The organism is Scandinavium sp., from assembly GCF_032012665.1.
In the GTDB taxonomy this organism is placed as follows: domain Bacteria; phylum Pseudomonadota; class Gammaproteobacteria; order Enterobacterales; family Enterobacteriaceae; genus Scandinavium.
Genome location: NZ_DALZVG010000021.1, coordinates 1 through 57209, shown reverse-complemented (window position 1 = coordinate 57209; position 57209 = coordinate 1). Strand labels below are relative to the sequence as shown.

Sequence of the window (57209 nt, the reverse complement as noted above, 5' to 3'; positions counted from 1 at the left end):
TGCATAAAAACCCGGAAGGCGTGGCGATGGGCATTAACCCGTTTGTCCACGGCAGCGCCAAGCACACCGACATCATGAAGACCGAAGGTCTGAAGCAGGCGCTGAACAAATATGGCTTTGATGCCGCGTTCGGCGGGGCACGCCGCGACGAAGAGAAGTCCCGCGCCAAAGAGCGTATTTACTCCTTCCGCGATCGCTTCCACCGCTGGGATCCGAAAAATCAGCGTCCTGAGCTGTGGCACAACTACAACGGTCAGATTAACAAAGGCGAAAGCATTCGCGTCTTCCCGCTCTCTAACTGGACCGAGCTGGATATCTGGCAGTATATCTATCTGGAAAATATTGAAATTGTTCCACTGTATCTGGCCGCACCGCGCCCGGTGCTGGAGCGCGACGGGATGCTGATGATGATCGACGACGATCGCATCGATTTACAGCCGGGCGAGGTGATCAAGCAGCGTATGGTGCGTTTCCGTACGCTGGGCTGCTGGCCGCTCACCGGTGCGGTGGAGTCCGAAGCGCAGACCTTACCGGAAATTATTGAAGAGATGCTGGTGTCGACCACCAGTGAACGACAGGGTCGCGTGATTGACCGCGACCAGGCAGGCTCCATGGAGCTGAAGAAACGCCAGGGTTATTTCTAAGGAGCCGCCATGAACACAACGATTGCACAACAGATTGCCGATGAAGGCGGCGTGGAAGCGTATCTGCACGCCCAGCAGCACAAAAGCCTGCTGCGTTTCCTGACCTGCGGCAGCGTGGATGACGGCAAAAGTACGCTGATTGGTCGCCTGCTGCACGATACCCGCCAGATTTATGAAGATCAGCTCTCTTCGCTGCACAATGACAGCAAGCGTCACGGTACTCAGGGCGAAAAGCTCGACCTGGCGCTGCTGGTAGATGGCCTCCAGGCTGAACGCGAGCAGGGCATCACCATTGACGTGGCGTATCGCTACTTTTCTACCGAAAAGCGCAAGTTCATCATCGCGGACACCCCGGGCCACGAACAGTACACCCGCAATATGGCGACCGGTGCGTCCACCTGCGATCTCGCTATCCTGCTGATGGACGCGCGTAAAGGCGTGCTCGATCAAACTCGTCGTCACAGCTTCATTTCCACATTGCTGGGCATTAAGCATCTGGTGGTGGCGGTGAACAAAATGGATCTCGTTGGTTATAGCGAAGAGACGTTCAATGAGATCCGCGAAGCTTATCTGACCTTTGCAGAGCAGCTGCCAGGCGAGCTGGACATTCGTTTCGTACCGCTGTCGGCACTGGAAGGGGATAACGTCGCCAGCCAGAGCGAAAAAATGCCGTGGTACAGCGGCCCGACGCTGCTTGAAGTACTGGAAACCGTGCAGATTCAGCGCGTGGTGGAAAGCCAGCCGCTGCGCTTCCCGGTGCAGTACGTCAACCGTCCGAATCTCGACTTTCGCGGCTTCTCCGGGACGCTTGCGTCCGGTACGGTCACCGTCGGCCAGCGTGTGAAAGTGCTGCCGTCGGGCGTGGAATCCGCCGTGGCGCGTATCGTCACTTTTGACGGCGATCTGCAACAGGCAGCCGCCGGGGAAGCGATCACCCTGGTGCTGAAGGATGAAATCGACATCAGTCGCGGTGATCTGCTGGTGGACGTCAGCGAAACGCTGCCTGCCGTGCAAAGCGCCAGCGTGGACGTAGTGTGGATGGCTGAACAGCCACTGCAGCCGGGTCAGAGTTATGAAATTAAAATTGCCGGGAAGAAAACCCGCGCGCGCGTAGACGGCATTCAGTATCAGGTGGATATCAATAACCTGACCCAGCGCGAAGTGACCAGCCTGCCGCTGAACGGCATTGGCCTGGTGGATTTGACCTTCGATGAACCGCTGGTGCTGGATAAGTATCAGCAAAACCCGGTGACCGGCGGGCTTATCTTTATCGATCGCCTGAGCAACGTGACGGTCGGTGCCGGGATGGTACGTGAGCCGCAGCAGCAGAGCACAGCGGCAGGCAGCAGTGAATTCAGCGCCTTTGAGCTGGAGCTGAACGCGCTGGTGCGTAAGCACTTCCCGCACTGGGGCGCACGCGATCTGCTGGGAGGCCAGTGATGGCGCAGCATGACGAAAACGTCGTCTGGCACGCCCATCCCGTAACGCCGTCTCAGCGCGAACAGCACCACGGGCATCGCGGAGTTGTGCTGTGGTTTACCGGGCTTTCGGGCTCGGGAAAATCCACGGTCGCCGGGGCGCTGGAAGAGGCGCTGCATGAGCTTGGCGTCAGCACTTATCTGCTGGATGGCGATAACGTGCGTCACGGACTGTGCAGCGATTTGGGCTTCAGCGATGACGATCGCAAAGAGAACATTCGCCGCGTTGGGGAAGTTGCAAAGCTGATGGTGGAGGCGGGACTGGTCGTGTTGACCGCCTTTATCTCTCCGCACCGTGCGGAAAGGCAGATGGTACGGGATCGTGTAGGAGAAGGGCGTTTTATCGAAGTGTTCGTCGACACGCCGCTGGCCGTATGTGAAACCCGCGATCCGAAAGGCCTGTATAAGAAAGCCCGCGCCGGTGAACTGCGTAATTTCACCGGCATTGACTCGGTTTATGAAGCCCCGGAAAAGGCAGATATTCACCTCAATGGCGAACAATTGGTAACAAATTTGGTTAACCAATTATTAGACCTGCTGAGACAGGGCGATATTATCAGATCCTGAGACCGGGCCGGTTTTCCGGCCAGTCAGGAAACAGGATTTGATATGCGCAATGCCCAGAACATTACCATCACTCATACAGAACCCATGACAATGGACACCGAAGAGACCACCTGGTCTTTGTCCGGCGCGGTCGTGGGTTTTGTCGCATGGCTATTGGCGCTCGGTATTCCCTTTTTGTTTTATGGCAGCAACACGCTGTTCTTCTTCCTCTACACCTGGCCCTTCTTTCTGGCGCTGCTGCCCGTTTCTGTGGTGATCGGCATCGCTTTGCACTCGCTGATGAACGGCAAACTCCTCTACAGTATTGTGGTGACGCTGATAACGGTCGCGGCTCTCTTTGGCCTGCTGTTCCTGTGGTTACTGGGTTAAGCGCGCCCGGAAGTGCATTCGATTTGATTGGACCTACGACTCCCGAGACAAAATGTGGTACATTTCCCGCGATACGCGGCATCGTCCGCAGGCCTGGGTAGAGCACTCCGGCAAGTTTTGGGATGATGATGCCGTTTTTTTGGGGGCAGGATGGGTAAATTAACGCTGCTGTTGCTGGCACTTCTGGTCTGGCTGCAGTACTCACTGTGGTTCGGCAAGAACGGTCTGCACGACTACAGCCGCGTCAACGACGACGTGGCGGCTCAGCAGGCAACCAACGCCAAACTTAAAGCGCGCAACGATCAGCTTTTTGCCGAAATTGACGACCTCAACGGCGGCCAGGAAGCTATCGAAGAACGCGCTCGCAACGAGCTCAGCATGACTCGTCCGGGCGAAACGTTTTATCGTCTGGTGCCGGATGCGTCCAAACGCAATCAGAGTCAGAGCTCTGGGCGGAATAATCAATAAATTCAAGCCAGGATAACCGCATGGCAGCCACTTTTCCGGGCGTTTGCGCCGTGGTGCCGGCAGCCGGTTTTGGCCGCCGTATGCAAACGGAATGCCCGAAGCAATATCTCTCAATCGGTAACAAAACGATTCTCGAACACGCGGTAGCCGCCTTGCTGGCCCATCCGCGGGTTGAACGCGTCATCATCGCCATCAGCGACGGCGACGCCCGCTTTCAGCAGCTTTCTCTCGCCAGCCACCCGCAAATTACCGTCGTTGAAGGCGGCATCGAGCGTGCCGATTCCGTCCTGGCGGGCCTGCGTGCAGCAGGCGATGCCGAATGGGTGCTGGTACACGATGCAGCGCGTCCATGCCTGCATCAGGACGATCTGGCGAATTTACTCGCCCTGAGCGAAACCAGCCGCGTCGGCGGCATTCTTGCGGCCCCGGTTCGCGATACCATGAAACGTGCCGAACCCGGTAAAGAGGCGATTGCCCATACCGTCGATCGCACCGATCTCTGGCACGCGCTGACGCCGCAGTTTTTCCCTCGCGAACTTCTTTTTGACTGCCTGACCCGGGCGCTTAATGAAGGCGCGACGATCACGGATGAAGCCTCGGCGCTGGAATATTGTGGCTTCCATCCTGAGCTTGTCGCCGGACGCGCTGATAATATTAAAGTGACCCGCCCGGAAGATTTGCGGCTGGCAGAATTTTACCTTACCCGTAGTGGACTTCAGGAGCAGGCATAATGCGAATTGGACACGGTTTTGACGTACACGCTTTTGGTGGCGAAGGCCCGATTATCATTGGCGGCGTACGCGTACCTTATGAAAAAGGCCTGCTGGCTCACTCTGATGGCGACGTCGCGCTGCATGCGCTAACCGACGCCCTTCTCGGCGCGGCGGCATTGGGCGATATCGGCAAACTGTTCCCCGACACCGACCCGGCTTTCAAAGGCGCCGACAGCCGTGAGCTGCTGCGTGAGGCCTGGCGTCGCATTCAGGCCAAAGGCTATACGCTTGGTAACGTCGACGTCACCATCATCGCTCAGGCCCCAAAAATGTTGCCGCACATCCCACAGATGCGCGTGTTTATCGCCGAAGATTTAGGCTGCCATATGGATGACGTGAACGTCAAAGCCACGACGACTGAAAAACTCGGTTTTACCGGACGCAGCGAAGGCATCGCCTGCGAAGCGGTGGCCCTGTTGCACAAGGCTCGCTCATGATTGCGTTCGACGACCTCACTTATCTCCACGGTAAACCGCTGGGTCATGGGCTGCTGAAGGCCAACCCGGAAGACTTTCTGGTGGTTGAAGACTTAGGCTTTTCACCGGATGGCGAAGGCGAACACCTGCTGGTGCGCATTCTGAAAAACGGCTGTAACACCCGCTTTGTCGCCGACGCGCTGGCGAAATTCCTCAAAGTTCACGCCCGTGAAGTGAGCTTTGCCGGGCAGAAGGACAAACATGCCGTCACTGAACAGTGGATCTGCATACGTCTGCCGGGCAAAGAGATGCCTGATTTAAGCAAATTTGAGCTTGAGGGCTGTAAAGTCCTGGAGTACGCCCGCCACAAGCGCAAGCTGCGCCTTGGTGCGCTCAAGGGAAACGCTTTTACCCTCGTGCTGCGTGAAGTCAGCGACCGTGCGGACGTCGAGACACGTCTACAGGCGATTGCCGACAAAGGCGTTCCGAACTATTTTGGCGCTCAGCGTTTCGGCATCGGCGGCAGCAATTTGCAGGGCGCACTGCGCTGGGCACAGAGCGATGCGCCGGTGCGCGATCGTAATAAACGCAGTTTCTGGTTGTCGGCGGCCCGCAGTGCGTTGTTTAATCAGCTGGTCAGCGTGCGTTTAAAAAAACCGGACTTTAATCAAGTTGTTGACGGCGATGCGCTACAATTAGCGGGACGCGGCAGCTGGTTTGTGGCAACGGATGAAGAGCAATCTGAACTTCAGTCCCGCGTTGATAACCGTGACCTGATGATTACCGCCTCGCTGCCGGGCAGCGGCGAGTGGGGCACCCTGCGGGCAGCGCTGGATTTTGAGCAACAAACGCTCGCGGACGAAACGCTGTTGCAGACTTTATTGCTGCGTGAAAAAGTAGAAGCGGCGCGACGCGCTATGCTGCTCTACCCGCAACAGCTGAGCTGGAACTGGTGGGATGACGTCACCGTTGAGGTGCGTTTCTGGCTGCCGGCAGGCAGCTTTGCTACCAGTGTGGTAAGGGAACTTATCAACACAACAGGTGATTATGCGAATATTGCTGAGTAACGATGACGGGATCCACGCGCCGGGGATCCAGACCCTGGCGAAAGCCTTGCGCGAGTTTGCCGAGGTTCAGGTTGTTGCACCCGATCGTAACCGCAGTGGGGCGTCTAATTCGCTGACCCTGGAATCTTCTCTTCGTACTTTTACGTTCGACAATGGTGACATCGCCGTGCAGATGGGCACGCCAACGGACTGCGTGTTTCTCGGCGTCAACACGTTGATGCGCCCGCGTCCGGATGTGGTTGTCTCCGGCATTAACGCCGGGCCGAACCTTGGCGATGACGTGATTTATTCCGGTACGGTCGCCGCAGCAATGGAAGGCCGCCATCTTGGCTTCCCGGCGCTTGCGGTTTCGCTGAACGGCTACAAACACTATGACACCGCTGCCGCCGTGACCTGTTCTATCCTGAGGGCGCTGGCTCGTGAACCCCTGCGCACCGGGCGCATTCTCAACATCAACGTGCCGGATCTTCCTCTTTCAGAAATCAAAGGGATCCGCGTCACGCGCTGCGGCAGCCGACATCCGGCGGACAAAGTGATTCCGCAGCAGGATCCGCGCGGCAATACCCTTTACTGGATTGGTCCGCCGGGCGAGAAGTGCGATGCCGGACCGGACACGGATTTTGCCGCCGTAGATGAAGGCTATGTTTCCGTGACGCCGCTGCACGTTGATTTAACCGCTCACAGCGCCCAGGAGGTTGTCTCCGGCTGGCTGGATCGTGTGGGAGTAGGCGAGGAATGGTGAGTCAACGCGTACAAAGTCTTCTTAATCAGCTGCGAAATCAGGGGATCGCCAATGAGCAGGTGCTCGATGCGATCGCCCGGGTGCCGCGCGAAAAGTTTATTGATGAAGCCTTTGAACACAAAGCGTGGGAGAACGTCGCGCTGCCGATTGGTCAGGGGCAAACCATCTCGCAGCCGTATATGGTGGCGAGAATGACCGAATTGCTGGAGCTGACGCCGGAGTCGCGCGTGCTGGAAATTGGCACGGGCTCGGGTTATCAGACGGCAATTCTGGCGCAGCTGGTTCATCACGTCTGTTCGGTCGAGCGCATTAAAAGCCTGCAATGGCATGCGCGGCGGCGCCTGAAGCAGCTTGATTTACACAATGTTTCAACTCGCCATGGCGATGGCTGGCAAGGATGGCACGCAAGAGCGCCATTTGATGCCATTATTGTCACGGCCGCACCGCAAGAAATTCCGGCGGCGCTGATGTCGCAGCTGGATGAAGGCGGCATTCTGGTCTTACCCGTCGGCGAAGAGCAGCAGTTCCTGAAGCGCGTCCGTCGCCGGGGAGACGAATTTATTATCGATACCGTGGAAGCGGTTCGCTTTGTGCCACTGGTCAAAGGCGAGCTGGCGTAATACAGGAGTTTTCCTGTTTCTTTTAGCGCCGCTTATGGCGTAGGGTGAGCGCACTTTTTAGTGTGATTACCGTCACGTTTCACGGTTACTAAGTCACTGGCAGATAACACATTCCTGGGGGATAAATGAGCGCGGGAAGCCCTAAATTCACCGTTAGTCGCGTAGCGGCTTTATCACTGGTTTCACTTTGGCTGGCAGGATGCACATCGTCCAGTAATGCCCCCGCTCCGGTCACGTCGGTAGGTGGAATGTCGTCCGGCAGCGATTCCGGAATGTTAATTACACCGCCGCCAAAAATGGGCACTCCGGCCCAGTCGGTGCCACAGCCTCAGCCGGTTCAGACGGCTCCGGTTCAGCCGCAGATCCAGCCGATGCAACAGCAGCCCGCTGCGACAGAACAGCCGGTGCAGATTGTGAATGGTCATGCGGTCTATAACCGTAAATACGGTGATATTCCAAAAGGCAGCTATACCGGCGGTAGCACCTATACCGTTAAGCGCGGCGACACCCTGTTTTATATTGCATGGGTGACCGGCAACGATTTCCGCGACCTGGCGCAGCGCAACAATGTGCCGGAGCCGTATGCGCTGAACGTGGGGCAGGTGCTGCAGGTCGGCAATGCTTCCGGGCAGCCTATCACCGGGAATAACGCAGTAGCACAGGCCAGCGCAGAAGCCAGCGGCGCTTCGCCTGGATTAGTCTCAAAACCTGCACAAAATTCCTCCGCAGTGGTTGCGTCTAAACCAACAATTACGTATTCTGAGGATTCAGGTGAACAAAGTGCTAACAAAATGTTGCCTAACAATAAGCCTTCGACTACGGTCGTCGCGCCTGTCACGGCACCCGCTGTCAGCACTACCCAACCGACTGCAAGCTCTACGTCTACCAGTTCGCCAATCTCCTCCTGGCGCTGGCCGACCGACGGTAAAATCATCGAAAACTTTAGTGGCGGCGATGGCGGCAATAAAGGGATCGATATTGCAGGCAGTAAGGGACAGGCTATCGTCGCGACCGCAGATGGGCGCGTTGTGTATGCCGGTAACGCACTGCGCGGTTACGGTAATCTTATTATCATCAAACACAACGATGATTACCTGAGCGCCTACGCCCATAACGATACTATGCTGGTCCGGGAACAACAGGAAGTGAAGGCGGGGCAGAAAATCGCTACCATGGGTAGCACCGGAACCAGTTCTACACGCTTGCATTTTGAAATTCGTTACAAGGGGAAATCCGTCAACCCGCTGCAGTATTTGCCGCAGCGATAATTAGGCGAAACAACCGTGAGGTGTGTTTCGTCCAGGGATCACGGGTAGGAGCCACCTTATGAGTCAGAATACGCTGAAAGTTCATGATTTAAATGAAGACGCGGAATTTGATGAGAACGGAGCAGAGGTTTTCGACGAGAAAGCCTTAGTAGAAGAGGAACCCAGTGATAACGACCTGGCTGAGGAAGAGCTGTTATCACAGGGCGCCACACAGCGTGTGCTGGATGCGACTCAGCTTTACCTTGGGGAGATTGGTTACTCTCCACTGCTAACAGCCGAAGAAGAAGTCTATTTTGCACGACGCGCGCTGCGTGGTGACGTTGCCTCCCGCCGCCGGATGATTGAAAGTAACCTGCGTCTGGTGGTGAAAATTGCCCGTCGTTACAGCAATCGTGGTCTGGCTTTGCTGGATCTGATTGAAGAGGGCAATCTGGGGCTGATTCGCGCGGTCGAAAAATTCGACCCGGAACGCGGATTTCGTTTCTCAACCTATGCAACCTGGTGGATTCGTCAGACCATTGAACGGGCAATCATGAACCAAACCCGTACTATTCGTCTGCCAATTCACATTGTCAAAGAGCTCAATGTTTATCTGCGTACCGCACGTGAGTTATCCCATAAGCTGGATCACGAGCCAAGTGCAGAAGAGATAGCTGAGCAGCTGGACAAACCGGTTGATGACGTCAGTCGTATGCTGCGTCTCAACGAGCGTATTACCTCGGTTGACACACCCCTGGGCGGTGACTCCGAAAAAGCGCTGCTGGACATCCTGGCCGATGAAAAAGACAACGGTCCGGAAGACACCACGCAGGACGATGACATGAAGCAAAGCATCGTCAAATGGCTGTTCGAACTGAACGCCAAACAGCGTGAAGTGCTGGCGCGTCGTTTCGGTTTACTGGGGTATGAAGCCGCAACGCTTGAAGATGTTGGCCGTGAAATTGGTCTGACGCGTGAACGCGTTCGCCAGATTCAGGTTGAAGGTCTGCGTCGCCTGCGTGAGATTTTGCAGGGGCAAGGGCTGAATATCGAAGCGCTTTTCCGTGAATAAATAGCGTGAATAAACCAGTTTCCATCAAAAAGGCCAGTCGAGAGACTGGCCTTTTTCTTTGGCATAGGGCCTATGCTGCTTTAGCAGGCCGGGCAAGCGCAGTGCCGCCCGGCAGCGGAGGTTACACCAGACTCTTCAATCGGTAGATCCACTCCAGCGCTTGGCGCGGCGTCAGTGAATCCGGGTCAAGATTTTCCAGTGCTTCTACGGCAGGAGACGTTTCTTCCGGTGCGGAAAGCAATGACATCTGCGTGCCGTCAACCTGCGTCGCTCCGGCATTTGGCGACAGGCTTTCCAGCTCGCGAAGTTTCTGACGCGCGCGTTTAATCACCTCTTTCGGCACGCCCGCCAGTGCAGCAACGGCAAGGCCGTAGCTCTTGCTGGCCGCGCCATCCTGCACGCTGTGCATGAAGGCGATAGTGTCGCCGTGCTCCAGCGCATCGAGATGAACGTTCGCCACGCCTTCCATTTTTTCCGGCAGCTGCGTCAGCTCGAAATAGTGGGTTGCGAACAGCGTCAGGGCTTTAATACGGTTTGCGAGGCCTTCGGCGCAGGCCCATGCGAGAGAAAGGCCATCGTACGTTGAGGTTCCGCGGCCGATCTCATCCATCAGCACCAGGCTCTGCTCGGTGGCATTGTGCAGAATATTTGCGGTTTCTGTCATCTCAACCATAAAGGTAGAGCGACCGCTGGCAAGATCGTCCGCTGCGCCGACGCGGGTAAAGATCCTGTCTATCGGGCCGATCTCCACTTTCTGCGCCGGAACGTAGCTGCCGATATAGGCCAGCAGGGCAATCAGCGCGGTCTGGCGCATATAGGTACTTTTACCGCCCATGTTCGGCCCGGTGATGATCAGCATCCGGCGCTGCGGTGACAGATTTAGCGGGTTGGCGATAAACGGCTCATTTAGCACCTGTTCGACGACCGGATGACGGCCTTCGGTGATGCGAATGCCGGGCTTGTCGCTGAACGTTGGGCAGCAGTAGTTCAGAGCTTCTGCACGTTCCGCAAGGTTCACCAGAACATCGAGCTCAGCCAGCGCCGCTGCGCTTTGCTGCAGTTCCGCCAGGTGCGGCAGCAGCAGGTCGAACAGTTCATCATAGAGCTGTTTTTCCAGCGCCAGCGCTTTGCCTTTCGATGTCAGCACTTTGTCTTCGTACTCTTTGAGTTCCGGAATGATATAGCGCTCGGCGTTCTTCAGAGTCTGGCGGCGAACGTAATGAATCGGTGCCATGTGGCTCTGACCACGGCTTATCTGAATGTAGTATCCGTGAACGGCGTTATAGCCTACCTTCAGCGTATCCAGCCCAAGGCGTTCGCGTTCGCGAATCTCCAGCCTGTCGAGGTAGTCCGTTGCGCCATCGGCCAGCGCACGCCACTCATCCAGCTCTTCATGATAGCCCGGCGCAATGACGCCACCGTCGCGAACCAGCACCGGCGGCGTTTCGATGATCGAACGTTCTAGCAGTTCGCGAAGCTCGGTGAATTCCCCCATCGCTTCACGTAGTTTTTGCACGGGAGCGCTGTCCACGCTCATCAGCTGTTCGCGCAATTCCGGCAACTGCTGGAAGGCGTGGCGCATACGGGCTAAATCACGCGGGCGCGCTGTACGCAGGGCGAGGCGTGCAAGAATACGCTCCAGGTCGCCAACCTGGCGCAGAACCGGCTGCAGTTCATCATAGCGATCCTGTAATGCGCCGAGCGTTTGCTGACGCTCGATAAGAACTTTTGTATCGCGCACGGGCATATGCAGCCAGCGTTTCAGCATGCGGCTGCCCATTGGCGTCACGGTGCGATCCAGCACGGCGGCCAGCGTGTTTTCGATGCCGCCCGCCAGATTCTGGGTAATTTCCAGATTCCGGCGCGTTGCCGCATCCATGATGATGCTGTCCTGCTGGCGCTCCATGGTGATGGAACGAATATGCGGCAGGGAAGTGCGTTGGGTGTCTTTCACATACTGTAATAAGCAACCCGCAGCGCACAGGCCACGCGGCGCATTTTCCACGCCAAAACCAACGAGGTCGCGCGTGCCGAACTGCAGGTTTAGCTGCTGGCGTGCGGTATCAATTTCGAATTCCCACAGCGGGCGACGGCGCAGGCCACGTCGGCCTTCAATCAGCGCCGTTTCGGCAAAGTCTTCCGCGTAAAGCAGCTCAGCAGGATTGGTACGCTGGAGCTCTGCCGCCATGGTTTCCCGGTCTGCGGGCTCGCTCAGGCGAAAGCGACCGGAGCTGATGTCCAGCGTAGCATAGCCGTAGCCTTTACTGTCCTGCCAGATGGCGGCCAGCAGGTTATCCTGGCGCTCCTGCAACAGCGCTTCATCGCTGATGGTGCCAGGCGTGACGATGCGGACGACTTTACGCTCGACGGGGCCTTTGCTGGTGGCCGGGTCGCCAATCTGCTCACAGATGGCGGCTGACTCACCAAGATTGACGAGCTTAGCGAGGTAGTTTTCAACGGCATGATGCGGCACGCCCGCCATCGGAATGGGCTCACCTGCGGATGCCCCGCGTTTGGTTAGCGAGATATCGAGCAGCTGCGAAGCGCGTTTGGCGTCGTCGTAAAATAACTCGTAAAAATCGCCCATGCGGTAAAAGAGCAGGATTTCCGGATGCTGGGCTTTCAGCTTCAGGTACTGCTGCATCATCGGCGTGTGGGCGTCTAAATTGTCGAGTGTGCTCATGGAGTTATGATGTCCATTTCGTTGAAAAACAATAATATTCAGGCATTTTATATGCAAAATCGTTGCGGTCATTGTCGCATGAACGCGCCTGTTCTCGCAGTAAAATCTGCACTTGAAGCGAGCCTGAAATTTCAACAAAAAGTGACGAAATCTGGCCTTAGTCCAGTGTGTGAACCGGCTTTTGCTCAGACTGTAAAATCAGCTGCCCGTGCTTAATGGTTACTGACACGCATGCGCCGGTAGGGAAACCCGCCTCTTTTAGCCAGTTCCCGCTCAACACCAGGCTTGGATGAAGGCTATAACGGCGTGTACGTCCCGTTTTGGGATCCTGGTGGCGCTTCCTGACATAGCCGACCTTGATCCGGCGTGCGGATTTGGCTTCCTCTTTTATCAGCGTAACGGGTGGATTCATGTCGCTTCACTCCTTTTTTTGTATGGGAAGAATACGTAAGGGGTGGATGTAAAAACAGGTGTTCGTGAAACATATCTCAGAATTGCGTAGCGGCTTCCACGGCAAATGAAATTGATCTGATGTTTCATGCTGAACTGGAAGGTTGCCCGGTATAAGGCCGAAAAGTACGCGTCTGTTTTGCCAACGCCATGGTACGAAACGCGATCATTACGCCGGGAATGAGCGAAAACCATAGGGTCCCCTGCATTCCGGGACGAGTATTCAGCCAGGCCCAGGTAAAAGGTGAGGCCGCCGCCAGAAGCTGTGCCGGGATAAGCAATATGCCCGTGCACCCGGCATAAACCCTGAGCCGGGGCATTGCCGAAGTGGTGTGGCTGCTCGCATAACAATTAAAAGCTTTGGTGTTGTTTCATCAACGCGTTTTCCTTCATGCATCATGGATCGCTTTTTGGACAGGCATTGATCCAGAGAATGGAATGGCGGCACCTGAACAGGTATCATCAATGCAACTTATAGACCGGAGAATCCTGATGACCGCAAGCCGTATTGGCCGGGAAAAGCTGACTATCCGCCGGATGATAGCGCTCTACGCCCGGCGCTGTCCGCAGGCGTTGCAGGACGAAGAGCACTATCAGGCGCTGAACGCCTACGCGGATAAGCGGCTGGATAAATGCGTCTTTGGTGAGGAGAAACCCGCCTGCAAGCAGTGCCCGGTGCATTGCTATCAGCCCGCAAAGCGGGAAGAGATGAAGCAGATTATGCGCTGGGCAGGGCCGAGAATGCTGTGGCGGCATCCGATCCTGACGATCCTGCATTTGCTCGACGATCGTCGTGCAGTGCCCGAGTTGCCGGAGAAATATCGGCCAAAGAAACGGGGAAACACGCCGTAGCATACACGGCGTGTCTGGTACTTAAGCGCGGGTGGCGAGCAGAATAGCCGAAGCTTTGATCAGGGCAATGACACGGCTGCCGGCAGTGAGCTTCATCTCATGCTGGCTCTCGTTGGTGATTACGGCGACAAGCTCAAACCCGGCATCCGTTTTGATATGTACCGTTGCGTTTACCGCGCCTTCCGTCACCTGCGAAACGCTGCCGGCAAACTGATTGCGCGCAGAGAATTTCAGGCCGCAGTCTTCGCTGGCAAGGGTTACCCACGGCGCTTTGATCAGCGCCACGGCTTCCTTACCTGCAACAAGACCGAGCGCCTGCTGACTGCTGTGGGTGACGATCGCCACAAGCTTTGCCCCGTCCGCGAGGGTCAATTCAACTTCGTCGTTCACTGCGCCCGATGCGACGGCGCTGACTTTCCCGCTAAGCTGATTGCGTGCTGATACTGACATATTGCCTCCTTTCTTTGAGTGTGCAGGTTTTATAGCCCGTCACGGTGATTTACACCAGTGCGTCTTTCTCAATGCCGAGACGTTTCATCCGGGAAAGCAGCGTCGTACGCTTGAGCCCAAGACGCTGCGCAGCCCCTTTCGGTCCCGCGACCACGCCGTTCGTTTCTTTCAGTATACGAATAATTTGCTGTGCCTCGTCTTCGCCCTCAAGCTTTGGTTCTGCCGTCGGGCCGGGCGCGGTGAAGGGCATTTCGGGCTGAGAAAGTTGCAAAACGCTGCCCGGCGTCAGCAGAACAGCGCGCTCAATCACGTTTTCCAGCTCACGCACGTTACCCGGCCACGGCATCTCACTCAGCGTTTGCAGGGTACGCGCCGGGATGCTGTCAATCTGGCGACCCAGCCGACGGGCGATTTTGGTGGTGAACGCCTTCGCCAGCAGCGGGATATCGTCAGGGCGTTCGCGAAGCGGCGGAAGCTGTATGGGGAAGACGTTCAGGCGGTAATAGAGATCGCTGCGAAACAGCCGCTCTTCGACCATCTGGCGGAGATCGCGGTTGGTGGCCGCAATCAGGCGTACGTCTGTGCGAATCAGCTTATTACTGCCAAGGCGCTCAAACTCCTGTTCCTGCAACACGCGCAGCAGCTTGGGCTGCAGCTCGAGCGGCATATCGCCGACTTCATCCAGAAACAGCGAGCTTTTATCCGCCAGTTCAAAACGCCCGGCGCGCGGGGCGCTTGCGCCGGTGAACGCGCCTTTCGAGTGGCCAAACAGATCGCTTTCAATCAGCCCGGCGGGCATCGCGGCGCAGTTCATCTTGATCATTCGCTGCTCGCGGCGGCGGCTGAGATTATGGATTGCCCTCGCAATCAGCTCTTTACCGGTGCCGGTTTCGCCGAGGAGCAGCACGGTGCTGTCGCTTTGCGCCACCATCTCTACCTGGCGCAGCACGTCACGCATTGCGTCGCTGCGGCCGATGATTTCGCCAAACTCATTATCCAGCGTATTGAGCTGCTCGGTGAGCACCTTGTTCTCATCCGCCAGCCGCTCTTTCAGGCGCTGGATCTCCTGGTAGGCCAGCGCGTTATCAATCGCAATCGCCACCCGCTCGGCAATCTGGTGCAGCAGTCGGAGATTGCTGGCCGTAAAGACCTGCTTGTCGCGTTGGGCGAGCTTAAGGACGCCGAGCGTCGTGTCGCCAGACAGCAGCGGCAGCAGGCAAATGCTTTGCAGCTCGTTGCCCCACAGCGAAAAAAGCTGGCGGTCGCCCTGCGCCAGCTGCATGTCGGCCAGCGTCAGCAGCATCATCTGCTGATGCTTAAAGACCTGTTCGCTGAGCGAGCCGCTCTTTGCCACTTCGCTGACGTCATGCAGCGGCGCATCACCGTCGAGGTAATGGCTGGTATAAACGTCAAGTTTGCCCGGCTGTGGGCTTTGCAGCACCACGCTTATCGCATCAATGTGGAAGTAGTGATGCAGCGACTTCGCCACCTCGCTGACCAGCTCGTCGATATCGAGGCGCGACAGTACGGCGTTGGTGACGTCCACCAGGATGCGGAAGTTGTCCCGCTCAAGCTGCAGCTGCTGGCGGTCACTGCCCGAGCTCAGGCGACTCTGAAACTGCTCCGTGACGATAGCGACCAGCTGCGTCAGCGTTTGCAGCCTTTGCAATTCAGCATCGCTCCAGGCGGTCGGGCGGGTGCGTATGACCTCACACCCGCCGACAATTCTGCCTTCCTGAGCCAGCGGCAGCAGGGCGTAGCGGCCAAACGCACAATAGCGTTCGCATGCCGCGAGCTCCGGCCAGGCTTTGCCAAATTCGTGAAAGTCGCATTGCAGAGTGTCCGGCCGGGTAAGCAGGCGCTGCATGGGCCCCTGCGCCAGAAGGCTTTCCTCCTGAACGAGGCGGTCATTATCGTAGGGGGCGCTGGCGTGATAGCTGACGCGCTGATAGCCCGGCTGCCACAGCAGCACGGCCACGCGATCGCCAAGACCGGCCTGGCGGACGAGACGAGTCAGCGTTTCGCACACGCCGTTTAAATCGTTTTGCTGTAACAAGGCGCGGGTGATGTCGAGCAGCCCCTGCTGGCTGAGATCGCTCATTGCGGTGGTAGGCATAATGCTTGTCCTGTAGTGGCCTTAGCAGATCCGCGGCAGCGGTTCGGCGTGCGGTAAATCCAGCGTCCGGCGTACGCCATACGGCCCGGTCAAATGCACGCCTCTGCGTTCGGCGATCTCACCGATAATTGCGGCATCGCAGCCCAGCGGATGAGCCCGAAGCGTTGCCAGCGTCCGTTCGGCGGCTTCAGCGGCGACCCCGATAACCAGCTTGCCTTCGTTAGCGAAGTTCAGCGCATCGAGGCCCAACAGTTCACACACGCCTCGCACCGCGCTTTTGACTGGCAGGCGCGCTTCATGCAGCATCACGCCGCAGCCGCTGGCGGCGGCAAATTCGTGGGCAACGGCATTTACGCCGCCGCGCGTCGCATCGCGAAGGGCCTTCACGCCTGGAATATGGCGCAGCGTCTGAATCAACGGCGTGAGCACCGCGCAGTCGCTTTGCAGATCGCCATCCAGCCCAAGCTGTTCGCGCAAATTCAGGATAGCTGCGCCGTGATCGCCGAGCGTACCGCTGACCAGCAGCACGTCGCCCGGTTGCAGCCGCTGCGCGCCCCAGTGTATGTCCGCAGGAATAGCGCCGAGGCCCGCGGTGTTGATAAAGAGCTTGTCCGCGGCACCGCGCGGCACGACTTTAGTGTCACCGGTGACGATGGCGATGTCGGCGGCCCTCGCGGTCTGCGCCATGCTGTTGACGACCTTCTCCAGTAGCGCTATCTCCAGTCCTTCTTCAAGGATAAAACCGCAGGAAAGATAGCGTGGGATCGCACCGCTGACGGCGACATCGTTGGCCGTGCCGCACACCGCGAGCTTGCCGATATCCCCGCCGGGGAAGAACAGCGGGTCGATGACGTAGCTGTCGGTTGAGAAGGCCAGGCGATCGCCGTTGGCGGTAAGCGTGGCAAGATCGATACGCGCCTGATCCTCCTGCTCCTCCAGCCACGGGTTACGGAATGCCTGCATAAACAGGGAGCCTATCAGCTGCTGCATCGCCTGGCCGCCGCTGCCGTGGGCAAGTTGCACCGTTTTCATTGTTCACCTTCCTGACTTCGATACTGATACCACGCCGCGCATGCGCCTTCTGAGGAGACCATCAGCGCGCCGAAAGCGCTTTGCGGGGTACAGGTTGTGCCAAACAGCGGGCACTGATGGGGTTTGCAGCGCCCGGTGAGCACCTCGCCGCAGTGGGCACGGGGATCGTCGCTGACTTCGCGCCGCTGCGGCTGGAAATGGGCTTCGGCATCGAAGCGCTGATAGCCCGCGCTTAGCCTGACGCCGGATTCGGCAATCACGCCCAGCCCACGCCACTCGCTGTCGCCGTTGACGGTAAACACGTCGGCGATGGCCGCCTGCGCCAGCGCGTTCCCGGCATCCGGCACCACGCGACGGTACTGGTTGTCGACGTGGCTCTCTCCGGCAATTTTCTGCTCCACCAGCATGCTCACGCCCTGCAACAGGTCCAGCGGCTCAAAACCGGCTACCACCAGCGGGCGGTGAAAATCTCGGGCGATAAAATCGTAGCTCGCCGTACCAATCACCATGCTCACGTGGCCTGGTGCAAGAAACGCATCGATGCTGTTGTCGGGCTGTTCAAGCAGGCTCTTAAGCGTCGGGATAAGCGTGATGTGCTGACAGAAAAAGAAAAAGTTGGTCAGGTTTTGTGCCTTCGCCTGCTGCAGCGTGATGGCGGTGGCGGGCATCGTGGTTTCAAATCCGAGACCAAAGAACACCACTTTGCGCTGCGGGTTTTCTGCCGCCAGACGCAGGGCGTCCATCGGCGAATAAATCATGCGGATATCCGCGCCGCGCGCTTTGGCCTGCATCAGCGAGCCGTTTTTGCCCGGTACGCGCATGGCATCGCCGAAGGTGCAGAAAATCACCTCCGGGCGGCTGGCAATATCAATGCAGGTATCAATGCGGCCCATCGGCAGCACGCAGACCGGGCAGCCCGGGCCGTGAATAAACTCAATGTTCTCCGGCAGGAGTTGGTCGAGGCCAAAGCGGAAAATCGCATGCGTATGCCCGCCGCACACTTCCATAATCCGCAGCGGACGCCCTTTGCTGTAAGGCAGCTGCGGCGCTCTGCTTTTCAGGTGGGCAATCAGCTGCATCACTTTCTCCGGCTCGCGGTATTCATCAACAAAGCGCATTAGCGTTCCTCGCCCCACATCAGCGCGCCGACGTCCGGCTCTACGTCAAACATGTTCTGCAATGCCGCCAGCGTGTCGCGGGCTTCGGCTTCATCAATCACGCTCATGGCGAAACCGACGTGCACCAGCACCCACTGGCCCATGCGCGATTCGCCTTGTTCATTCACCGCGCCGACCAGCGTCAGATCGACGTCACGCTGAATGCCGCAGACGTCCACTTTCGCCTGGTTGCCGTCAATGGCGCAGATTTGCCCCGGTACGCCTATGCACATCGTTGCGCCTCCAGCCAGGCCAGCCACTCTTCCATGCCTTCGCCGCTGGTCGCGGAAATCAGGATCGTTTCAACGTCCGGGTTCACATGACGGGCGTAAGCGAGGCATTTGTCGACGTCAAAATTCAGATACGGCAGCAGATCGACCTTGTTCAGCAGCATCAGGGACGCGGCGGCAAACATCTGCGGATATTTCAGCGGCTTGTCTTCCCCTTCGGTGACGGACAGCACCGCAACTTTGTGTCGCTCGCCGAGATCGAAGCTCGCCGGGCACACCAGGTTGCCGACGTTTTCGATAAACAAAATACCGTTATCTTCGAGCGGCAGGCGCGGCGCGGCGTCGGCAATCATCTGTGCATCAAGGTGACAGCCTTTACCGGTGTTGACCTGAATCGCAGGCGTACCGGTGGCGCGAATACGGGCCGCGTCGTTGACCGTCTGCTGATCGCCTTCGATGACGGCGCACGGCACCCGATCTTTCAGGCGCTGTAGCGTTTCGGTGAGCAGGGTGGTTTTGCCGGAGCCGGGGCTCGACACCAGGTTCAGCACCAGCTGCTCGCGGGCGGCGAAACGCGCGCGGTTGCGTGCCGCAAGCTGGTTGTTTTTCGCCAGCACGTCGATTTCCACCTCCAGCATTTTGCGCTGGCTCATCCCCGGCGCATGGGTGCCCGCTTCGCCGTGGCCGTAATGCAGATCGCCCTGAGCGGACTGCTGCGGGCTAAAGTCGGATTTTATGCCGGTGATGGCCATGACCGGGCGTGATGCGGGCGCAAAGGGCGCTCCGCGAAAAGCTGAATGCGGATTGTGCTCATCGCCTTCGATATAGCGATTGCCATCCGCACAACCACAGGTTGTACACATACCTTATTCCTCAATGACTTCGATGCGCTGAATCTGGAAACCGTCATCAGCGATGATGCGTAACCGGTTACTGCCGCACTGCGGGCAGAGACGGACGTGCTGTGAGAGGATCTGCACATATTGCTGGCATTCCGGACACCAGCATTCGGCTTTCTGCTCTTCAATATGCAATGTGCATCCTTCCGCCACCGTGCCGCGGCACACCAGCTCGAAGCAGAAACTCACGGCGGAGGGTTCCACGCAGGAAAATGCTCCCACCTTTAGCCAGACCGCCGTTACGCGCGTGGCGTCATTGGCGACCGCCTGCTGTTCAACAATTTCCAGCGCCCGCTGACAAAGGGTGATTTCGTGCATAACGTCTCTCGTTGGTTTCACTCCGCCCTTCCAAGCAAGAAGCAGGCCATTTTTTATTCTATTGATTTTTATGGTTATTAAGCATTTCGTCACCTGTGAAGTGACATTACTGACGACGCATCGCCACTTATGTCGGGCTGACGAAATGCTGCTGACCACCACCGTCGTCACAATCGTCATCACGCTGACGATGACAGCGGTAATGCTGCATTGGTTTCGTTTAACTTATTGAATTTATTTCAAATGATGAAGTGGCACACAATTTGCTAAGTGAGCCGGATAATTTTTTCAGCTCACGAGGAATCACCATGAACCGCTTTGTCATTGCGGATCCTCAATGGTGCATCGGATGCAACACCTGCCTGGCAGCCTGCTCCGATGTCCATAAAGCCCAGGGGCTCCAGCAGTACCCCAGGCTCACGATGGCACGTACCGGCGACCACACCGCCCCGGTGCTGTGTCGCCACTGCGAAGACGCACCGTGCAAACGGGTGTGTCCGGTCAACGCTATCGCCCTTGAAGGCGACAGCGTGCAGATCAACGAAAGCCTGTGCATCGGCTGCAAGCTGTGCGGACTGGTGTGTCCGTTCGGGGCGATAACCCCTGCGGGCAGCACGCCGCTGGATGTGCCGAAGCAGTACGAGCACTACGTGCCGGCTTCAATGCTCAGCGACGTACCCGTCAGCGCCGACAGCATGAACCCGTTCCTGAGCTGGAACGCGGGCGTGCGCGCCGTGGCGGTGAAGTGCGACCTGTGCAACTTCCTGCCGGAAGGCCCGGCCTGCGTGCGCTCCTGTCCGACCAAAGCGCTGCACCTGGTTGAACCGAAAGCCGTGGAGGCGCAGATGAAACAGCGGCGGGCGCAAACGGCACTTTCAATGCCGGAAACGCTGCCGGGGCGCAACCTGAGCGGGGAGCAAAACTGATGGATTCACTGCAATTACTGACGTGGTCGCTGGCGCTGTACGTCGTCAGCGGCGTGATTTCGCTGCTGCTGCCAAAAAACGAAACGCTGGCGATTCGCGTGGCCGGAATCGGCGCAATGCTCGGCGGCCTGCTGGGATTATGCAGCGCCGTGCCGCTGTTGTTCAGCGGAGAGGTACAAACCTGGGTTGCCGCGGGACCGTTTGATTTTGCGGCCTTTAGCGTACGCATGGACAGCCTGGCCGCCTTTATGGTGACGGTGATTTCTCTGCTGGTGACGCTCTGCGCGCTCTATTCGCTCTCCTATATGCGGGAGTATCTCGGCAAGGGCGCGGCGTCGATGGGCTTCTTTATGAACCTGTTTATCGCCTCGATGGTCGGGTTGGTCGTCATGGACAACGGCTTCTGGTTCATCATCCTGTTCGAGATGATGTCGCTGGCCTCGTGGTTCCTGGTGATCGCCGACCAGAGCGAAGAGTCGATCAAGGCCGGGCTGCTCTACTTCTTTATCGCCCATGCCGGGTCGGTGCTGATCATGGTGGCGTTCTTCCTGATGTGGCGCGAAAGCGGCAGCCTGGAGTTTGCATCCTTCCGCCAGCTGCATCTTTCGCCGCTGATGGCCTCCATCGTGTTTGTGCTTGCCTTCCTGGGCTTTGGTGCCAAAGCGGGGATGCTGCCTTTACACAGCTGGCTGCCGCGTGCGCACCCGGCGGCACCTTCTCACGCATCGGCGCTGATGTCCGGCGTGATGGTGAAAATCGGTATCTTCGGGATCATCAAAGTGGGTGTCGACCTGCTCGGTGCCACCGAAAGCTGGTGGGGGATTATGGTGCTGGCATTCGGCGCGGTGTCTTCGGTGCTCGGCGTGCTTTACGCTCTGGCTGAACACGACATCAAACGCCTGCTGGCCTGGCACACCGTGGAGAACATCGGCATCATTCTGATGGGCGTTGGCGTAGGGATGGTCGGTATCGCCACGCACCATCCGCTGCTGGCGACCGTGGGTCTGCTCGGGGCGCTGTTCCATCTGCTCAACCATGCTCTGTTCAAAGGTTTGCTGTTCCTCGGTGCGGGCGCGGTCATTTTCCGCGTACACACCCGTGACATGGAAAAAATGGGCGGCCTTGCGAAGCTGATGCCGCTCACCGGTACTGCCTTCCTGATTGGCTGTATGTCGATTTCCGCGCTGCCGCCGCTGAACGGCTTCGTCAGCGAGTGGTTTACCTACCAGTCCCTGTTCACCATGAGCCACGACGGCGATTTCGCTATGCGTCTCGCCGGGCCGGTTGCCATCGTGATGCTCGCCATCACCGGCGCGCTGGCGGCGATGTGCTTCGTTAAAGTCTACGGCATCAGCTTCTGCGGCGGGGCCCGCAGCGAAAAAGCGGAGCACGCACGCGAAGTGCCGTGGCCGATGACGGCGGCGATGATCGTCATGGCGCTGCTGTGCGTGGCGCTGGGCGTTGGCGCATCCGTTGCTGCACCCGTGCTGGCAAAAGTGGCGAGTTCTCTCGTGCACGCGCCAGAGCTTATCGTGGCGAACAACTCGCTGCTTCAGCCGGGCAACAGCGCTCAGGCCATGCTTTCTCCTGCCATTTCCTTTTTGCTACTGCTTGGCCTGCCGTTGCTGCCGCTGGCGGTGTGGTGGGTGCTGCGTGGCGATCGCGGGGCGTTTCGCCGCAAGGGGTCACCGTGGGCGTGCGGCTACGGCTGGGAGCAGGAGATGTCTGCTTCCGCAGGCAGCTTCACTCAGCCTTTGCGCGTGATGTTTGGCCCGCTGTACCGGATGCGCAAGCAGCTCGACCCTTCTGAAGCGCTCGGGCGCAGCCTGAGCAAAGTCACCGACGGTGCTGCTGCGGTCGAGCCGTTCTGGGATGAACGCATTATCTGGCCGCTGGTGCGCCTTGTTCAGCGCGCCGGTTCGGGCATCCAGCGGATGCAGAGCGGGGACTTCCGCCTTTACTGCCTGTATGTGGTGGTGGCGCTGGTTGTCCTGTTACTGACCGTGGCCCTGTGAGGAGAGTGAGATGGTAATCCAACAAACGCCAGAGTGGGGCATGGGGCTGTTCGCCGTGATTCAGGCCGCCATTTTGCTGGCGCTGACGCCGCTGTTAACCGGCATTTCCCGTCAGATCCGCGCACGTATGCATTCGCGTCGCGGGCCGGGCATCATGCAGGACTATCGCGACCTGGTGAAGCTGCTTAAGCGTCAGCCGGTCGGCCCCGATCGCTCCGGCGTCATGTTCCGCATTATGCCGTGGGTGCTGCTCAGCAGCATGCTGCTGGTGGCGATGGCGCTGCCGGTATTCACGCAGACATCGCCGTTCGGTGGAGCAGGGGATCTGATCACCCTGCTGTACCTGTTCGCGCTGTTCCGCTTCTTCTTTGCCCTCTCCGGGCTCGACAGCAGTTCGACCTTTGCGGGCATCGGTGCCAGCCGTGAGCTGACGCTGGGCATCCTGGTGGAGCCGATTCTGATCCTCGGCCTGCTGGTTGTGGCGCTGATTGTCGGTTCAACCAACATTGGCACCATCAGCGCGGCCCTTTCTGAGGGCTGGAGCTCGCCGTTGGCCATCTTTATGGCGTTCCTCGCCTGCGGTTTCGCTTCATTTATCGAGATGGGCAAGATTCCCTTCGACGTCGCCGAAGCCGAGCAGGAACTTCAGGAAGGGCCGCTGACGGAATACTCCGGCTCCGACTTCGCGCTGGTGAAGTGGGGGATTGGCCTGAAGCAGGTTGTGGTGGCGGAGATGTTCCTTGCGGTGTTCATTCCGTTTGGCAAAGCCGCAAGCCTGAGTCCGTCGGCGCTGCTGCTGGCGCTGGCGATCGCCCTCATCAAGCTGCTGGTGGTATTTGTGCTGGCGTCGCTGGTGGAGAACTCGCTGGCGCGCGGCCGCTTCCTGCTGACGCATCACGTCACGTGGCTTGGGTTCGGCGTCGCGGCGCTGGCTTTCGTCTTCTATTTCACCGGTCTGTAAGGAGCGCCGAGAAATGATGGAAAAAATCGCGCTGACGACCCTGCTGGTGCCGTTTATTGGCGCGCTGCTGACGGCCTGTTCGCCGAAACCCGTGGCGAAGAATATCTGTAGCCTGTTTGCGCTGTTTGCCACGCTCGGCACCGCCGTGCTTGGCTGGCAGTTTCTGGCGGGGGGAAAAGCGGATGCGACTTACACGCTGGTCAGCTATCACGGCGTGGCGCTGTTCGGCTTCACCGTTGACCGAATCAGTACGCTGATTGCCTTTGCTGTGGTGTTCCTCGGCCTGCTGGTGAGCCTCTATTCCACCGGGTACTTAACCCGTGGCAACCGCGAACACCCGCACGATGGTGACAACCGCTACTACGCGTTCCTGCTGATCTTCATCGGGGCGATGGCGGGGCTGGTGCTTTCCTCAACGCTGCTCGGGCAGCTGCTGTTCTTCGAAATCACCGGGGGCTGTTCCTGGGCGCTGATTGGCTATTACCAGACGCCGAAGTCTCAGCGCTCGGCGATGAAAGCGCTGCTGATTACCCACGTCGCATCGCTTGGCCTGTACCTCGCGGCAGCGACGCTGTTCCTCAACACCGGCACCTTTGCGCTGAGCGCATTAAGTCAGCTGCAAGGTTCGGCGAGCTACATCGTTTACGGCGGCATTCTGTTTGCGGCCTGGGGGAAATCAGCCCAGCTGCCGATGCAGGCCTGGCTGCCGGATGCAATGGAAGCGCCAACCCCAGTCAGCGCTTACTTACATGCCGCTTCAATGGTGAAAGTGGGCGTTTACATCTTTGCCCGCGCCATTCTGGAAGGCGGCAACGTACCGCACGCCATCGGCTGGGTGGGCATCGTGATGGCGACGATCACCATGATCTACGGCTTCATGATGTACCTGCCGCAGAAGGACATGAAGCGCCTGCTGGCGTGGTCGACCATCACCCAGCTGGCGTGGATGTTCCTGGCCCTCTCCATGGCGGCGCTTGGCTCTAAGCAGGCGCTCAATGGCGGCATTGCCTACATCTTCAACCACGCGTTTGCCAAAAGCCTGTTCTTCCTCGTGGCGGGGGCTTTCAGCTACAGCTGCGGCACGCGTCTACTGCCGAAGCTGCGCGGCGTGATGAGCAAATCACCGCTGCTGGGCATCGGCTTCTGCGTGGCGGCACTGGCGATTGCCGGCGTGCCGCCGTTCAACGGCTTCTTCAGTAAATTCCCCGTCTTTGCCGCAGGCTTCACGCTTTCCAGCGCGCACTGGGAGCTGATCCCGGTGATGGTGCTGGCGCTGGTGGAATCAGTGGCGAGCTTCGCGTGGCTGATTTACTGGTTCGGGCGCGTGGTGCCGGGCGAACCGAGTCCGGAAGTGGCAGAGATGTCGCCGCTGCCGCTGGCAATGCGCGCGGTGCTTATCGTGCTGGTGGTGATGTCGCTGTGTTCCAGCGTGATTGCCGCGATGTGGCTTAATTAAGGAGACGACGATGACCGGAACCTTACTCGTCAATAATCTCGCCGGGCTGATGATGGTGACGTCACTGCTGGTGATTGGCGCGAAACGTCCGCGCAGCGCCTGCTGGTTTTACGCCCTGCAGTCGCTGGTGCTGGTGCTGATTTTCTTCACCCTTTCCCAAACGCTTGAGTCTGAACAGCTGCTGATGTGGTCCTTCAGCGCCCTGCTGACCAAGGTCATTCTGGTGCCGATTGTCATGGGCTTCGCGCTGCGCAAGCTTGCCGATCCGCAGGCCGACAAACCGTTGATTAGCCCGGCGCTGCTGATGCTCGCCGCGGCGGTGATTGTGGTGCTTTGCTGGCTGGTTGTGCGCCCGGTGCAGCTTCCTTTGTTGCTTGATCTGAAACCCGCGCTGGCGGTGGCACTTGGCCACTTCCTGCTGGGGCTGCTGTGCATCGTCACCCAGCGCAACATCATTCGTCAGGTGTTTGGCTATTGCCTGATGGAAAACGGTTCGCATCTGGTGCTGGCGCTGCTGGCTCACAGGGCGCCGGAGCTGGTGGAGATTGGTATCGCCACCGACGCGATTTTCGCGGTGATTGTCATGGTGCTGCTGGTGAGAAAAATCTGGCGCACGCTCGGCACGCTGGACGTGAACCAACTGACGGCGCTGAAGGGATAACACAATGAGTCATTCTGCTATTTTCACATTTCTTCTGCTGACGCCGCTTGTATTCGCGCTGCTGGCCTTTGCCTGCCAGCGCCTCGGCACGGCGTCTCGTTCGGCGGTCACGCTGCTGCATGGCGTGGGCATCCTGGTGCTGCTGGCGATAACCCTTTACGCCGTGAGCGTGGTCTACCAACAGGGTGAGATGTTCTCCACGAATCTGTGGCTGCACCTCGACAGCCTGAGCGCGCTGTTCCTGGCGCTGCTTGGGATAATCGGGTTTCTCACCGGACTTTACTCGATGGGCTATATGCGCCACGAGGTCGACGAAGGAGAGATTTCCGTCGCCACGCTGTGCAACTACTACGGCTTCTTCCACCTGTTCCTCTTCACCATGATGCTGGTGGTGACCAGCAACAACCTGATCGTGATGTGGGCGGCGATTGAAGCGACTACGCTCAGCTCGGCGTTTCTGGTGGGGATTTACGGCCAGCGCTCGTCGCTGGAAGCGGCGTGGAAGTACATCATCATCTGTACCGTTGGCGTGGCATTCGGCCTGTTTGGCACCATTCTGGTGTACGCCAACGCCGCGAGCTTTATGCCTGACCCGCACAACGCCATTTTCTGGAGTGAAGTGCTGAAGCATGCGGCACAGCTCGATCCCACGCTGATGCATCTGGCGTTCGTGTTTGTGCTGATTGGCTTCGGCACCAAAACCGGGCTGTTCCCTATGCACGCCTGGCTGCCGGACGCGCACAGTGAAGCGCCAAGCCCGACAAGTGCGCTGTTGTCCGCCGTACTGCTGAACTGCGCGCTGCTGGTGATTATCCGTTTCCACATCATCATCACTCAGACCCTCGGCTCCGCCTTCCCGAATACGCTGCTGGTGATTTTCGGCCTGCTCTCCGTGGCGGTGGCGGCGTTCTTCATTCTGGTTCAGCAGGACGTTAAGCGCCTGCTGGCTTACTCCAGCGTGGAAAACATGGGGCTTATCGCCGTGGCGCTTGGCATCGGCGGGCCGCTGGGCGTGCTGGCGGCGCTGCTGCATACGCTGAACCACAGCCTCGCGAAAACGCTGCTGTTCTGCGGTTCGGGCAACGTGCTGCTTAAGTACGGCACGCGCGATCTTGGCGTGGTGCGCGGCATGCTGAAGCTGATGCCGTTCAGCGCGGTACTGTTGGCCGCGGGTGCGCTGGCGCTCGGCGGGATGCCGCCGTTCAACGTCTTCCTCAGCGAATTTATGGTGGTGACCGCAGGACTGGCTGCCGGGCATATCTGGCTGACCATCGGCCTGCTGTTGCTGCTGACCGTGGTGCTCGGCGGCCTGGTGCGCATGATCGCCTGCCTGTTGTTCGGCGCTGCGCCTGAAGCAACAAGCCGCGGTGAGCTGGGCTGGCTGACCACCGCGCCGATGGCGATTTTACTGGTGCTGATGCTGGTTATGGGCACCCACATTCCGCAGCCGGTGAGCCGCCTGCTGGAAAATGCCGCGTCGATTGTGATGCAGCAATCCCCGCATGAATTTCAGTGGCCGTGGGCGGGTAAAACCGCTTCAGCCACGACCCCCCGTCTTTGCACCCGCGAGTGCGCTGGAGAAATGAAGTGAGCTATCAACAATATATGAACGGCCTCGCGCAGGGCGATGTACTGGGCAACGGCTATCTGGCCGCCGTCCGGGAGAAGTTTCCGGGTGCGGTGCTGGACGAAGAGCGCCAGACTCACGATCAGGTGACGATTACGGTCAAAATCAACCAGCTGCCTGAGATTGTTGAGTTTCTCTACTACGGCTGCGGCGGCTGGCTGCCGGTGCTGTTCGGCAACGACGAGCGCACGCTCAACGGCCATTTCGCCGTTTATTACGCGCTGTCGATGGAAGAGGGCGAGAAGTGCTGGGTGGTGGTGAAGGGGCTGGTCGATGGCTCGCTGGAGTTTCCGTCCGTCACGCCGCGCGTGCCCGCCGCCGTGTGGGGCGAGCGTGAAGTTCGCGATATGTATGGCCTGAAGCCCGTTGGCCTGCCGGACGAGCGCCGTCTGGTGCTGCCGGACGACTGGCCGGATGAGATGTACCCGCTGCGTAAAGACGCGATGGACTACCGTCAGCGCCCGGCGCCGACCACCGAAACGGAAACCTATCCGTTCATCAACGACGGCGACAGCAAGGCGCGCGTGGTGCCAATTGGCCCGATGCACATCACCTCTGACGAACCCGGCCACTTCCGCCTGTTCGTCGATGGTGAAACCATTGTCGACGCCGATTACCGCCTGTTCTACGTCCACCGTGGGATGGAAAAGCTCGCGGAAACCCGCATGGGCTACAACGAAGTGACGTTCCTCTCCGACCGCGTTTGCGGCATTTGCGGCTTTGCGCACAGCGTGGCCTACACCACGTCGGTGGAAAACGCGCTGGGCATCGTGGTGCCGCAGCGTGCGCACACCATCCGCTCCATTCTGCTGGAGGTGGAGCGCCTGCACAGCCATCTGCTGAATATCGGCCTCTCCAGCCACTTTGTTGGTTTCGATACCGGCTTTATGCAGTTTTTCCGCGTTCGTGAAAAATCAATGATGATGGCGGAGCTGCTCACCGGTTCGCGTAAAACCTACGGCCTGAACCTGATTGGCGGCATTCGTCGCGACATCCTCAAAGAGCAGCGCATCAAAACCATTCAGCTGGTGCGTGAGATGCGCGCCGAGGTGACTGAGCTGGTCGACATGCTGCTCTCCACGCCGAACATCGGCCAGCGCACCCAGGGCGTCGGCATTCTCGACCGCCAGGTTGCGCGTGACTACAGCCCGGTTGGCCCACTGATCCGCGGCAGCGGATTCAGGCGCGATATGCGTTTTGACCACCCGTATTCGGATTACGGCAACCTGCCGAAAACCCTGTTTGCCTATGACGGCGGCGATGTCTTCTCCCGTGTGATGGTGCGCGTGAAGGAAACCTTCGATTCGCTGGCGATGATTGAGTACGCGCTGGACACCATGGGCAACGGCCCACTGCTGACCGAAGGCTTCACCTATCAGCCGCACAAATTTGCGCTTGGCTACGTGGAAGCGCCGCGCGGTGAGGACGTGCACTGGAGCATGCTCGGCGACAACCAGAAGCTGTTCCGCTGGCGCTGCCGCGCGGCGACGTACGCTAACTGGCCGGTGCTGCGCTATATGCTGCGCGGCAATACCGTGTCGGATGCGCCGCTGATTATCGGCAGCCTTGATCCGTGCTACTCCTGCACCGACCGCGTGACGCTGGTGGACGTGCGCAAACGCAAATCGACCACCGTGCCGTACAAAGAGATTGAACGTTATAGCATTGAGCGCAAGCACTCGCCGCTGCTCAAGTAAGGATTAAACGATGCTGAAACTGTTTAAAACCATCCTGAAAGCGGGCGAACCGACGGTCAAATATCCGTTTGCGCCGCTGGAGATCAGCCCCGATTTTCGCGGCAGGCCTGAACTGGATCCGCAGCAGTGTATCGCCTGCGCGGCCTGCACTTCTGCATGCCCGGCGAACGCCCTGACGATGGAAACCCATCCGGAAAGCAACGAGCGCACCTGGCAGCTGTTTATCGGCCGCTGCATTTTCTGTGGCCGCTGCGAAGAGGTTTGCCCGACGAAGGCGATTCGCCTGACCAACGACTTTGAGCTGGCGGTGACCAATAAAGCCGATCTGTACGTCAAAGCGGTATTTCGTTTGCAGCACTGTGAAGTCTGCAAGCAGCCGTACACGCCGGAAAAATCGGCGCAGTATGCGGTGGAGCTGCTGCGCCAGTCCGGCGTCAGCGATGAAGCGCTGGCGGGCATGACGTCGCAGTTCACCACCTGCCCGGCGTGCAAGCGTCAGCAGACGGTGGGCCAGCACGACCAGCGTATGTTCAGCGTATCCGCAGCGGAGGTCTCTCATGAGCGAGTTTAATCATCACGTCAGCCAGCCGATTGCGCTTGCGGACGACGCGGCGCGCATGAAGCAGACGTTGCTGAAGGACATCAAGCGCTCGGCCTACGTCTACCGCGTGGACTGTGGCGGCTGTAACGGCTGCGAGATTGAAATTTTCTCTGCCATTACGCCAGTGTTCGACGCCGAACGCTTCGGGATCAAGGTTGTTGCCTCCCCGCGCCATGCCGATATTTTGCTGTTCACCGGGGCGGTGACCCGTGCGATGCGCGTACCCGCGCTGCGTGCGTATGAATCCGCGCCGGATCCGAAAATCTGTATCTCCTACGGTGCCTGCGGCGTGGGCGGCGGGATCTTCCACGATCTCTACTGCGTCTGGGGCGGCAGCGACACCATCGTGCCCGTCGACGTGTGGATCCCCGGCTGCCCCCCAACGCCTGCGGCCACCATTCACGGGTTTGCCGTGGCGCTCGGCCTGCTGGATCAGAAGCTAAAGGGCATTGAACACGTGCAGGGCGAAAATGAAAAGCCCGCCATCATTCTGCCGGACGTGCCGCTGACGCTGCGGGTTGCCGTTGAGCGCGAAGCACGGCGGATGGCGGGCTATCGCCAGGGTGGCGACATCAGCATGAACCTGCTGAAGCTGATTCAGCATAAGCAGCCGCAGCAGGCGGCCCATGAGGTGGACGTCTGGCTGCGCAAAGAGAACGATCCGCGCCTGACCGAGATCGTTCATGCGCTGATGGCGGTTATCGCCGGTAAGGTGATGGCATGAGTGAAAAAGGAAAAGTGACGTTCTGGTCGCTGCGGCAGAAGTTCGTCGACAGCGATGACGACATGCCCGCCGAAAGCCAGCAGGTGATGTACTACTCGCTGGCGATTGGTCATCACGTCGGGATGATCGACTGCCTGAAAACGGAGCTGGAATGCGGGCTTGAAGGCTATACCGAATGGCTGAAGCTGCTACCTGAAGGGGACGCGCGGCGTAAGCTGCGCGGCCTGCTGACGTTTGGGGAAATCACCATCGATTCCACCCACACGTCGCTGCTGGCGAATGCGCTTTCTGAACTGAGCAAAACGGGAGCGGAACCCTTTAAAGGCTGGAGCTTGCGGCTGATTGAGCTGCTGGGTGAGATTGAACGCGAACCGGCGATTTATCTTATCGTAAAAAGGCAGGTTGCCTGATGGCGCTGATTGCCAGGTGGCGGCTGATGCCTTACCTGGCCTACAAATCAGGCCTGCGCGATTTGTAGGCCGGGCGCTTACGCGGAGCCTTAAAGATCCCGCGTATTGATTCCCAGACGCTGCATCCTTGAGAGCAGCGTCGTTCTTTTCAGACCGAGCTTCTGCGCTGCACCTTTTGGCCCCGCCACAATACCGTTTGTTTCCCGCAGGGCCTGAATAATCCTTTCCCGTTCACCTTCGTCTGTTTCTGGCGTTTGCGGATTAAACAGCGGCGGCAGCTTGATGGTTACAGGCTGAACGCGTGGCGCCTGCGCCGGGGCTGAAGGGATTTTCAGATCGCCCAACTGGAGATTCAGGGTGTTGCCCTGGGTCAGGATCACCGCGCGTTCAATGACGTTTTGCAGTTCGCGCACGTTACCCGGCCAGGGATACTGGCACAGCGCCTGGAGCGAAGCTGCGGGAATAGTATCGATGGTTTTGTTCATGCGCGCCGCCAGCTTTTGCGTGAACCAGGTGGCGAGCAGCGGGATATCTTCCGGACGCTCGCGCAGCGGTGGGATCACGATCGGAAAGACGTTCAGGCGGTAGAACAGATCGCTGCGAAACTCGCGTTCCTGCACCATCTGATGCAGATCGCGATTGGTGGCGGCGATCATCCGGACGTTCACCGGGATCACTTTGCTGCCGCCGAGGCGCTCTACTTCACGCTCCTGCAACACGCGCAAAAGTTTGGGCTGTAGCTCCAGCGGCATATCACCGATTTCATCAAGGAACAGCGTGCCACCGTCGGCCATTTCAAACCGTCCGATATGGCTGCTGGTTGCGCCGGTGAAGGCGCCTTTCTCATGCCCGAACAGATCGCTTTCCAGCAGGCTTGCGGGAATAGCGGCACAGTTCATTTTGACCAGCGGGCTTTGGCTGCGCTGGCTGAGTTTGTGAATAGCGCGGGCGATAAGCTCTTTGCCGGTACCCGTCTCGCCGAGCAGCAGCACGGTGCTGTCGCTCGTGGCGACCATCTCGACCTGGCGCAGCAGGTTTTTCATCGCCGTGCTCTGGAAAATAATATCGTTCAGGCTTTCAACGTTTTGCAGCTGTTCCGTGAGCCAGATATTTTCCTGCTTCAGTGAATCTTTTAAACGCGTAATTTCATTCCAGGCGTTGGCATTATCCACCGCAATACTGATCCGTGAGGCTATTTGCCCGAGCAGGGAACAGACCGCTGGCGTAAAAGCGCTGGCGTCCGTATGGGCGAGAATAAATATGCCGGGTGCATGGGCGTTAAATGCCAGCGGCAACAGCAGGGCCGCCTGCATGCCAGCGTAATATAAATCTTTTAATAACGGATCGTTGAGGTTTTCATTGAGCGCAACGGCCTGCGGCTGATTGTTATCCAGCACGTTTTTAAGAATGCTTTGTGCGAGGGGATACGTTCTTTGCTGGCAAACGCACTGATTCTCTCCCTGCCAGCCGCAGGCGGTGACCGGAAAGGCCTCAGAAGATACGCCGTCAAAAAAGGCGAGCGAGACGCTCGGGATCGCGAAATAGCGGTGAATATCCGCGGCGATGGCGTTCACCATCCCTTCACGATCGAGGTGCGCCAGCACGGAGTTGGTGATATCGACCAGAATACGGTATTCATCGCGCTCTTCTTTTAAGTGATGAAAGAATTCCAGCAGCTCAGGTTCGACGCCGGAATTGATCATGGCAATCAAGTGATTATTCCATTCGGTATTTGTAATGGGAATGGTTCTTATTTTCTTGCCACTCAGCTTCTTTACATCATTCATCGCTTCAGCCTGTTTATTGAAAATTGCTGATGTTCACAATGAATCAGCAATGCTATTTGAGATCAGTATTTGCGGGCTGCGTGCAATATAAGATACCCCTTTGGGATCATTCGTTGATATTGATGGGTAGTTTGCTCATTCAGGCTCATTTTATCGGGAGAAAAGCGTGTCTAACGTATTACTTTGTGTCGGCAACAGCATGATGGGCGACGATGGGGCCGGGCCGCTGCTGGCGGAAATGTGCGCCAGCGGGCCAAAAGGTGACTGGATTGTGCTGGACGGCGGCAGCGCGCCGGAGAGGGAAGTGGCGGCGATCCGTGCAATGCGTCCGAACCGTTTGCTGATTGTTGATGCCACCGACATGGGGCTGGAGCCAGGCGACATTCGCATCGTCGACCCGGACGATATTGCCGAAATGTTCCTGATGACCACCCACAATATGCCGCTCAACTACCTGATTGAGCAGCTGGCAGAAGACGTGGGAGAGGTGATTTTCCTTGGCATTCAGCCAGACATTGTCGGCTTTTATTATCCGATGACGGAGAAGATCAAAGCCGCGGTAGATGTCGTTTATCAGCGGCTTGAGGGCTGGACCGGCAACGGCGGGTTTGAGCAGCTGTAACGTTTGCCGGGCGGCGCTGCGCTTGCACCGGCCTACAATTTTACAGGGACGGCTTGTAGGCCCGGTAAGCGTTAGCGCCACCGGGCAAGCAGTGCCGCCCGGCAATGACATCACGCCAAATCTTCCCCGTTGCTCGCAATCACCTTCTTATACCACCAGAACGATTTCTTACGCGTTCGCGCCAGCGTGCCGTGGCCTGCATCGTCACGATCGACGTACACAAAGCCGTAGCGTTTGCTCATCTCGCCCGTCGAGGCGGCGACTAAATCAATGCAGCCCCAGGTGGTGTAGCCGATGACCGGAATGCCGTCGTCAATGGCGTCACCCATCGCCTGAATGTGCTCGCGCAGGTAGCTGATGCGGTAGTCGTCGTTGATTTCGCCGTTGGCTTCCACCACGTCTTTTGCGCCGAGGCCGTTTTCAACCAGGAAGAGCGGTTTCTGATAGCGGTCATACATCATGTTCATGGTGATGCGCAGGCCCAGCGGATCAATGCCCCAGCCCCATTCGCTGGCTTTGATGTACGGGTTTTTCAGCGATTTAACGATGTTTGCCGCATTGGTGTTGTTGGCGTTCATGTCTGCCGACGCGCAGCGTGAGGCGTAATAGCTGAATGAGACAAAATCGACGGTGTTCTTCAGGATCTCATCATCGCCGGGCTGTTTTTCAATGGTTACGCCTTTTTCGCGGAACACGCGTGCTGAATAGGACGGATAAGCGCCGCGCGCCTGCACGTCGATAAAGAACAGGTTTTCGCGGTCTTTCTCCAGCGCCATCCACACGTCTTCCGGCTTGCAGGAATACGGATAGAAGTTGCCCCCCGCCAGCATACAGCCGACCTGGTTTTTTGGGTTCACCTCATGGGCGATTTTCGTCGCCAGGGCGCTGGCAATCAGTTCGTGGTGTGCGGCCTGGTATTTCACCTGCTCCTGGTTTTCGCCTGCTTCAAACACCAGCCCGGCCCCCGAATAGGGGCTGTGCAGCATGATGTTGATTTCGTTGAAGGTCAGCCAGTACTTCACCAGCCCGTCGAAGGCTTCGAAGCAGGTGCGGGCGTAGCGGGTGAAGAACTCCACCATTTTGCGGCTGCGCCAGGAGCCATATTCCTGTACCAGATGCATCGGCACGTCGAAGTGACAAAGCGTCACCAGCGGTTCGATGTTGTGCTTTTTGCATTCCGTGAACAGGTCACGATAGAAGGCGATACCTTCCTCGTTTGGCGTCAGCTCGTCGCCGTTCGGATAGAGGCGCGCCCAGGCAATGGAGGTACGGAACACCGTGAAGCCCATTTCTGCCATCAGTGCGATGTCTTCTTTATAGCGATGATAGAAATCGATCGCCTGATGGCTCGGGTAGTATTCATCCTCGCGCAGGGTGAAGCGCTTCTCCAGCCCAAGCTTCACCGGCATGCGGTTTGCGCCGTGGGGAATCGTGTCGACGGTGGTTAAGCCCTTTCCGCCTTCCAGATATGCGCCTTCTGACTGGTTCGCGGCCAGCGCGCCGCCCCATAAAAATCCTTTTGGAAACATGCCTTACCTCGCTTGTATCGGTTGTTCTGTGGCGGAAATACCCTGCGCCTGACGCGCAAGGGCCGCATTTTCTTCTACCGGAATATCTTCAAAGCCCAGCAGCAGCGTCAGCACGAAGGAGAGCACCACGGCCAGCGCCATCACGCCAAACACCCAGACGATGGTCATCGGGTTCGCCGGGTCAAAGAACTGCACGCTGGTAAACAGCCCCGGTGCCGCCATCGAATGGCTGGCAAGCCCCGCAATACCGGCCACTGCGCCGCAAATAAAGCCGCTGATCAGGCTGGCAATCAGCGGGCGCTTCAGGCGGATCGCCACGCCGTACAGCGCCGGTTCAGAAATTCCCGCCAGAATGGCGGAAGCCGCGGCGGCCAGCGCCGTCTGACGAAGCTCCGGGTTTTTCGTTTTCCAGGCGACCGCCAGCGACGAGCCGCCGAGTGACAAATTGGCGCCAATTTCAGACGGCATGACCATGCCTTCTTTGCCGGTGGTGGCGATGGTCTGGATGATGGTTGGCGTAAACACGCGGTGCATCCCGGTCATCACCAGCAGCGGCCATAATGCGCCCATAATGGCGACCGACAGCCAGCCCAGATAGTCGTGAACGGTATAAACCAGCGCGGAAATCGCGGTGCCGATCCAGATGCCGATTGGGCCAATTAACAGAATAGCCAGCGGAGCGGCAATCAGCACAATCAGCATGGGTTTGAGGAAGTTTTTGGTGACCGCCGGGGTGATTTTGTCGACCCAGCGTTCGATATAGGACAGGCACCAGGTCATCACCAGCGACGGGATCACCGTGTAGGTATATTTCACCGCCGTAACGGGAATAAAGGCGAAGTCGACGTGCTCGCCCTGGGCGGCTTTCGCCATCAGATCAATAAACCCCGGGTGCACCAGCACGCCCGCAATGGCGATCGCCAGCGACATATTGGTTTTGAATTTCACCGCCGCGGAGGCGGCCACCATCAGCGGCAGGAAGAAGAACGCGCCGTCACCGATGACGGTGAGAATGGTCAGCGTCGGGGTGCCTTTCGCCAGCACGCCGGACATCTCCAGCACCATCGCCAGCAGCTTAACCATTGAGCCGCCGATGATCGCCGGGATCAGCGGGGACATGGTGCCGATCAGCGCATCCAGAATGCCCGCGCCAATGCGCCGGAGCGTTAACTTTTGCGGACCTTGCTCCACGGCGGGCTGCAGGCTGCCCGGCAGCAGGGTGAGCACTTCTTTGTAGGCCTGCGATACCGTGTTACCGATAATCACCTGGCACTGGTTATCGCTGCGCACCACGCCGAGCACGCCGTTGAGGGTTTTAAGCCTGGCGGTATCGGCAAGCGTGGGGTCGTTAAGCACAAAGCGCAGGCGAGTCATGCAGTGGGTCGCGGCGGTGATGTTGGTCGCGCCGCCCAGGGCGGCTACCACATCCCGGGCCAGTGCAGCATAGTTTTTCGACATCGGGTCAATCCATCTTATTGTGATTAAAATTTGTATAGGAAACCGGTTCCACAAAATCATGAAGAGATCTGATGAGCGAAACAAGACAGAAAAAAACTCTATTTTGTTTTCGTGAGATTGATCACTGACGATCGCCGGGGCTGAAAATCCGCGGATCCTGAAGTACACTGCCCACACTTTTTTCAGACGGATGAGCGAACATGGCAACGATGCTGGAAGTGGCGAAGCGCGCTGGCGTGTCGAAAGCCACCGTATCCCGCGTGCTGTCGGGCAATGGCTATGTCGGCCAGGAAACGAAGGATCGCGTCTTCAGGGCGATCGAAGAGAGCGGCTATCGGCCGAATCTGCTGGCGCGCAACCTGGCAACCAAAAAAAGCCAGACGCTTGGCCTGGTGGTGACCAACACGCTGTACCACGGCGTCTACTTCAGCGAGCTGCTGTTCCATGCCGCGCGTCTGACGGAGGACCAGGGGCGTCAACTGATCCTCGCCGACGGCAAGCATAGCGCGGAAGAGGAGCGGGCGGCGATCCAGTACCTGCTCGATCTGCGCTGCGATGCGATCATCATCTATCCGCGTTTTCTTACACCGGATGAAATGGATGAGATCATTCTTGGGCATGACAGGCCGATCATGGTGCTCAACCGTCGCCTGCGAAAACATGCCAGCCACTGCGTCTGGTCCGATCAAAAAGCCTCCAGCGAAATGGCGGTGGAACAGCTGATTGCGCAAGGGCATCGCGATATTGCGTTTATTACCGGCTCGCTCGATTCCCCCACCGGGATTGAGCGCCTGGCAGGCTACAGGGCGGCGCTGGAGAGAAACGGCATAGCGGTACGCGAGGAGTGGATTGCGGAAGGAAAATGGACCCCCGCTACGGGCGCTGCGGGTGCGGCAACGCTGTTATCCCGGGGCATTTCCTTCAGCGCGCTGGTGGCCAGCAATGACGATATGGCTATTGGTGCGATAAAGCAGCTGGTCAGCGCGGGCATCAGCGTGCCGCAGCAGGTGTCGGTGATCGGCTTCGATGATATCGCGCTTGCGCCTTATACCGTGCCTTCCCTCTCCAGCGTGAAAATTCCCGTCACCGCGATGATTGAAGAAACCATTAATCGCCTGATTTTTATGCTCGACGGCGGTGAGTTTAAGCCGGAGCATGCCTTCCCCGGCGAGCTGATCCTTCGCGACTCCGTCACCGCCGGGCCCTTCGCCTGACGTCCGTCATCTGTCATCGTCATTAATGACGATGACAGCGATGTGACACTATAACTCTCTGATAAATAGCCATTTAAATAATGGCGCGGAAAATGCATACCTTCGGCCCTGTTGCCCAATGCCGGAGGAGTGCATGAACCGTTTCATCATCGCGGAAGCGAGCAAATGTATTGGCTGTCGTACCTGTGAAGTGGCCTGCGCGGTGGCGCATCAGCCCGAACAGGACTGTGCGGCGCTGACGCCCCAAACTTTTTTACCCCGCATCCACGTCGTCAAAGGCGTGAATATTTCTACCGCCACCGCCTGTCGCCAGTGTGAGGATGCCCCCTGCGCCAGCGTCTGCCCCAACGGAGCAATTGCCCGTGAAAACGGCTTTGTGCATGTGATGCAGGAGCGCTGCATTGGCTGCAAAACCTGCGTGGTGGCCTGCCCTTATGGCGCAATGGAGGTGGTGGTTCGTCCTGTTGTACGCACCAGCGGTTTTGGAATGCAGGTGAAAATGGAAAAGGCCGAAGCAAACAAGTGTGACCTTTGCCACACCCGCACCGATGGCCCGGCCTGCGTGGCGTCCTGTCCTACCGCCGCGCTGGTCTGTATTGACCGGGAAGCGCTTGAGCAACTGAATGTTGAAAAACGCCGCCGGGCTGCGCTCGACAGCGCATTTTCCGTGTCGTTTTAATCTTAACCCTTTCACTTTTAACAGGTCTGTTACTGATGAAAAAAATCACGAGTGTTTGTCCTTACTGCGGCGCAGGCTGCAAGCTGAAGCTGATTGTTGATAACAATAAAATCCTGCGCGCGGAAGCCGCTGATGGCGTCACCAATCAGAATGAGCTGTGCCTGAAAGGCTACTACGGCTGGGATTTTCTCAACGATACCCGCCTGCTGACGCCCCGCCTGACCCAGCCGATGATCCGCTACGAAAAAGGGGGGAAACTGACCCCGGTCAGTTGGGAAGAGGCAATTCGCTATACGGCCAAAAAACTGAGCGAGATTAAAGCGAAGCACGGACCGCGCGCGATCATGACCACAGGGTCTTCGCGTGGCACGGGTAATGAAACAAACTACGTGATGCAAAAATTTGCCCGCGGCGTGCTGCATACCAACAACGTTGACTGCTGCGCCCGCGTTTGCCATGGGCCGTCCGTCGCCGGGTTACAGGAAACTCTCGGCAACGGGGCAATGAGCAACTCCATCGGTGAGATTGAGGATTCATCCTGCCTGCTGATCTTTGGCTACAACTGCGCTGATTCGCACCCGATCGTGGCGCGGCGGGTGATCAAGGCTAAAGAGAAAGGGGCAAAAATCATCGTCTGCGATCCGCGAAAAATCGAAACGGCGCGCATCGCCGATCGTCATTTGCAGATGAACAACGGCTGTAACATGGCGCTGGTGAATGCCTTTGCCTATGTTCTGCTGGAAGAAGAGCTGTACGACAAAGCCTGGGTGGCGCGGCATACCACCGGGCTTGAAGCTTATCGCGAAGTGGTGAAGGACTACGCACCGGAAGCCGTGGAGGAACTCACCGGCGTGCCTGCCCGTCAGGTGCGTGAGGCCATGCGCATTTATGCTGCTGCACCCACCGCGACCATCATGTGGGGAATGGGCGTCACCCAGTTCGGCCAGGCGGTGGACGTTGTTAAAGGGCTGGCGGGCCTGGCGCTGCTAACCGGCAACCTGGGGCGTAAGAACGTCGGCGTTGGCCCGGTTCGTGGGCAGAACAACGTACAAGGTGCCTGCGATATGGGCGTGCTGCCTAACCAGTTCCCGGGCTATCAGGACGTCACCGACGCGCAGGTGAGGGCCAAATTTGCCAAAGCCTGGGGCATCGACAGCGCGCTGATGGATGACAAAATCGGCGTGCGCATCACCGAAGTGCCGCATCTGGCTCTGGAAGGTAAGATGAAGGCCTATTACATCATGGGCGAAGATCCGTTGCAGACCGAAGCCGATCTGGGGCTGGTACGCAAAGGATTTGAGGCGCTGGATTTTGTTGTCGTGCAGGACATCTTTATGACCAAAACCGCCGAGCAGGCCGACGTGCTGCTGCCGGCGACCTCCTGGGGCGAACACGGTGGCGTCTTTACCTGCGCCGATCGCGGATTCCAGCGTTTTGAGAAAGCGATAGACCCCACTTACAACGTCAAGCGCGACTGGGAAATCATCAGCCTGATCGCCCGGGAGATGGGCTACCCGATGCACTACGCCAGCAATCAGCAAATCTGGGATGAAATGCGCGAGCTGTGCCCGCTGTTCTACGGCGTGACGTACGAAAAAATGGGCGATATGGGGCACGTGCAGTGGCCATGCCCGACGCTCGATCATCCCGGCACGCCTTACCTGTATCAGGACAGCCAGTTCGACACGCCGGACGGAAAAGGCCATCTGTTTGCTGCGCAATGGCGTGCGCCTGCCGAAACGCCGGATGCGGATTTCCCGCTGGTGCTCTGCACCGTGCGCGAGGTCGGACATTACTCCTGCCGCTCGATGACCGGCAACTGCGCGGCATTGCAGTCGCTCGCCGATGAACCCGGTTTTGTGCAGATGAACCCGGAAGATGCGCAGCGGCTTGGCGTGAAGGATCGCGAACTGGTGTGGGTGGAGTCCCGCCGCGGCAAGGTGATCAGCCGGGCGAACGTCAGCAGCCGCACCAACGCCGGCAGCGTCTATATGACCTATCAGTGGTGGATTGGCGCCTGCAATGAACTCACTCAGGATAACCTCGATCCCATCTCCAAAACGCCGGAAACCAAGTACTGCGCGGTGCGCGTCAGCCAGATTGCTGACCAGCGCTGGGCGGAGAACTGGGCGCTGACGACCTACCAGGAGATGAAAACCCGGCTGCGGGAGGCCGCAAACGTCTGATGAAAGAGAACGGCATCGCCATTCGCGTACGTGGCAAAGTTCAGGGAGTGGGTTTCCGCCCGTTCGTCTGGCAAATGGCGCAGCGGCTGCAACGGTCAGGCAACGTCAGTAATGATGCCGAAGGGGTGCTGGTGCACCTCGCGGGGGCAGATGACGGTTTTGGTGCAGAACTGCTGGCGCATTGCCCCACGCTGGCGCGAATCGATGCCGTGGAAGTCAGCCCGTATCAATGGGCTGATTTACCGAAGGATTTCACTATTCATGACAGCGGAGCCGGGCGTATGAGCACCCAGATTGTGCCCGATGCCGCGACTTGTCCGGCCTGTCTCGCGGAGCTGAACGACCCGCTTAACCGTCGCTATCGTTACCCGTTCATCAACTGCACCCACTGCGGCCCACGCTTTACCATCATCCGGGCAATGCCTTATGACCGTCCTTTTACCGCGATGGCGGCGTTTCCCTTGTGTCCCGCCTGTGAACAGGAATATCGCGACCCGCGCGACCGCCGCTTCCATGCTCAGCCCGTGGCCTGCGAGGAGTGCGGCCCGCAGCTGAGCTGGCAGTCGGGCACGCAAACAGCCTCGGGTGAGGATGCCCTGACGGCAGCGATCGGCCTGCTGGCCTCGGGCGGTATTGTGGCGATTAAAGGACTCGGTGGATTCCACCTCGCCTGCGATGCGGGCAATACCGCAGCCGTTGTGCGACTGCGTGAACGCAAGCGTCGACCGGCGAAGCCGCTGGCGGTGATGGTCGCGCAGGCAAATATCCTGCCGGATCGGGCACAAAAATTGCTTAACACTCCGGCGTCTCCGATTGTGCTGGTAGCGAAAAATACCGTAGGCGGATTGTGCGATGACATTGCACCAGGGCTGGATGAAGTTGGCGTGATGCTGCCCTCTAACCCCATTCAGCATTTGCTGATGCAGGCGTTGCATCGCCCGCTGGTGATGACCTCCGGCAACCTTAACGGTAAGCCTCCGGCGATAACCAATGCCGGGGCGCTGGCGGATCTGGCCACTATCGCCGACGGTTTTTTGCTTCACGATCGGGATATCGTGCAGCGCATGGATGATTCGGTGGTGCGGCAAAGCGGCGAAATGCTGCGGCGAGCCAGGGGCTTTGTGCCTGATGCGTTGCCGCTGCCGCCCGGGTTTGCCGACGTGCCGCCGATGCTCTGCTGCGGGGCGGATTTAAAGAACACCTTCTGCCTGGTGCGCGGCCAGGAAGCGGTACTGAGCCAGCATCTTGGTGACCTGTCCGAAGAAGGCGTTGAAGCGCAGTGGCGCAATGCGCTTGCGCTGATGCAGTCGATTTATGCGTTTACGCCTGAGCGCGTGGTGGTGGATGCGCACTCTGGCTACCGTTCCGTGCAGTGGGGGAAAGCACTGGCCATCCCCCGTGAAGAAGTGCTGCATCACCATGCCCATGCGGCGGCCTGCATGGCGGAACACGGCTGGCCGCTTGAGGCCGGTGACGTGATTGCGTTAACGCTCGACGGCATCGGCATGGGAGAAAACGGCGAACTGTGGGGCGGAGAATGCCTGCGGGTGAACTATCGCGAGTGCGAGCACCTCGGCGGCCTGCCGGCGGTGGCGCTGCCCGGCGGAGATTTAGCCGCCCGCCAGCCATGGCGCAACTGGCTGGCGCAGTCTCTGGCGTTTGTGCCGGACTGGGCTTTGCTTCCCGCATTTGAGGGAAAACCGGTGCAGGCGTTGGCTCGTGCGGTTGATCGAGGAATTAACTCACCGCGGGCGTCATCCTGCGGACGCTTGTTTGATGCCGTGGCGAGCGCGCTGGATTGTGCGCCGGAGATGCTGAGTTACGAAGGGCAGGCCGCTTGCCTGCTGGAAGCGCTGGCGAGGACAAGCGACAGCATGCAGCATCCGCTGACGCTGCCCTTTGAAAATAACACGCTGAATTTGCGTATTTTCTGGCAGCAGTGGCTGAGCTGGTCCGCCGCTGATGCCGAAAAAGCCTGGGCATTTCACGACGCGCTGGCCCGTGGGCTGGCGCAGATGATGAACTTTCACGCGGAACGCTTCGGTATCACCACGCTGGTTTTCGGTGGTGGCGTGCTGCATAACCGGCTGCTGCGCGAGCGGCTGGCGTTTTATCTGTCTGGTTTTACACTTTTATTTCCACAGCGTTTGCCGGCAGGCGACGGTGGAATTTCATACGGGCAGGCAGTCGTTGCCGCCGCCCGCCTCGAGGAGAAGAGAGAAGGATGAAGCTGATTACGCTTTTACGTCAGCAGCCACGCGCTGCGCTGCTGGTTTTCGGATTAATCGTTGCCAATCTGGTGGCGTGGGCCTGGGCCTGGGACGTGTTCGGTCACAGCGGAGCCCTGATGGCCGCCAGCCTGCTGGCCTGGGGCTACGGCCTGCGTCATGCGGTGGATGCTGACCACATCGCGGCCATTGACTGCGTGACGCGTAAAATGATGCAGCAGGGCAAACGCCCGTTTGGCGTCGGAGCGTGGTTCTCGCTCGGGCATTCATCCATTGTGGTGCTGGCGTCGGCGGCGATTGCCGCGACGGCGACCGCGTTCCAGCAGCAGATGGGCTGGTTCCATGAAACGGGCAGCCTGATTGGCACTGCGGTGTCCGCGCTGTTCCTGCTGGCGATGGCTTTCGTCAACCTGGTCATTCTGCGTGGCGTCTGGCGCAGCTTCCGCGCGTTCCGTCAGGGGAAACCCTTCAACAGCGATCCGGTGGCCAGCGGCGGCATGATGAGCTGGCTGTTTGGCAAGACTTTCCGCCTGGTCGGTAAAAGCTGGCACATGTATCTGGTGGGTTTCCTGTTCGGCCTTGGCTTTGACACGGCTACGGAGGTTGGCGTGTTGGGGATCACGGCGGCGGGTGCCTCAAGCGGGATGTCTATCTGGAGCATCATGATCTTCCCGGCGCTGTTTGCAAGCGGCATGGCGCTGGTGGACACGCTGGATAACGTGCTGATGGTTGGGGCGTATGGCTGGGCGTTCAACAAGCCGCAGCGCAAGCTTTACTACAACATGACCATTACCGGCACCTCGGTGGTGGTGGCGCTGTTCATCGGCGGGCTTGAGGCGCTGGGTTTGTTGATGGATAAGTTTGGCTTCAGCGGCGGAGTGTGGAACGTGGTGGAAGCGCTGAACGACAATCTCGGCAACGCCGGGTTTATCGTCATCGGGCTGTTTATCGCCTGCTGGATCATTTCACTGGCGGTATACCGCTGGCGGGGCTACGACGCGATTAGCGTGTAAGATTTTTGGCCGTGTGATGTAGCCCGGTGGCAAGGTGAACAGCAAAAAATCCTCGTTTCAGAGGACTTTTTAATGTTTGCTCCCCTCGCCCTGTGGGAGAGGGGCAGGGGGAGAGGGCATCAGGCCGCACAAGGTGAACAGCAAAAATCCTCGTTTTAGAGGATTTTTTAATGTTTGCACCCCTCGCCCTGTGGGAGAGGGGCAGGGGGAGAGGGCATCAGACCGCATGATTTGAATGCCGGGTAAGCGTAGCGCCACCCGGCATCTTTCAGGCAGAGAGCTGTTTCAGTAACCCAAACGCCTGCTTCATGTTTTCCTCACTGACCACGAATGCCCGCAACCTGTCATCGCTGTCCACGCCCTGAGCAATCATGCCTTCGACGGTGGTTTCGATGCGCCAGCGTAAATCCACCCCGCGAGTGTCTCCTGCCAGATGCAATGGCAGATCCGGTGTTTTCACCTTCACCAGCATGGGCGGGAGCTTCAGGTTTCCGCTCTCCCCGAGCAGATTTTTTGCCAGCGTTAATGCGCTCAGCAGAATCGGCTGCAGGAATGGCAAAACGCTGCCGTTGATCTCCGCGCAGTCGCCAAGGGCGTAAATGGCGGAATCGCTGGTCTGCAGCGTGCCGTCTACAACGATGCCGCGATTAACTGCGACGCCTGCTCTTTGGGCAAGGGCGATCTCCGGGCGCAGTCCGGCTGCGGCGATAACGGCATCCACCTCAATGGTTCGGTTTCTGTCGAGCTGTACGCGGATCCCGCTCTGCGTTTTTTCCAGCCCCTGAAGCTGGCTTTTGAGCAGCAGATGCACGCCCATCTCCGTCAGTCGATGCTGAAGACGACTGCTGACTTCCGGCGGCATCAGCGCGGAGAGAATGCTTGCGGAGTTGTCCACTACGCTGACCGCTTTCCCGGCACGATTGCAGTCCATCGCCAGCTCGCTGCCAATCAGCCCGGCGCCGACGATAAGCACCCGTTTAGCGTCATGCAGCTCCGCCTGGGCTGCGCCATACTCCTGCTGGCTGTTAAGGGTGACCATCAGCTCCTTGCCAGGAACCGGCGGAACAAAAGGCTGAGCGCCCGTCGCCAGCACCAGTTTGTCGTAACAGATGCTGTGCCCGTCGCAGTAAACCAGCTTACTTTTTGCGTCGATGTCCGTTACCCGCGTGTGCGGGAAAAGACGTAAATTGTACTGCTCCGCGAAGTCACCCGCCGTTTGCAGCGTCAGGTCCGCAGCCTGCTGGCCACGGCTTATGACATGGCTGAGATCCGGTTTGTTGTACTCATCCATGCTGTCGGCGGCAATCAGCGTCAGCGGCACCTGTACGTTCTGTTTGCGGATGTTTTTTACCAGCTGGCGGGCGGCGAAGCCCGAGCCAACGATAACGATGCCGTGGTTCATTTTGCCTCCGTGGCCAGCACGTCAAAGACCTCTTTACCGAGCGAGCATTCCGGGCACAGGAAGCTGTCCGGCACTTCGCTCCATGGGGTGCCCGGCGCGACGTCCTGGTTCGGTTCGCCTTTGGTCGGATCGTAAACCCACTGGCAGACGCTGCACTGCATTGATGGGCCAAGGTCAGCGGCCGCAGCGGCCGCAGCGGCGGCGCAGGCGCAGTCCTGCTGTTCCTGTGTCGCTGTCGCTTCAGCAACCGGCAGCGGCGCGAGAGCCCATTGACGAGCGATTTCACGCCCATGCTCACGGCACACTTCCAGCGCGTCGAGATCCGGACGCCATTTGGCCTTCAGGCTCAGGGACATCTCAAAGCCGGCATCCTGCAGGCGGGTGGAAAGACGATCCACCGCGCCGCCGCTCCAGCCGTGAGAGCCGAAGGCGCTGGCGCGCTTGTTGCGAAAACGCAGGCCGGTCATCTCTTCAACCAGCCCGGCAATTTTCGGCATCATCACGTTGTTCATGGTTGAGGTGCCCGCCAGCACGCCCTTGGAGCGGAAGACGTTGGTCAGCACGTCGTTTTTATCGCTTTTGGAGACGTTAAAGATCTTCACCGCCACGCGCGGGTCAACTTCGTTAATGCCCTGGGCAATGGCGTCGGCCATCATGCGGGTGTTGTTGGACATGGTGTCGTAGAAAATCGTGATTCGGTCTTCCTGATAATCCGCCGCCCATTTCAGGTACAGCTCGACGATTTGCGTCGGGTTATCGCGCCAGACCACGCCGTGGGAGGTCGCAATCATATCAACCGGTAAGTTGAAGCCGAGGATCTCGGTGATTTTTGGCGTCACCAGGCGGCTGAATGGAGTCAGGATGTTGGCGTAGTAGCGCTGGCACTGTTCGAAGAGTTCGGTCTGATCCACTTCATCGTTGAACAGACGTTCGTCGCAGTAGTGCTGGCCGAAGGCGTCGTTGCTGAACAGCACCGCGTCGCCGGTCATGTAGGTCATCATGCTGTCCGGCCAGTGCAGCATCGGAGTTTCGACGAAGATAAGCTGTTTGCCGTTACCGATATCAATTGTGTCACCGGTTTTCACCACGTTGAAGTTCCATTCCGGATGATGGTGGTGGCCGTTGATGGAGTCGATGGCGTTGGCGGTGCAGTAAATTGGCGTGTCCGGAATGCAGGACATCAGCTCGGTCAGCGCACCGGCGTGGTCTTCTTCGGCGTGGTTGATGATGATGCAGTCGATGTCGGCAAGATCGATCTCCGTACGCAGGTTCTGCACGAATTCACGGCTGAACTTGTGATCGACGGTATCGATCAGCACGTTTTTCTCTTCACGAATCAGGTAGCTGTTGTAGCTGCTGCCGCGCAGGGTTTTGTATTCGGTGCCATGAAAATCACGCACTTCCCAGTCGCGCTGTCCAACCCAGTGAATATTGTTTTTAACGTGAATAGCCATAATGTCCTCAATCAGTCTTTTGGTTCAAAAAAGTGATTGAGCTATTACAAATTGCGTGCCAGTTTTTATCTTATTGATAATATTGATTTTATAAAATTAAGCGTTGTTGTTGTTTGTCGTTATGACTATCATCATGAGAGTCAAAAAGACAATGATCATAGTCATAATGACACTGAGGCAGGCATGAGTTTTTCCACTGAAGCGCTGGCGAATATCGCCATCGAGCTGCAAAGCGATATCGGTCATCCGGATCGCTTTTCCCGTCTGATCACCACATTGCGACAGCTTTTAGGCTGCGATGCTTCGGCGCTGCTGCGCTATGAGGCGCATCAGTTTATTCCGCTGGCGATAGACGGGCTGGCGCAGGACGTGCTCGGGCGGCGTTTTTCGCTGGCAGGGCATCCGCGCCTGGAGGCCATCGCCCGCGCCGGGGATATTGTTCGTTTCCCGGCAGACAGCACGCTGCCCGATCCCTATGACGGCCTGATCCCCGGCCAGGAGAGCCTCAAGGTTCACGCCTGCCTTGGGCTGCCGCTGTTCGCCGGGCAGAACCTGATTGGCGCGCTGACGCTGGACGGCATGGACGCGCACCAGTTCGACAGCTACAGCGACGAAGAGCTGCGGCTGATTGCCGCGCTGGTGTCCGGGGCGCTGAATAACGCGCTGCTGATTGCGAGGCTCGAAAGCCAGAACGTCATGGTGAGCCAGGCGGGCGTTGAGCCGGTTTCCGGCGTTCAGGAGATGATTGGCCTGTCGGCACCGGTGCTGCAGCTGAAAAAAGAGATTGAAATTGTGGCAGCGTCGGATCTCAACGTGCTGATTGGTGGCGAAACCGGCACCGGCAAAGAGCTGGTGGCGAAGGCTATTCATCAGCAGTCGCCGCGAGCCGTCAATCCGCTGGTTTACCTTAACTGCGCGGCACTGCCGGAAAGCGTGGCGGAAAGCGAGCTCTTCGGGCACGTGAAGGGCGCTTTTACCGGGGCCATCAGCCACCGCAGCGGCAAATTTGAAATTGCGGATAACGGCACGCTGTTCCTCGACGAGATCGGCGAACTCTCTCTGGCGTTGCAGGCCAAGCTGCTGCGCGTGCTGCAGTACGGCGACATTCAGCGAGTAGGGGATGACCGTAGCCTGCGGGTAAACGTACGCGTGCTGGCGGCAACCAACCGCGATCTGCGTGAAGAGGTTCTCGCCGGGCGTTTCCGGGCGGACTTGTTCCATCGCCTGAGCGTGTTTCCTGTTGCCGTGCCGCCACTGCGCGAGCGCGGTGACGACGTCATTTTGCTGGCGGGTTATTTCTGCGAACAGTGCCGGGCGCGGATGGGGCTTGGCAGCGTTGTGCTCAGTTCGGCCGCACGGGCGAAGCTGGCGGCCTGGCACTGGCCGGGCAACGTCCGCGAGCTGGAACATGCCATTCATCGTGCAGTCGTACTGGCGCGTGCGACGAGCAGCGGCGATGAAGTGACGCTGACTCCGCAGCATTTCGCCTTCGAGGGAGAGCCTGCGCCTGTGGTTCAGGCCAGCGAGGCCCTCGCAACGACGGTGAACCTGCGGGAAGCAACCGAAGCATTTCAACGCGAAGCGATTACTCAGGCGCTTGAAAGCCAGCAAAACAACTGGGCTGCAACCGCCCGTGCGCTCTCTCTGGACGTGGCGAATTTGCACCGGCTGGCTAAGAGGCTGGGCCTTAAAAAGTCACTTTAAACGAAATATTTGCCTCCGCCGCCCGCTGGCGCTTTCTTATCGTCGGCGGGATGTTTACCATGCTGATTCTTGCCGAATAGCTAAATGGATGTCACATGTTGAAGCGTCGTTATCTGACCTTACTCCCGCTCTGCGTGCTGGTTGCCGCCTGTAGCAGCAAACCGAAAACCGCGGAAGCGCCGACCCCCTCCGCCCCGTCTTCCGGCGGTTTTCTGCTGGAGCCACAGCATAACGTCACCATGATGGGCGGCGATTTTGCTAACAACGCGGCGGCAGAGCAGTTCATTGATGCGATGGTCAGCAAGCATGGCTTCGACCGCCAGCAGCTGCATGAAATTCTTTCCCAGGCGAAGCGTCTCGATTACGTGCTGAACCTGATGGACCGACAGGCGCCCACCGCGCAGGTGCCAACCGGGCCAAACGGCGCATGGCTGCGCTATAGAAAGCAGTTTATTACGCCGGATAACGTGCAGAACGGCGTGGCGTTCTGGAATCAGTATCAGGATGCGCTCAACCGTGCCTGGCAGGTATACGGCGTGCCACCGGAGATTATCGTCGGCATTATTGGCGTAGAAACCCGCTGGGGCCGCGTGATGGGCAAAACCCGAATCCTTGATGCGCTGGCGACGCTCTCCTTCAACTACCCACGCCGGGCGAAGTATTTCTCCGGCGAGCTGGAAACCTTCCTGCTGATGGCCCGTAACGAACAGGACGATCCGCTGGATCTGAAAGGCTCCTTTGCGGGCGCGATGGGCTACGGTCAGTTTATGCCGTCGTCCTATAAGCAGTTCGCCGTGGACTTCAACGGCGACGGGCACATCAACCTTTGGGACCCGGAAGATGCGATTGGCAGCGTCGCCAACTACTTCAAACAGCACGGCTGGGTGAAGGGCGATCGGGTGGCGGTCATGGCTTCTGGCCAGGCGCCGGGCCTGGAGAACGGCTTCAAAACAAATTACAGCGTGTCGCAGCTAGCTGCCGTCGGGTTGTCTCCTCTGGAACCGCTTGGCGATCATCAGCAGGCCAGCCTGCTGCGGCTGGATATCGGTACCGGTTATCAGTACTGGTACGGCCTGCCGAACTTCTACACCATCACTCGCTATAACCACAGCACGCATTACGCGATGGCCGTCTGGCAGCTCGGCCAGGCCGTGGCGCTGGCGCGCACTCAGCAGTAATCCTCTTTCCCCTCCGTCCGGAGGGGAATCTGAAACATTTCGATACAGCCTCAGCCTGCGTCACCGATTTACATCTCTCTCTGATTTCAATATTGTTATGTTATAACATTTTTGAGGTTTGAGATGATCCCCTTTTCCCTGTTTAACGCTTCCAGCCTGCTGCGGCTGGGCGTAGCGATTCTTCTGCTGGCGTTTCTTTGGTTAGCTATTGGCTGGGCGGTGGCGCTGCCATGATTGAACTTGATCATCTCGTAGCGGGTTACGAGCGGCGGGCAATCACGCCTGCGCTGTGCGGCGTTTTAGCCAAAGGATCGCTGACGGCGATTGTCGGCGTGAACGGCTGCGGTAAATCGACGCTGCTGAAAACGCTGGCGGGTTTTATTCCTCCCGTCAGCGGGCAACTGCGATGGCGCGAGGGCAGGCCGGTCATCGGCTGGCTGGCTCAGCGTCACATGCTGGAATCGCAGTTTCCGCTTAACGTTTACGATGTGGTGAGCCAGGGCGCATGGCCGCGCGTGTCGCTGTTGCGTGGGCTGAATGTGCAGGCGCGCAGAAACATCGCTATCGCTCTGGAACGCGTTGGCCTGGAAACGCTCGGCTCATCTCCCATTGAAGCGCTGTCCGGCGGCCAGTTTCAGCGAATGCTGTTTGCCCGGGTGCTGGTGCAGCAGGCGCCGCTGGTGATGCTGGATGAGCCCTTCACCGGCATTGATGAAGCCACCAGCCAGATGCTGATGGAGCTGATTCTGGACATGCATCGCGGCGGGCAAACCGTGCTGGCGGTGCTGCACGATAACCAGCGGGTCGCCTGCCATTTCCCGGAAACGCTCTGGCTGGAATCGGAACATGCACGCTGGGGTAAAACGCCTCCTGTTCTTGCTGCCTTTGACGCTGCGAGGCGCGCATGATCTGGCACCTTTTCTTCCAGCCTTTCATTGAATTTGGCTTTATGCGGCGGGCTCTGGTGGTCTGTCTGGCACTGTCGGTGAGCACAACTTTGCTCGGCGTGTTTCTGCTGCTGCGGCGGATGAGCCTGATGGGAGATGCGCTCTCGCACGCTATTTTGCCCGGCGTGGCGGTGGGCTATTTGCTGAACGGGATGTCGCTGCTGGCGATGACCGTTGGCGGCTTTATCGCCGGGATTGCAGTGGCGCTGATTGCCGGCTGGGTCAGCCGACGTACGCCGCTGAAGGAAGATGCCAGCTTCGCCGGATTCTACCTGGGCTCCCTGGCGCTGGGCGTGACGCTGGTTTCGCTGCGCGGGTCGAGCGTCGATCTGCTGCATCTTTTGTTCGGCTCAATTCTGGCGGTGGACAACAACGCGGCGCTGTTCGTGGCGGGCGTTGCCAGCCTGACGCTGATCGTTCTGGCGCTGCTTTACCGTGGGCTGGTGAGTGAGGCGTTCGACAGCGCCTGGCTGGAGGTTAACTCCCGCCGCCTGCCTTCGCTGCTGCATGGCCTTTTTCTGGCGCTGCTGGTGATTAACCTGGTGGCCGGTTTTCAGGTGCTGGGCACGCTGATGGCGGTGGGCGTGATGATGCTGCCCGCGATTGCCGCCCGCTGCTGGGCGAGGACGCTTCCGGGAATTTTGCTCTTTGCGGCGGTGAGCGGCGCGTTTTGCGCCTGGCTCGGCCTGAGTCTTTCCTGGTCAGCCAATTTGCCCGCCGGGCCGTCAATCGTGCTGACCGCCAGCATTCTGTTTTTCATTTCGGTGTTTTTTGGCACGCGCAGCCGGCTGGCCTTCAGCCTGCGGGCGCTTTTTTAACGCAAGGGGAAACGATGAAAAGAACGGGTTTGATTCTGGCACTGACGCTTGGCGTACTGTCGCAGGGCGTAATGGCGAAAACGCTGAACGTAGTAAGCAGCTTTTCGGTGCTTGGGGATATGGTGCAGCAGGTTGGTGGGGAACATGTGCATGTGGACACGCTGGTAGGGCCGGACGGCGATCCGCATACCTTCGAACCGTCACCGCAGGACAGCGTTTTGCTGAGTAAAGCTGACGTGGTAGTGGTGAACGGCCTTGGGCTGGAAGGCTGGCTGGACAGGCTGATCAAAGCCTCGGGCTTTAAAGGCGAGCTGGTCGTCGCGTCGAAAGGCGTGAAGACGCACACCCTTGATGAAGACGGTAAAACCGTGACCGATCCGCACGCGTGGAACAGCGCTGCCAATGGCGCGTTATATGCGAAAAATATTCTTGCCGGGCTGGTGAAAGCCGATCCGCAGGACGAAGCGGCGCTGAATGCCAGCGGACAGAAATACATCGCCGAGCTTATGCAAATCGACGCCTGGGCAAAAGCTCGCTTCACGGCTATCCCGCAGGCGAAACGCAAAGTGCTGACCAGCCATGATGCGTTCGGCTATTTCGGCCGCGCCTATGGCGTCACGTTCCTTGCGTCGCAGGGGCTTTCGTCGGAAAGCGAGGCCAGCGCGGCGCAGGTGGGTGCGCTGATTCAGCAAATTAAAGCGGACGGCGTGCATACCTGGTTCATGGAAAATCAGCTCGACCCGCGCCTTGTGAAGCAGATTGCGACGGCAACGGGAGCACAGCCGGGGGGCGAACTTTACCCTGAGGCGCTGTCGAAACCCGGAGGCGTGGCGGACAGCTATGTCAAAATGCTGCGGCACAACGTAGAGTCCCTCGCCAATAGCATGAAGTAATTCTGAGTCTCGCCCCGATTTATCGGGGCGCTGTACGTTTTTTCTGAAGCGCCCTCGTAAAATGTCCACGCCGTCTCCCTCCTGAAGCAGAAAATGGTATCTTGTTCAGCATCTTTTTCAGGCTGCGAGAAATGATGATGACCGACAGTGAATTGATGGCACTCAGCGAACGGGTTGGGTTGGCGCTAAAGGCGCAGGGCGCGACCGTCACTACGGCGGAGTCCTGCACCGGCGGCTGGATAGCCAAGGTGTTGACGGACATTTCCGGCAGTTCCGCCTGGTTTGAACGCGGGTTTGTGACCTACAGCAACGAAGCCAAATCACAGATGATTGGCGTGGGTGAAGACACGCTGCTAAACCACGGTGCGGTCAGCGAACCTGTGGTGGTAGAAATGGCGATTGGTGCACTTCGCGCGGCGCGTGCCACCTATGCGCTTTCCGTCAGCGGTATCGCCGGGCCGGATGGCGGCAGCGAAGAGAAGCCGGTGGGAACCGTCTGGTTTGGCCTCGCCTGCGCAAACGGGCAGGGCTTTACCCGCAGAGAATGCTTCAAAGGTGACCGCGACGCCGTGCGTCGACAGGCCACCGCCTATGCCCTGCAGCTGCTGTGGCAACAATTTCTACAAAACACTTGATACTGTATGACCATACAGTATAATTGCGTCAACAAAACAGAATTTACGCGGTAACACCCGGACAGGAGTAATAATGGCTATCGACGAAAACAAACAGAAAGCGTTGGCGGCAGCACTGGGCCAGATCGAAAAGCAATTCGGTAAAGGCTCCATCATGCGCCTGGGTGAAGACCGTTCCATGGATGTGGAAACCATCTCCACCGGTTCGCTTTCTCTGGATATCGCTCTGGGGGCTGGCGGCCTGCCGATGGGTCGTATTGTTGAAATTTACGGGCCGGAATCCTCCGGTAAAACCACGCTGACCCTGCAGGTTGTGGCAGCGGCGCAGCGCGAAGGGAAAACCTGTGCGTTCATCGACGCCGAGCACGCGCTGGACCCGGTTTATGCTCGTAAGCTGGGTGTGGATATCGACAACCTGCTCTGCTCTCAGCCGGATACCGGTGAGCAGGCGCTGGAAATCTGTGATGCGCTGGCGCGCTCCGGTGCGGTAGACGTCATCATCGTTGACTCCGTAGCGGCGCTGACGCCAAAAGCGGAAATCGAAGGCGAAATCGGTGACTCTCACATGGGCCTCGCGGCACGTATGATGAGCCAGGCGATGCGTAAGCTCGCAGGTAACCTGAAGCAGTCCAATACCCTGCTGATCTTCATCAACCAGATCCGTATGAAAATTGGCGTGATGTTCGGTAACCCGGAAACCACCACCGGCGGTAACGCGCTGAAGTTCTACGCCTCCGTACGTCTCGACATCCGTCGTATCGGCGCGGTGAAAGAGGGCGACAACGTAGTGGGTAGCGAAACCCGCGTGAAGGTGGTGAAAAACAAAATTGCTGCACCGTTCAAGCAGGCTGAATTCCAGATCCTCTACGGTGAAGGCATCAACTTCTACGGTGAGCTGGTTGACCTCGGCGTGAAAGAGAAACTGATCGAGAAAGCCGGTGCCTGGTACAGCTACAACGGTGACAAAATTGGTCAGGGTAAAGCGAATGCTATCTCCTGGCTGAAAGAAAACCCGGCTGCGGCGAAAGAGATTGAGAAGAAAGTTCGCGAACTGCTGCTGAACAATCAGGACGACAAACCTGCCTTCGCCGTTGACGACAACAGCGTTGAAGAAACCAACGAAGATTTTTAATCTTCGCTGAGGTAAAAAGGGCTGCTTATGCGGCCCTTTTGCTTTTTTGGCCGTTGACTTTGATACAGAGGGAAAAGGCTTGCCATGACTGAAAATTCACCCCGTCGTTCGGCCTATGCCCGCCTTCTGGATCGGGCGATTCGCATACTGGCGATGCGCGATCACAGTGAAAAAGAGCTGCGTCGTAAGCTGGTTGCGCCCGTCTTAACCAAAAACGGCCCGGAACCGATAGATGCGCCTGAGGAAGAGGTTGAAAAGGTAGTTGCCTGGTGTCTGGAAAGTCACTATCTGGACGATGCGCGCTTCACTCGTCAGTTTATCGCCAGCCGCAGCCGCAAGGGCTATGGCCCGGCACGCATCCGCCAGGAGCTAAATCAAAAAGGCATTGATCGCAGCGATATCGAACAGGCGATGTACGACTGTGAAATCGACTGGATGACGCTGGCCCGCGACCAGGCCGAAAGAAAATTCGGAGAGCCGCTCCCCACGGTTTTTGCCGAAAAGGTGAAAGTACAGAGATTTCTGATCAATCGCGGCTATCTGATGGAAGATATCCAGCAAATCTGGCGAAATATTAACGACTGAGTCACTCGGTATTTTACTTCCGTTGCAGGAAAACTTATCTTATTCCCACTTTTTTCCGTAAGGGTTGCCTGACTGTGTAAAAACTGTTCAGCTGCCGCCTGTAACAATCCGTTAGCGTGATTCCAGGATAATTATGAGCAAGAGCACCGCTGAGATCCGTCAGGCGTTTCTCGACTTTTTCCATAGCAAGGGACATCAGGTAGTTGCCAGCAGCTCCCTGGTGCCAAACAACGACCCGACTCTGCTGTTTACCAACGCCGGGATGAACCAGTTCAAGGATGTGTTCCTTGGTCTCGACAAGCGTAATTACTCCCGCGCGACCACCTCGCAGCGCTGCGTGCGTGCGGGTGGTAAACACAACGATCTGGAAAACGTCGGTTATACCGCGCGTCACCATACTTTCTTCGAAATGCTGGGCAACTTTAGCTTCGGCGACTACTTCAAGCACGATGCTATCCAGTACGCCTGGGAGCTGCTGACCGGTGAGAACTGGTTTGCGCTGCCAAAAGAGCGTCTGTGGGTCACCGTGTACGAAACCGATGATGAAGCCTTTGAGATCTGGGCCAACGAAGTGGGCGTTCCGCGTGAGCGCATCATTCGCATCGGCGATAACAAAGGTGCGCCGTACGCGTCAGATAACTTCTGGCAGATGGGTGATACCGGTCCTTGCGGTCCGTGCACCGAAATCTTCTTTGACCATGGCGACCACATTTGGGGCGGCCCTCCTGGTAGCCCGGAAGAAGACGGCGATCGCTACATCGAGATCTGGAACATCGTTTTCATGCAGTTCAACCGCCAGGCCGATGGCACGATGGAACCGCTGCCGAAACCGTCAGTAGACACCGGCATGGGCCTCGAGCGTATCGCGGCGGTGCTGCAACATGTGAATTCCAACTATGACATCGATCTTTTCCGCACCCTGATTCAGGCCGTGGCGAAAGAGACCGGTGCAACCGATCTCAGCAATAAATCCCTGCGCGTTATCGCCGACCACATTCGCTCCTGCGCGTTCCTGATTGCGGATGGCGTGATCCCGTCGAACGAAAACCGTGGCTACGTGCTGCGTCGTATCATTCGTCGCGCAATCCGCCATGGCAACATGCTCGGCGCGAAAGAGAGCTTCTTCTGGAAACTGGTTGGCCCATTGATTGACGTCATGGGGTCCGCAGGTGAAGAGCTGAAACGCCAGCAGGCGCAGGTTGAGCAGGTTCTGAAAACCGAAGAAGAGCAGTTTGCCCGCACGCTTGAGCGTGGTCTGGCGCTGCTGGATGACGAACTGGCGAAACTGAAAGGCGATACGCTGGACGGCGAAACCGCTTTCCGTCTGTACGACACCTACGGCTTCCCGGTTGACCTGACGGCCGACGTTTGCCGCGAGCGCAACATCAAGGTCGATGAAGCCGGCTTTGAAGCTGCGATGGAAGAGCAGCGCCGTCGCGCGCGTGAATCCAGCGGCTTTGGTGCCGACTACAACGCTATGATCCGCGTGGACAGCGCATCTGAATTTAAAGGCTATGACCATCTGGAACTGAACGGCAAAGTGACCGCGCTGTTTGTGGACGGCAAAGCTGTCGACAGCATTGCCGCAGGCCAGAACGCCGTGGTTGTGCTGGATCAGACTCCGTTCTACGCAGAGTCCGGCGGTCAGGTAGGCGATAAAGGCGAACTGAAAGGCGCAGGTTTTACCTTCTCCGTTAACGACACGCAGAAATACGGCCAGGCAATTGGTCATCTGGGGACGCTGAACAGCGGTTCTCTGAAAGTGGGCGATGCGGTTCAGGCGGATGTCGATCAGGCTCGTCGCGCTCGTATTCTGTTGAACCACTCCGCGACGCACCTGATGCACGCGGCGCTGCGTCAGGTGCTCGGCACCCACGTTGCGCAGAAAGGCTCTCTGGTAAATGACAAAGCGCTGCGCTTTGACTTTTCACACTTTGAGGCCATGAAGCCGGAAGAGATCCGCGCTGTGGAAGATCTGGTCAACGCCCAGATCCGTCGCAACCTGCCGATTGAAACCAACGTTATGGAACTGGAAGACGCGAAAGCGAAAGGTGCGATGGCGCTGTTCGGTGAAAAATATGACGAACGTGTCCGCGTGCTGAGCATGGGGGACTTCTCCACCGAACTGTGTGGTGGTACGCATGCTTCCCGCACTGGCGATATCGGCCTGTTCCGTATCACTTCTGAATCCGGTACCGCCGCTGGCGTACGCCGTATTGAAGCAGTGACCGGTGAAGGAGCAATCGCAAGCCTGCACAACCAGAGCGACGTGTTAAGCGACGTGGCGCAGCTGCTCAAAGGCGACAGCCACAACGTGACGGAGAAAGTACGTTCTGTCCTGGAGCGTACCCGTCAGCTGGAAAAAGAGCTGCAGCAGCTGAAAGAGCAGGCTGCCGCGCAGGAGAGCGCAAACCTCTCCAGCAAAGCGGAAGAGATCAATGGCGTTAAGCTGCTGGTAAGCGAACTTGCTGGCGTTGAGCCGAAGATGCTCCGTACTATGGTCGACGATCTGAAAAACCAGCTGGGCTCCACGATTGTGGTTCTGGCGACGGTCGCAGACGATAAGGTTTCTCTGATTGCGGGGGTCTCTAAGGATGTGACCGATCGCGTGAAAGCAGGGGAGCTGATTGGTATGGTCGCCCAGCAGGTGGGTGGTAAAGGGGGCGGTCGTCCTGATATGGCGCAAGCCGGTGGTACGGATGCAGCGGCTCTCCCGGCCGCACTGGCCAGCGTGAAAGGCTGGGTCAGCGCAAAACTGTAACAACATAAACGAAATAGGCGCCAAAACCCCCGGGTTGAGGCGCCTTGCAATAGCTAGACTGACAACGATAAAGTCAGGTTGAAATTGTGTAAATCGGCTAAACTTACGTTTAACAGAATGTAATGCCGTGACTGCTTATACGTTTACGTATTTGTCATCGCTTACTTTTTGGCGTTATATGATGGATAATGCCGGGATACAAGAGACCCGACTCTTTTAATCTTTCAAGGAGCAAAGAATGCTGATTCTGACTCGT

Annotated in this window: 53 protein-coding genes (1 of these 53 running past the window's edge); 39 read left to right on the top strand and 14 right to left on the bottom strand. The window is 58.2% G+C overall.

Going from position 1 to position 57209, the window contains the following annotated elements; translation table 11 throughout:
• From cysD to rpoS, 12 genes are all read left to right on the top strand, one after another.
• Positions 1–644, top strand: partial view of a sulfate adenylyltransferase subunit CysD gene (gene cysD, locus RTU33_RS16140; RefSeq protein ID WP_312628706.1) — the 3' portion only. Its footprint begins 265 nt before the window's first position; the window shows 644 of its 909 coding nt (coding positions 266–909); the start codon falls outside the window, past its left edge; its stop codon occupies positions 642–644.
• Positions 645–653: 9 nt separating this feature from the next.
• On the top strand, positions 654–2084 hold the full coding sequence (gene cysN, locus RTU33_RS16135) for a sulfate adenylyltransferase subunit CysN (RefSeq protein WP_312628705.1): 1431 nt from the start codon (positions 654–656) through the stop codon (positions 2082–2084).
• Entirely contained in the window at positions 2084–2689 is a 606-nt protein-coding gene (gene cysC, locus RTU33_RS16130) for an adenylyl-sulfate kinase (RefSeq protein WP_312628704.1), read from the top strand. Before cysN ends, cysC begins: the two co-directional genes overlap by 1 nt.
• Before the next feature lie 42 nt (positions 2690–2731).
• Entirely contained in the window at positions 2732–3058 is a 327-nt protein-coding gene (locus tag RTU33_RS16125; RefSeq protein WP_312628702.1) for a DUF3561 family protein, read from the top strand.
• A gap of 150 nt (positions 3059–3208) precedes the next feature.
• Positions 3209–3526, top strand: coding sequence for a cell division protein FtsB (gene ftsB / locus RTU33_RS16120; protein WP_312628700.1), 318 nt, complete (start codon positions 3209–3211; stop codon positions 3524–3526).
• A gap of 20 nt (positions 3527–3546) precedes the next feature.
• Positions 3547–4257: a 2-C-methyl-D-erythritol 4-phosphate cytidylyltransferase gene (gene ispD, locus RTU33_RS16115; protein WP_312628698.1), complete on the top strand. Its 711-nt coding sequence runs from the start codon at positions 3547–3549 to the stop codon at positions 4255–4257.
• Entirely contained in the window at positions 4257–4736 is a 480-nt protein-coding gene (ispF, locus tag RTU33_RS16110) for a 2-C-methyl-D-erythritol 2,4-cyclodiphosphate synthase (RefSeq protein WP_312628697.1), read from the top strand. Before ispD ends, ispF begins: the two co-directional genes overlap by 1 nt.
• Entirely contained in the window at positions 4733–5782 is a 1050-nt protein-coding gene (truD, locus tag RTU33_RS16105; RefSeq protein WP_312628696.1) for a tRNA pseudouridine(13) synthase TruD, read from the top strand. The genes ispF and truD overlap by 4 nt, the downstream gene beginning before the upstream one ends.
• Positions 5763–6524, top strand: a complete 762-nt coding sequence (surE, locus tag RTU33_RS16100; RefSeq protein ID WP_312628695.1) for a 5'/3'-nucleotidase SurE — start codon at positions 5763–5765, stop codon at positions 6522–6524. Before truD ends, surE begins: the two co-directional genes overlap by 20 nt.
• Positions 6518–7144 carry a protein-L-isoaspartate(D-aspartate) O-methyltransferase gene (locus tag RTU33_RS16095; RefSeq protein WP_312628694.1) on the top strand — a complete coding sequence of 209 codons (627 nt, stop codon included), beginning with the start codon at positions 6518–6520 and terminating at the stop codon, positions 7142–7144. The genes surE and RTU33_RS16095 overlap by 7 nt, the downstream gene beginning before the upstream one ends.
• A gap of 176 nt (positions 7145–7320) precedes the next feature.
• Positions 7321–8412: a murein hydrolase activator NlpD gene (gene nlpD, locus RTU33_RS16090; protein ID WP_312628737.1), complete on the top strand. Its 1092-nt coding sequence runs from the start codon at positions 7321–7323 to the stop codon at positions 8410–8412.
• Between the two features lie 58 nt (positions 8413–8470).
• Positions 8471–9463: an RNA polymerase sigma factor RpoS gene (gene rpoS / locus RTU33_RS16085; RefSeq protein ID WP_032613624.1), complete on the top strand. Its 993-nt coding sequence runs from the start codon at positions 8471–8473 to the stop codon at positions 9461–9463.
• 121 nt (positions 9464–9584) lie between these two features.
• Here the strand turns inward: rpoS and mutS are convergent, their stop codons facing one another.
• Both mutS and RTU33_RS16075 read right to left on the bottom strand, forming a co-directional pair.
• Positions 9585–12146 carry a DNA mismatch repair protein MutS gene (gene mutS, locus RTU33_RS16080; protein WP_312628693.1) on the bottom strand — a complete coding sequence of 854 codons (2562 nt, stop codon included), beginning with the start codon at positions 12144–12146 and terminating at the stop codon, positions 9585–9587.
• A 157-nt stretch (positions 12147–12303) separates the two neighbouring features.
• A complete protein-coding gene (locus RTU33_RS16075; protein ID WP_312628692.1) occupies positions 12304–12558 on the bottom strand; it encodes a SymE family type I addiction module toxin in 255 nt (84 codons plus the stop codon).
• Between the two features lie 530 nt (positions 12559–13088).
• Here RTU33_RS16075 and RTU33_RS16070 point away from each other — a divergent pair.
• Positions 13089–13448 carry a nitrous oxide-stimulated promoter family protein gene (locus RTU33_RS16070; RefSeq protein ID WP_312628691.1) on the top strand — a complete coding sequence of 120 codons (360 nt, stop codon included), beginning with the start codon at positions 13089–13091 and terminating at the stop codon, positions 13446–13448.
• A 21-nt stretch (positions 13449–13469) separates the two neighbouring features.
• On the opposite strand, the gene RTU33_RS16065 is transcribed toward RTU33_RS16070, so the two are convergent.
• The 7 genes from RTU33_RS16065 to hypA are packed head-to-tail and all read right to left on the bottom strand — an operon-like array spanning position 13470 to position 19650.
• Positions 13470–13898, bottom strand: coding sequence for a TOBE domain-containing protein (locus tag RTU33_RS16065; RefSeq protein WP_312628690.1), 429 nt, complete (start codon positions 13896–13898; stop codon positions 13470–13472).
• A gap of 49 nt (positions 13899–13947) precedes the next feature.
• Positions 13948–16014, bottom strand: a complete 2067-nt coding sequence (gene flhA / locus RTU33_RS16060; RefSeq protein WP_312628689.1) for a formate hydrogenlyase transcriptional activator FlhA — start codon at positions 16012–16014, stop codon at positions 13948–13950.
• Between the two features lie 21 nt (positions 16015–16035).
• Positions 16036–17046 (bottom strand): hydrogenase expression/formation protein HypE, encoded by a 1011-nt coding sequence (gene hypE, locus RTU33_RS16055; protein WP_312628688.1) that lies wholly within the window; start codon positions 17044–17046, stop codon positions 16036–16038.
• Positions 17043–18164, bottom strand: a complete 1122-nt coding sequence (gene hypD, locus RTU33_RS16050; RefSeq protein ID WP_312628687.1) for a hydrogenase formation protein HypD — start codon at positions 18162–18164, stop codon at positions 17043–17045. The genes hypE and hypD overlap by 4 nt, the downstream gene beginning before the upstream one ends.
• The gene (locus RTU33_RS16045) at positions 18164–18436 is read right to left on the bottom strand and encodes a HypC/HybG/HupF family hydrogenase formation chaperone (protein ID WP_312628686.1); all 273 of its coding nucleotides are present in this window, start codon (positions 18434–18436) and stop codon (positions 18164–18166) included. The genes hypD and RTU33_RS16045 overlap by 1 nt, the downstream gene beginning before the upstream one ends.
• Positions 18427–19296 (bottom strand): hydrogenase nickel incorporation protein HypB, encoded by an 870-nt coding sequence (hypB, locus tag RTU33_RS16040; protein WP_312628684.1) that lies wholly within the window; start codon positions 19294–19296, stop codon positions 18427–18429. The genes RTU33_RS16045 and hypB overlap by 10 nt, the downstream gene beginning before the upstream one ends.
• Before the next feature lie 3 nt (positions 19297–19299).
• Complete coding sequence (gene hypA, locus RTU33_RS16035) at positions 19300–19650, bottom strand: hydrogenase maturation nickel metallochaperone HypA (RefSeq protein WP_312628683.1); 351 nt, start codon at positions 19648–19650, stop codon at positions 19300–19302.
• Positions 19651–19720: 70 nt separating this feature from the next.
• Between hypA and RTU33_RS16030 the strand changes: the two genes are divergently transcribed.
• From RTU33_RS16030 to RTU33_RS15980, 11 genes are all read left to right on the top strand, one after another.
• A complete protein-coding gene (locus RTU33_RS16030) occupies positions 19721–19882 on the top strand; it encodes a hypothetical protein (RefSeq protein ID WP_312628682.1) in 162 nt (53 codons plus the stop codon).
• Between the two features lie 76 nt (positions 19883–19958).
• Positions 19959–20576, top strand: a complete 618-nt coding sequence (locus tag RTU33_RS16025) for a 4Fe-4S dicluster domain-containing protein (protein WP_312628681.1) — start codon at positions 19959–19961, stop codon at positions 20574–20576.
• Positions 20576–22591, top strand: coding sequence for a hydrogenase 4 subunit B (gene hyfB / locus RTU33_RS16020; RefSeq protein ID WP_312628680.1), 2016 nt, complete (start codon positions 20576–20578; stop codon positions 22589–22591). The genes RTU33_RS16025 and hyfB overlap by 1 nt, the downstream gene beginning before the upstream one ends.
• Positions 22592–22601: 10 nt before the next feature.
• A complete protein-coding gene (locus tag RTU33_RS16015) occupies positions 22602–23552 on the top strand; it encodes a respiratory chain complex I subunit 1 family protein (RefSeq protein WP_312628679.1) in 951 nt (316 codons plus the stop codon).
• A gap of 16 nt (positions 23553–23568) precedes the next feature.
• A complete protein-coding gene (locus RTU33_RS16010; protein WP_312628735.1) occupies positions 23569–25008 on the top strand; it encodes a hydrogenase 4 subunit D in 1440 nt (479 codons plus the stop codon).
• 10 nt (positions 25009–25018) lie between these two features.
• Positions 25019–25669, top strand: a complete 651-nt coding sequence (gene hyfE / locus RTU33_RS16005) for a hydrogenase 4 membrane subunit (RefSeq protein ID WP_312628678.1) — start codon at positions 25019–25021, stop codon at positions 25667–25669.
• A gap of 4 nt (positions 25670–25673) precedes the next feature.
• Entirely contained in the window at positions 25674–27260 is a 1587-nt protein-coding gene (locus RTU33_RS16000; protein WP_312628677.1) for a hydrogenase 4 subunit F, read from the top strand.
• On the top strand, positions 27257–28993 hold the full coding sequence (locus RTU33_RS15995; protein WP_312628676.1) for a hydrogenase large subunit: 1737 nt from the start codon (positions 27257–27259) through the stop codon (positions 28991–28993). Before RTU33_RS16000 ends, RTU33_RS15995 begins: the two co-directional genes overlap by 4 nt.
• 10 nt (positions 28994–29003) lie before the next feature.
• Entirely contained in the window at positions 29004–29564 is a 561-nt protein-coding gene (gene hyfH, locus RTU33_RS15990) for a hydrogenase 4 subunit H (RefSeq protein WP_312628674.1), read from the top strand.
• A complete protein-coding gene (locus RTU33_RS15985) occupies positions 29551–30318 on the top strand; it encodes an NADH-quinone oxidoreductase subunit B family protein (RefSeq protein ID WP_312628672.1) in 768 nt (255 codons plus the stop codon). Before hyfH ends, RTU33_RS15985 begins: the two co-directional genes overlap by 14 nt.
• The gene (locus RTU33_RS15980) at positions 30315–30728 is read left to right on the top strand and encodes a formate hydrogenlyase maturation HycH family protein (protein ID WP_312628670.1); all 414 of its coding nucleotides are present in this window, start codon (positions 30315–30317) and stop codon (positions 30726–30728) included. Before RTU33_RS15985 ends, RTU33_RS15980 begins: the two co-directional genes overlap by 4 nt.
• 89 nt (positions 30729–30817) lie before the next feature.
• Here RTU33_RS15980 and RTU33_RS15975 read toward each other — a convergent pair whose 3' ends face one another.
• The gene (locus RTU33_RS15975) at positions 30818–32431 is read right to left on the bottom strand and encodes a sigma 54-interacting transcriptional regulator (RefSeq protein ID WP_409438255.1); all 1614 of its coding nucleotides are present in this window, start codon (positions 32429–32431) and stop codon (positions 30818–30820) included.
• A 250-nt stretch (positions 32432–32681) separates the two neighbouring features.
• On the opposite strand from RTU33_RS15975, the gene hycI reads away from it, so the two are divergent.
• Positions 32682–33137, top strand: coding sequence for a hydrogenase maturation peptidase HycI (gene hycI / locus RTU33_RS15970; protein ID WP_312628666.1), 456 nt, complete (start codon positions 32682–32684; stop codon positions 33135–33137).
• A gap of 110 nt (positions 33138–33247) precedes the next feature.
• Here hycI and RTU33_RS15965 read toward each other — a convergent pair whose 3' ends face one another.
• On the bottom strand, positions 33248–34666 hold the full coding sequence (locus tag RTU33_RS15965; protein ID WP_312628664.1) for a 6-phospho-beta-glucosidase: 1419 nt from the start codon (positions 34664–34666) through the stop codon (positions 33248–33250).
• A gap of 3 nt (positions 34667–34669) precedes the next feature.
• On the bottom strand, positions 34670–36124 hold the full coding sequence (ascF, locus tag RTU33_RS15960) for a PTS cellobiose/arbutin/salicin transporter subunit IIBC (RefSeq protein ID WP_312628663.1): 1455 nt from the start codon (positions 36122–36124) through the stop codon (positions 34670–34672).
• Between the two features lie 200 nt (positions 36125–36324).
• Here ascF and RTU33_RS15955 point away from each other — a divergent pair, with 200 nt between their 5' ends.
• The 5 genes from RTU33_RS15955 (at position 36325) to RTU33_RS15935 (ending at position 43444) form a co-directional block, all read left to right on the top strand.
• On the top strand, positions 36325–37338 hold the full coding sequence (locus RTU33_RS15955; protein WP_312628662.1) for a LacI family DNA-binding transcriptional regulator: 1014 nt from the start codon (positions 36325–36327) through the stop codon (positions 37336–37338).
• A 133-nt stretch (positions 37339–37471) separates the two neighbouring features.
• Positions 37472–38017, top strand: a complete 546-nt coding sequence (gene hydN, locus RTU33_RS15950; protein WP_312628661.1) for an electron transport protein HydN — start codon at positions 37472–37474, stop codon at positions 38015–38017.
• Positions 38018–38052: 35 nt separating this feature from the next.
• Complete coding sequence (gene fdhF / locus RTU33_RS15945; protein ID WP_312628660.1) at positions 38053–40203, top strand: formate dehydrogenase subunit alpha; 2151 nt, start codon at positions 38053–38055, stop codon at positions 40201–40203.
• Complete coding sequence (gene hypF / locus RTU33_RS15940) at positions 40203–42431, top strand: carbamoyltransferase HypF (protein WP_312628658.1); 2229 nt, start codon at positions 40203–40205, stop codon at positions 42429–42431. The genes fdhF and hypF overlap by 1 nt, the downstream gene beginning before the upstream one ends.
• Positions 42428–43444 (top strand): HoxN/HupN/NixA family nickel/cobalt transporter, encoded by a 1017-nt coding sequence (locus RTU33_RS15935; protein ID WP_312628656.1) that lies wholly within the window; start codon positions 42428–42430, stop codon positions 43442–43444. The genes hypF and RTU33_RS15935 overlap by 4 nt, the downstream gene beginning before the upstream one ends.
• A 268-nt stretch (positions 43445–43712) precedes the next feature.
• Here the strand turns inward: RTU33_RS15935 and norW are convergent, their stop codons facing one another.
• The gene (norW, locus tag RTU33_RS15930) at positions 43713–44846 is read right to left on the bottom strand and encodes an NADH:flavorubredoxin reductase NorW (RefSeq protein ID WP_312628655.1); all 1134 of its coding nucleotides are present in this window, start codon (positions 44844–44846) and stop codon (positions 43713–43715) included.
• Positions 44843–46300, bottom strand: a complete 1458-nt coding sequence (gene norV, locus RTU33_RS15925) for an anaerobic nitric oxide reductase flavorubredoxin (RefSeq protein ID WP_312628654.1) — start codon at positions 46298–46300, stop codon at positions 44843–44845. The genes norW and norV overlap by 4 nt, the downstream gene beginning before the upstream one ends.
• A gap of 183 nt (positions 46301–46483) precedes the next feature.
• Here norV and norR point away from each other — a divergent pair, with 183 nt between their 5' ends.
• The 9 genes from norR (at position 46484) to alaS (ending at position 56953) form a co-directional block, all read left to right on the top strand.
• Complete coding sequence (norR, locus tag RTU33_RS15920; protein ID WP_312628653.1) at positions 46484–48004, top strand: nitric oxide reductase transcriptional regulator NorR; 1521 nt, start codon at positions 46484–46486, stop codon at positions 48002–48004.
• Between the two features lie 95 nt (positions 48005–48099).
• On the top strand, positions 48100–49182 hold the full coding sequence (gene mltB / locus RTU33_RS15915) for a lytic murein transglycosylase B (protein ID WP_312628652.1): 1083 nt from the start codon (positions 48100–48102) through the stop codon (positions 49180–49182).
• Positions 49183–49412: 230 nt separating this feature from the next.
• Positions 49413–50090 carry an ATP-binding cassette domain-containing protein gene (locus RTU33_RS15910; protein WP_312628651.1) on the top strand — a complete coding sequence of 226 codons (678 nt, stop codon included), beginning with the start codon at positions 49413–49415 and terminating at the stop codon, positions 50088–50090.
• Entirely contained in the window at positions 50087–50947 is an 861-nt protein-coding gene (locus tag RTU33_RS15905; RefSeq protein ID WP_312628650.1) for a metal ABC transporter permease, read from the top strand. Before RTU33_RS15910 ends, RTU33_RS15905 begins: the two co-directional genes overlap by 4 nt.
• Before the next feature lie 14 nt (positions 50948–50961).
• Positions 50962–51840 carry a metal ABC transporter substrate-binding protein gene (locus RTU33_RS15900; RefSeq protein WP_312628649.1) on the top strand — a complete coding sequence of 293 codons (879 nt, stop codon included), beginning with the start codon at positions 50962–50964 and terminating at the stop codon, positions 51838–51840.
• 137 nt (positions 51841–51977) lie between these two features.
• Positions 51978–52475 (top strand): nicotinamide-nucleotide amidase, encoded by a 498-nt coding sequence (gene pncC / locus RTU33_RS15895; RefSeq protein WP_312628734.1) that lies wholly within the window; start codon positions 51978–51980, stop codon positions 52473–52475.
• A gap of 73 nt (positions 52476–52548) precedes the next feature.
• On the top strand, positions 52549–53607 hold the full coding sequence (recA, locus tag RTU33_RS15890; RefSeq protein WP_312628648.1) for a recombinase RecA: 1059 nt from the start codon (positions 52549–52551) through the stop codon (positions 53605–53607).
• An 84-nt stretch (positions 53608–53691) separates the two neighbouring features.
• Positions 53692–54192 (top strand): recombination regulator RecX, encoded by a 501-nt coding sequence (gene recX / locus RTU33_RS15885; protein WP_312628647.1) that lies wholly within the window; start codon positions 53692–53694, stop codon positions 54190–54192.
• A 133-nt stretch (positions 54193–54325) separates the two neighbouring features.
• The gene (gene alaS, locus RTU33_RS15880) at positions 54326–56953 is read left to right on the top strand and encodes an alanine--tRNA ligase (RefSeq protein ID WP_312628645.1); all 2628 of its coding nucleotides are present in this window, start codon (positions 54326–54328) and stop codon (positions 56951–56953) included.
• Positions 56954–57209: the final 256 nt, after the last annotated feature.

Bases quoted from the DNA above. Each gene is read 5' to 3' on its own strand.
- RTU33_RS15910 (WP_312628651.1), top strand. From the start codon at position 49,413: ATGATTGAACTTGATCATCTCGTAGCGGGTTACGAGCGGCGGGCAATC.
- alaS (WP_312628645.1), top strand. From the start codon at position 54,326: ATGAGCAAGAGCACCGCTGAGATCCGTCAGGCGTTTCTCGACTTTTTC.
- RTU33_RS15975 (WP_409438255.1), bottom strand. From the start codon at position 32,431: ATGATCAATTCCGGCGTCGAACCTGAGCTGCTGGAATTCTTTCATCAC.
- hyfB (WP_312628680.1), top strand. From the start codon at position 20,576: ATGGATTCACTGCAATTACTGACGTGGTCGCTGGCGCTGTACGTCGTC.
- RTU33_RS15935 (WP_312628656.1), top strand. From the start codon at position 42,428: ATGAAGCTGATTACGCTTTTACGTCAGCAGCCACGCGCTGCGCTGCTG.
- RTU33_RS16075 (WP_312628692.1), bottom strand. From the start codon at position 12,558: ATGAATCCACCCGTTACGCTGATAAAAGAGGAAGCCAAATCCGCACGC.
- RTU33_RS16070 (WP_312628691.1), top strand. From the start codon at position 13,089: ATGACCGCAAGCCGTATTGGCCGGGAAAAGCTGACTATCCGCCGGATG.
- truD (WP_312628696.1), top strand. From the start codon at position 4,733: ATGATTGCGTTCGACGACCTCACTTATCTCCACGGTAAACCGCTGGGT.
- mltB (WP_312628652.1), top strand. From the start codon at position 48,100: ATGTTGAAGCGTCGTTATCTGACCTTACTCCCGCTCTGCGTGCTGGTT.
- recX (WP_312628647.1), top strand. From the start codon at position 53,692: ATGACTGAAAATTCACCCCGTCGTTCGGCCTATGCCCGCCTTCTGGAT.
- RTU33_RS15985 (WP_312628672.1), top strand. From the start codon at position 29,551: ATGAGCGAGTTTAATCATCACGTCAGCCAGCCGATTGCGCTTGCGGAC.
- hyfE (WP_312628678.1), top strand. From the start codon at position 25,019: ATGACCGGAACCTTACTCGTCAATAATCTCGCCGGGCTGATGATGGTG.
- hypB (WP_312628684.1), bottom strand. From the start codon at position 19,296: ATGTGTACAACCTGTGGTTGTGCGGATGGCAATCGCTATATCGAAGGC.
- mutS (WP_312628693.1), bottom strand. From the start codon at position 12,146: ATGAGCACACTCGACAATTTAGACGCCCACACGCCGATGATGCAGCAG.
- hypE (WP_312628688.1), bottom strand. From the start codon at position 17,046: ATGAAAACGGTGCAACTTGCCCACGGCAGCGGCGGCCAGGCGATGCAG.
- hypA (WP_312628683.1), bottom strand. From the start codon at position 19,650: ATGCACGAAATCACCCTTTGTCAGCGGGCGCTGGAAATTGTTGAACAG.
- norR (WP_312628653.1), top strand. From the start codon at position 46,484: ATGAGTTTTTCCACTGAAGCGCTGGCGAATATCGCCATCGAGCTGCAA.
- hydN (WP_312628661.1), top strand. From the start codon at position 37,472: ATGAACCGTTTCATCATCGCGGAAGCGAGCAAATGTATTGGCTGTCGT.
- ascF (WP_312628663.1), bottom strand. From the start codon at position 36,124: ATGTCGAAAAACTATGCTGCACTGGCCCGGGATGTGGTAGCCGCCCTG.
- rpoS (WP_032613624.1), top strand. From the start codon at position 8,471: ATGAGTCAGAATACGCTGAAAGTTCATGATTTAAATGAAGACGCGGAA.
- RTU33_RS16025 (WP_312628681.1), top strand. From the start codon at position 19,959: ATGAACCGCTTTGTCATTGCGGATCCTCAATGGTGCATCGGATGCAAC.
- ispF (WP_312628697.1), top strand. From the start codon at position 4,257: ATGCGAATTGGACACGGTTTTGACGTACACGCTTTTGGTGGCGAAGGC.
- RTU33_RS16095 (WP_312628694.1), top strand. From the start codon at position 6,518: ATGGTGAGTCAACGCGTACAAAGTCTTCTTAATCAGCTGCGAAATCAG.
- RTU33_RS15905 (WP_312628650.1), top strand. From the start codon at position 50,087: ATGATCTGGCACCTTTTCTTCCAGCCTTTCATTGAATTTGGCTTTATG.
- RTU33_RS15965 (WP_312628664.1), bottom strand. From the start codon at position 34,666: ATGTTTCCAAAAGGATTTTTATGGGGCGGCGCGCTGGCCGCGAACCAG.
- surE (WP_312628695.1), top strand. From the start codon at position 5,763: ATGCGAATATTGCTGAGTAACGATGACGGGATCCACGCGCCGGGGATC.
- flhA (WP_312628689.1), bottom strand. From the start codon at position 16,014: ATGCCTACCACCGCAATGAGCGATCTCAGCCAGCAGGGGCTGCTCGAC.
- RTU33_RS16010 (WP_312628735.1), top strand. From the start codon at position 23,569: ATGGAAAAAATCGCGCTGACGACCCTGCTGGTGCCGTTTATTGGCGCG.
- RTU33_RS16000 (WP_312628677.1), top strand. From the start codon at position 25,674: ATGAGTCATTCTGCTATTTTCACATTTCTTCTGCTGACGCCGCTTGTA.
- pncC (WP_312628734.1), top strand. From the start codon at position 51,978: ATGACCGACAGTGAATTGATGGCACTCAGCGAACGGGTTGGGTTGGCG.
- ftsB (WP_312628700.1), top strand. From the start codon at position 3,209: ATGGGTAAATTAACGCTGCTGTTGCTGGCACTTCTGGTCTGGCTGCAG.
- fdhF (WP_312628660.1), top strand. From the start codon at position 38,053: ATGAAAAAAATCACGAGTGTTTGTCCTTACTGCGGCGCAGGCTGCAAG.
- hypD (WP_312628687.1), bottom strand. From the start codon at position 18,164: ATGCGCTTTGTTGATGAATACCGCGAGCCGGAGAAAGTGATGCAGCTG.
- hypF (WP_312628658.1), top strand. From the start codon at position 40,203: ATGAAAGAGAACGGCATCGCCATTCGCGTACGTGGCAAAGTTCAGGGA.
- RTU33_RS16030 (WP_312628682.1), top strand. From the start codon at position 19,721: ATGGTTATTAAGCATTTCGTCACCTGTGAAGTGACATTACTGACGACG.
- RTU33_RS15980 (WP_312628670.1), top strand. From the start codon at position 30,315: ATGAGTGAAAAAGGAAAAGTGACGTTCTGGTCGCTGCGGCAGAAGTTC.
- RTU33_RS16125 (WP_312628702.1), top strand. From the start codon at position 2,732: ATGCGCAATGCCCAGAACATTACCATCACTCATACAGAACCCATGACA.
- hyfH (WP_312628674.1), top strand. From the start codon at position 29,004: ATGCTGAAACTGTTTAAAACCATCCTGAAAGCGGGCGAACCGACGGTC.
- RTU33_RS16015 (WP_312628679.1), top strand. From the start codon at position 22,602: ATGGTAATCCAACAAACGCCAGAGTGGGGCATGGGGCTGTTCGCCGTG.
- norW (WP_312628655.1), bottom strand. From the start codon at position 44,846: ATGAACCACGGCATCGTTATCGTTGGCTCGGGCTTCGCCGCCCGCCAG.
- RTU33_RS16045 (WP_312628686.1), bottom strand. From the start codon at position 18,436: ATGTGCATAGGCGTACCGGGGCAAATCTGCGCCATTGACGGCAACCAG.
- cysC (WP_312628704.1), top strand. From the start codon at position 2,084: ATGGCGCAGCATGACGAAAACGTCGTCTGGCACGCCCATCCCGTAACG.
- RTU33_RS15955 (WP_312628662.1), top strand. From the start codon at position 36,325: ATGGCAACGATGCTGGAAGTGGCGAAGCGCGCTGGCGTGTCGAAAGCC.
- ispD (WP_312628698.1), top strand. From the start codon at position 3,547: ATGGCAGCCACTTTTCCGGGCGTTTGCGCCGTGGTGCCGGCAGCCGGT.
- RTU33_RS15900 (WP_312628649.1), top strand. From the start codon at position 50,962: ATGAAAAGAACGGGTTTGATTCTGGCACTGACGCTTGGCGTACTGTCG.
- cysN (WP_312628705.1), top strand. From the start codon at position 654: ATGAACACAACGATTGCACAACAGATTGCCGATGAAGGCGGCGTGGAA.
- RTU33_RS16065 (WP_312628690.1), bottom strand. From the start codon at position 13,898: ATGTCAGTATCAGCACGCAATCAGCTTAGCGGGAAAGTCAGCGCCGTC.
- recA (WP_312628648.1), top strand. From the start codon at position 52,549: ATGGCTATCGACGAAAACAAACAGAAAGCGTTGGCGGCAGCACTGGGC.
- norV (WP_312628654.1), bottom strand. From the start codon at position 46,300: ATGGCTATTCACGTTAAAAACAATATTCACTGGGTTGGACAGCGCGAC.